We start from the raw sequence: 57,671 nt of genomic DNA, 5'->3' as shown, positions 1-57,671 counted from the left end.
ATCTTCTCCTGGAATTCCAGATTGCGCATATCGTGGTGTTTGATTAGTAGAACTTTTAAAATGCCAGTTTCCACGTCCTCCCATTCCACCTTTGGCAATGATTTTTTCCTCGCCATTTTCGGTAATTTCAAAAAGGATTTCGTTAGTTTCTTTGTCTCTAATTACAGTTCCTAGTGGCACATCCATGTACACATCTGCTCCATCGGCTCCTGTGCTTCTACTCTTACCTCCATGCTCACCATGTTCAGCTCTAAAATGCCTTTTAAATTTATAGGTATACAAAGTCCATAGGTTAGCATTACCACGAATAATAACGTGACCTCCTCGTCCACCATCACCTCCATCTGGACCTCCTTTTTCTATATATTTTTCACGATGTAAATGCGCAGAACCTTTACCTCCATTTCCGGAAGCAACATGTAGTTTTACGTAATCGACAAAATTACCTTCAGTCATTGTATGAGTTTAAAAGTTGAAAGTTTAAAAGTTATAAATTTTTAAACCCAAATAAAATTATAACGAATCTATAACAGCACTTAATCGCTCAGTAATATCTTCAATACTACCAACACCATCTACACCATAATATTTGTCTTGTGCAGAATAGTAATCTTTAAGTATAGCTGTTTTTTTGTAGTATTCTTTAATTCGGTTTCTAATAATGTTTTCATCAGCATCATCAGCTCTACCACTAGTTTTACCACGCTCTAATAAACGTTGTACTAAAACTTCATCATCAACTTCAAGAGCAATCATAGCATTAATTTGAGAGTCCTTTTGATCCATTAATTTATCTAATGCTTCAGCCTGTGCATTGGTACGCGGAAAACCATCAAAAATAAACCCTTTAGCATCAGCATTTTTTTCTACTTCAGCATTAAGCATATCAATAGTTACTTGGTCAGGAACCAATTCTCCTTTGTCCATGTATGATTTTGCTAACATGCCAAGAGCAGTTTCATTTTTAATATTGAATCTAAACACATCACCTGTAGAAATGTGTACTAAACTGTATTTTTCTTTTAAAAATTCGGCTTGTGTGCCTTTTCCTGCTCCTGGAGGTCCAAATAGGACAAAATTAGTCATGTGTTGTGTGGTTTTTAATTGATATATCGCTGGCAAATCTCTACCTAATCCATCATAGTCAAGTCCGTAACCAACTATGAATTTATTAGGAATTTCCATACCAACATAATGTAGTTTAAAATCTTTCTTATAGGCTTCTGGTTTATAAAACAAGGTCGCTATTTTAAGTTCTTTTACATTTTCGTTTTTGAAAATTCTATGAACTTCAGCCAGTGTTTTACCAGAGTCGATAATGTCTTCTAAAATTACAACTGTTCTACCTGTTAAATCTTGTGTTAAACCTACTAGACGCTGAATATCGTCAGTAGATTTTAAACCTTCATAAGACGCTAGTTTTATAAAAGTAACTTCACAAGGTTTTGGGTATTTCTTTACAAAATCGCTTACAAACATAAACGACCCATTTAAGATCCCAACAAACACTGGCACTTCATCTTGCAAATCGTCTGCAATGGCAGTAACCATGTGTTGTACAGTCGCTTGAATTTCGTCTTCAGAAATAAACGGTTTAAAATGTAAATCGTGAAGCTTTATCACTTGTTTTTAATTTTAGAAATGCAAAGATAATCATTTGATTAACGTTTTGCGAATTCTCGTTTAGATTGTTAAGATTTTAGTTTTTTCAGAGGGTTTTGATTTGTACTTTTGTGGAAAATCAACACAATGAATTTTTTCTCTTCAGAATTTAAGCTAGGTATTCTTGGTGGTGGACAACTTGGTAAAATGATGCTTTACAATACCAGAAAATTTGACATCCACACTAAAGTACTGGATGCTAGCAACGAAGCACCTTGTAAAATTGCATGCAACGAGTTTCAACTTGGTGATTTAATGGATTTTGATGCGGTTTACAATTTTGGAAAACAGGTTGACGTTTTAACCTTTGAGATTGAAAACGTAAACACAAATGCACTTGAAGCTCTAGAAAAAGAAGGCGTAAAAGTATATCCTTCTTCAAAAACTTTGAGAACCATTCAAAATAAAGCAACACAAAAACTGTTTTATAAAGACCATAACATCCCTACAGCCGATTTTACTCGATTCGCTTACACTTCTGAAATTAAAGAAGCTATTCACAATGGAGGCTTACAACTCCCTTTTGTATGGAAAAGCGCACAGTTTGGTTATGATGGTAATGGTGTAAAAGTTGTAAGAACTATAAAGGATTTAGAAGGTTTGCCAAATGTTGAGTGTATTGCAGAAGACATGATTCCGTTTAAAAATGAACTCGCAGTTATTGTGGCTAGAAATGTTGATGGTGATATCAAAACGTATCCAGTAGTTGAAATGGAATTTCATCCTGAAGCCAACCAAGTCGAATATGTTATTTGTCCTGCACGAATTGATGACACTGTTGCGCAAAAAGCTCGTGAAGTGGCTTTAAATGTTTCAAAAGCATTTAACCATGTTGGGCTTTTAGCGGTTGAAATGTTTCAGACTAAAAACGACGAGATTTTGGTTAACGAAGTAGCACCAAGACCTCACAATTCGGGGCATCAAACTATTGAAGCGAGTTATACCTCACAGTTTGAACAACACTTACGTGCTATTCTTAATTTACCATTAGGACAAACAGATAGTAAAGTTGGTGGAATTATGGTAAATTTGGTAGGAGCCGAAGGTCATACAGGAGGTGTTGTTTATGAAAACATTGCTGAAATAATGAAACTAGAAGGTGTTACACCTCATATATACGGAAAAAAACAAACACGTCCGTTTAGAAAAATGGGACACGTAACCATTGTAAATGAAGATATAAACGAAGCAAGACGTGTAGCTGAACAAGTAAAGAAAACCATTAAAGTTATAAGCAAATAAACTATGAGCAAAGTAGGAATCATTATGGGAAGTAAAAGCGATTTGCCTGTTATGCAAGACGCTATTGATATACTAAAAGGATTTGATATAGATATAGAAGTTGATATTGTTTCGGCTCATCGTACACCTGAAAAACTGTTCGATTACGGTAAAAACGCACATACAAGAGGCATCTCAGTAATTATTGCTGGAGCTGGTGGTGCAGCACACTTACCTGGTATGGTAGCTTCTTTATCTCCACTACCTGTTATTGGTGTTCCTGTAAAAAGCAGCAACTCTATTGATGGTTGGGATTCTGTTTTATCTATTCTTCAAATGCCTGGTGGTGTTCCTGTTGCAACTGTGGCTTTAAATGGTGCAAAAAATGCAGGAATTTTAGCTGCTCAAATTATTGGTAGCTCCGACCAATGTGTTTTAGATAAAATAATGGTTTACAAAGAAGGTCTGAAAGCCAAGGTAATAGAATCTGCTAAAGATTTATAACAAAAAAACCTCGACAGAAAGCCGAGGTTTTTAACGCTATTAATCAATTATTTCTTTAAAGAGCTCTCTTTAAAACTCTTATGAAAAATCTGCCGCAAAGATAAAATTATATTTTAAATAAAAACCTAAAAAAAAAGTTAATATTCAGTATTTCAATTTCTTAGTAGGAAAAATATCACACTGACTTTAACAATTAATAGCACTTAAAATGAATATTTTAAACAAACCCTTTGACACTCAATTTCATACTGCTCCGTTTTCAAAAATAAAGAACGAGGATTTTCTTCCAGCAATTAAAAAAGGCATTGAAGATGCAAAAGCAGAAATTGATGCCATAACCAACAATACGGAAGCACCAACATTTCAAAATACTATTGAAGCTTTAGATTTTTCAGGTGAACAGTTAGATAGAATATCAAGTATATTCTTCAATTTAAATTCTGCTGAAACCAACGACGAAATTCAAAAGATTGCTCAAGAAGTTTCACCTTTATTATCTGAATTCAGTAATGATATCACTTTAAACGAAACGTTATTTAAACGTGTTAAAGCCGTTTACGATGCTAAAGACAGTTTAGATTTAACAACCGAACAGTTAACACTTCTTAATAAAAAATATAAAGGGTTTTCTAGAAATGGAGCTAATTTACCTGAAGATAAAAAGCAACAGCTTCGTGACATTGATAAAGAATTAAGTAAACTAAAACTAAAATTTGGCGAAAACGTATTGGCCGAAACCAACAAATACGAACTTCATATTACTAATGAAGCTGATTTAGACGGTTTACCAGAAAGCGCTAAAGAAGAAGCTAAACAAACTGCCGAACAAAAAGGTAAAGACGGTTGGATGATTACCTTACAGTATCCAAGCTACATACCGTTTATGACCTATGCTAAAAATCGTGAGCTGCGTAAAAAACTAGCTTTAGCTTTTGGAGCAAAAGGGTTTAACAATGATGCATTAGACAATCAAGACATTGTTTTAAAAATTGCCAAACTACGCCATCAACGTGCTAACTTATTAGGATACAAAACGCATGCGCATTTTGTTTTAGAAGAGCGTATGGCAAAAAATCCTGAAACTGTAAACACTTTTTTAAACGATTTATTAGAAAAGGCTAAACCAGCTGCCGAACGTGAATTTAAAACATTAAGCGATTTTGCCAAAAAACTAGATGGTATTGAGCAATTACAAAAATGGGATGGTGGTTATTATTCTGAAAAATTAAAACAAAAGCTATTCGATTTAGATGACGAAAAGCTAAAACCATATTTCAAGCTTGAAAACGTTATTAATGGTGTGTTTACCATTGCCGAAAAATTATACGGTTTACAGTTTGAAGAAATCAACACGATTGATAAATACCACGACGATGTGCTTACTTACAAAGTAACTGATAGCGACGGTAATTACATTTCGATTTTTTACGCTGACTTTTTCCCAAGAGCAGGAAAACGTAATGGTGCGTGGATGACTGTTTACAAACCACAGTATGTGAAAAATGGCGAAAATAGTAGACCACACATTTCTATAGTTTGCAACTTTACCAAACCTACAAAAACCAAACCTTCACTTCTAACCTTTAATGAAGTCACCACACTTTTTCACGAGTTTGGTCACGCTTTACATGGTATGTTAGCCAACACTACCTACCCAAGTATATCTGGCACAAGTGTGTTTTGGGACTTTGTAGAATTACCAAGTCAGGTATTAGAAAACTGGTGTTACGAGAAAGAAGCTTTAGAGCTGTTTGCAACACATTATGAAACTGGAGAAGTGATCCCAATGGATTTAATTGAAAAAATAAAAGCTTCAGCTACATTTCATGAAGGTATGCAAACTTTACGTCAGTTAAGTTTTGGGTTACTGGATATGAGTTGGCATGCTAATGAAGCTCCAGAAACAATAACTTCTGTAAAAGCACACGAACAAAAAGCATTTGAGAATACTAAACTTTATCCTGATGTTGCTGAAAATTGTATGAGCACCTCATTCTCTCACATTTTCCAAGGTGGATATTCATCTGGTTATTACAGTTACAAATGGGCTGAAGTATTAGATGCTGATGCTTTTGAGTTTTTTAAAGAAGAAGGCATTTTTAGTAAAAATGTTGCACAGAAATTTAAAGACAATGTACTTTCACAAGGCGGAACTGAAGATCCAATGACGCTTTACAAACGTTTCCGTGGAAAAGAACCTCAACCAGAAGCACTACTAAAACGTGCTGGTTTAATTGAGAAATAATTATGATTAAATAACGTTGTTGTTTTATGAAGTTTTTAAAGCTTTTAGGACATATCTGCGTTATTCTATTTCTAACTGTAATTACACAAGTTGGTGGAATTGTATGGCTCTTATCTGTTTTTGTTTCAAAAAAGATAAAAACTAAAAAGCGCTATACATTTCCACTTTTATATTTAGTCTTTAACCTTTTAGTTGTTCCGCCAATTGCTAAAATATTTGGTCGTGAAAAGTTACCTATTTTCAGTTCAGAACTTAAACCAAGAAATATAGCATACCCTTTACTTTTTAGAAATTATGCAACTCCTGAATTAAGTAATCTGTTAATAACTTCAGCTGCAGATTTAAAACCCAGCAACATTTCAATTACTTATCTAGATGCTAACTTTCCTTTTTTAAATGGATTTCCGTTGCTACCACATTTAAGCCATAATGACGGTAAAAAAATTGATATTTCATTTCAATATTTAGATAATGAAGGAATGCCTACCAATAAAAAACCTTCTATTTCGGGATATGGAGTTTATGTCAATTCAACAAATCAAACATCAGAAAAATGCAAATATGAAGGCTATTGGCAATACGACTTTCCAAAATACTTATCCTTTGGAAAATTAAATGAATTAACTCTAGATGAAAAAAACACTAGAGCTCTAGTGTTAGAGTTGGTCAACAACTCCAATACTCAAAAAATCTTCATTGAGCCATATTTGAAGCAACAATTGCAGTTGCAGAATTATTCAAAAATCCGATTTCATGGTTGTCAAGCCGTAAGACATGATGATCATATTCATTTGCAAATAAATTAACTTTCAATAATTTTTGAAAGTTTAAAATATTTTATATATTTGCTCTATGGAATATCAAGAAGCAAAAGAAAAATTTATTAGCACTTGGGGAAGTTTGGGTTCGCTCTGGGGAATAAATAAAGCTATGGCTCAAATTCAAGCATTGCTTTTTATTTCCACAAAACCCTTGTCTATGGAAGACATCATGGACGAACTTAAGATTTCTAGAGGCAACACTAGTATGAATTTAAGACAATTAATGGATTGGGGAATTGTAACCAAAGAAATTATTCCTGGTGAGCGTAAAGAATATTTCACTACCGAAAAAGACGTACAAGAGTTAGCACGAATTGTCGCTAAAGAACGTAGCAGACGTGAAATTAAACCAGTCGTTAAGATACTAAAAGATGTATCATCTATAAAAGATGATGGTACTGAAAAAACTAAAGAACTTATAAAACAAACCAAAGCATTACATGAACTAACCGACACAATGGACACTATGATAAACAAAGTGGTAAACCAACAACAAAATTGGTTAACAAAGTCGTTACTTAAACTCTTTAAATAAAAAAATTTAAAACATACTTTCAAAGATTACTGAAAGTTTTAAAATATTAAAATGTACAAAATTATAAATATAGCTTTAGCAGGTATCTGGTTTATAAACGGACTGTTTTGTAAGGTTTTAAACCTAGTACCTAGACATGAACAAATTGTTGCAAACATTTTGAGTGGAGACTATTCTAGACCTCTAATTTTAACGATAGGATGTTTAGAAATTGCTATGGCATTTTGGATTCTATCCAATAAATACTCAAAATTGAATGCTGTTGTACAAATTGTAATCATTGCAAGTATGAACATTTTAGAATTCGTCATCACTCCAGAACTATTACTTTGGGGAAAACTCAATGCTTTTTTTGCCTGTATCTTAATCATTATTATTTACTACAATCAATTTCACTTTAATAAAACACATCATGAACTTATCAAATCTTAAAAATCACCCTTTTGGTGTAGAAGCCTTTTTTGAAAGCTCGGTTGTATTGACATTTGCTGTACCTAAAGAACAGTTGGAGCCATTAATTCCTGATTGTTTACAGTTAGATACATTGCAAGATAGATGGGCTTTTGTAGCTGTCGCTATGGTGCAAACCAAAAATTTACGACCTAAAGGATTTCCAAAGTTTTTAGGCAATGATTTCTTCTTAATAGGTTACCGCATTTTTGTTCGCTACACTACAAACCAAGGAAAACGCTTACGTGGATTGTACATTATAAAATCAGAAACCGATAAGAAAAAAATGACTTTTATGGGCAACATATTCACCCATTACAACTATACAACTACTGATATTACAAGAACAAGTGACAATAGCAAAATTGAAATCAACTCTAAAAAATCAAATTTTAAAATCAGTTATAGTAAAGATAATGAAGCGGTTAGTTTACCTAAATATTCACCATTTTTAAACTGGAAAGAAGCGCGACGATTTGCTGGACCACTACCCTTTACATTCACTTATAACGAAGACAAAAAAGAAGTCTTAATCATTGAAGGTGTAAGACAAAACTGGAAGCCAAAACCACTCAAAGTCAATGATCATAACTTCGAATTTATCAATACTCTAAAATTAAAAAACCACAAACTAGCAAACGCATTTATCATTGAACAAATACCATATTACTGGAAAAAAGGAAGAAAAGAATTATGGAAACAAAACGAAGAAAATTTCAAGGCGTCCTTAACATTTTAAGCTTTAACAGGCATTTTTATGTTGTTGGAATTACAACACTATTAATTATAATATCAAGCCAATTATACTTTCAATGGTCACAATCACTATTATGGGTAATCATAGGTGTGTTTTTATATGGATTATTGATGCCACTGATAGTTTCGGCTTACGTATATGATTTTTCAGGTTACTATAATTTTGATTGGCTAAAGCCTTTACAACTTAAAGATTCAGAAGAAAAACTAGTGTTAAATATCAATGCAGGTTTTGATGAAACCAGTTATATTCTGAAAAAAAATCTCCCTAAATCAAAACTTCAAGTATTCGATTTTTATAATGCTGAACAACATACAGAGCCAGCAATTGTTAGAGCTAGAAAAGTAAGCCTAACCTACCCTAACACGTTACAAATAAAAACCAATCACATGCCGCTTAAAACCGATTCGGTTGATTATGTTTTTCTACTTTCAGCAGCTCATGAAATTCGTTCTTTTGATGGGAAAGTTCAATTGCTAAAAGAGTGTCACAGAGTTTGCAAACCTAACGGAAAAGTTATTATGGTAGAACACTTACGGGATTTTCCAAACTTTTTGGCATTTTCTATTGGGTTCACACATTTCTTTTCAAAAAATCATTGGGAAGAAGCTTTTAAAACTGCTGGTTTTGAAACATTCAATGAAACAAAGTTCACACAGTTTATGTCAGTATTCAACTACCAATCTTAATAAATATATTATGATAATTCATCTAAAAATTGTCGGTTACCTCATGCTTGTATTAGCTTGCATTCACGTTGTTTTTCCAAAGTATTTTAATTGGGATAAAGAGCTAAAACATTTGAGTTTAATTAATAACCAAATGATGCAAACACACACATTTTTTATAGCACTCACTGTTGGTTTAATAGGATTATTATGCACTACCTCAGCATTAGAGTTAACAGAAACTACTTTAGGTAAAAAAATTACATTAGGGTTAGGAATATTTTGGAGTATCAGACTATTGTTTCAATTCTTTGTCTATTCCTCAAAATTGTGGAAGGGAAAAAAATTCGAAACCACAATTCACATCTTGTTTTCATTTATGTGGCTATATTTTTGCCTTACCTTCTTACTAACATATTACATGAATAAGGGATAGAAATAAAATTTTTAGCTATTTTTGACTAAATACTTGAAAAAGAAACATGCCTAACCATACACTAAATCCTGATAATTGGATTGACAACTATTCCGATTATCTTTTTAACTATACCATATCGCGTGTAAACGACCGTGAAATGGCTAAGGATTTGGTTCAAGACACTTTTTTTGCCGCATTAAAATCAATGAAAAACTTTAAAGGCGATGCCAACGAACGCACATGGCTTATTGCTATTTTAAAGCGAAAAATCATTGACCATTACCGCAAGATAAACTCTAAAAAAGGACAAGCTGAAGTGCGTATGTCTTACAACTCCGATGAAGCTGAAGGCGATTGGCTTGAAGAACGTGTTTCGGATCCATTTGATAAAACAGCGGAAGACAAACTTGAAAACGAGGAGTTAGGCGATGCTATTTACAACTGTTTAGGTAAACTTCCTGAAAAACAAGCTAATGTTTTTAAAATGAAAACCATAGAAGGATTAGATACTGAAACTATTTGTAATGAATTAAACATTACTGCGTCTAACCTTTGGGTAATTATCCATAGAGCCAGAAATGCTATGGCTGAATGTTTAGAAGAAAATTGGTTATAATAACAACAAATGAAAAAAAGTGTACTGTTTATATCGTGCGAAGAAGCAAAACAAATTTGTGATAAATCACAATATGGAGATGCTACTTTTTGGGAAAGAATAAAGCTTACAATACGCTTATCATGGTGTAGAGTAACAAGAGCTTATACAAAACGAAATAAATCGCTTACAAAAACCATAAAGTTTTCGGATGTGGAATGCTTAAAAAAAGAAGAACGTCAAGCACTCAAAGATCAATTAAGTCAGCAGTTGAAAAACCAAAACTAATAGCAACCACAAAACAGGAATGCCTTCTACAAAAAAGGCACTGTAATATTTTGATTGTTCTTTTTTAGCCAACACAACACTTAGCAAAGTAATTGCAGTAATTGCCAATAAAACTAGTAGATTCATTAACTGCATATCATCTTTTAAATAGTCCAAAAAGAAGAACACCATAAGTAACAACACACCTATCAATTTAGTTTTTTTAACTCCTATTTGCTGCGGAATTGTTGCTAGCTTTACACTATCATACTGTAAATCTCTTATTTCAAATGGTAACATCAACACGAGGACAAATACAAAACGCTGAATTGCTGTAATACTCACATCCCAATTCATTAAAAAATCTGCATTCGCAAGCGGCAAAAACACAGTAACACCACACCAAACTAAAGCTATCACATACACCTTAAGACCACTTAAACTTCTTAAGTTTTGTTTCTCATCAAGAAAAATCTTTTTGGGTAAAAATGGGATTGCATATAAAAATGTAACAACTCCAAAAACAGAAATATAGACTAATGTTGTTTGCTCCAGCCGCAAGACATAATAACACATCAATAAAAAACAAACCAACGAGAATAATTGAATATATTTCAACCACGTTGCCAAACTTCTATGGTGAAACTTTGCTAAGCCAAAAAACTTCACAAAATTATATCCTGTAATTGAAGCAAAGAAGATGAAAAAAAGGACATTTTTATCATAAGGCAATTCAAACTCTAAAAGTGTAATCCACGCTAACGAAAACACTGATAAAGCCACATGAATACTGCTATTGATATAAAAATCAAAAATACGCTTCAAAACCTTCATATAACAAAAATAGTCAAAGTGTTAATAACAGTTGTATTTGGTTAAAAACTTTCATTTTCATTAACAAAAAAACATGAATAATTCCGTAATTTTGCGCTTCAAAACACAACATAATTTTAATGAATACAAACGCTTTCGCACTTCGTCATATTGGTCCTAGAGAAGATGACCAAAAAGAGATGCTAAAAACCCTTGGTGTTGACTCTTTAGAACAACTAATTTACGAAACCATTCCTGATGATATTCGCTTAAAAAAAGAATTGAATCTAGATGAACCAATGACTGAACATGAATACAATATTCATATTCACGAATTATCAAAAAAGAATAAGGTTTATAAAACATACATAGGTTTAGGATACCACCCAACTATTTTACCTGCAGTTATTCAGCGTAATATTTTAGAAAATCCAGGTTGGTATACAGCTTACACACCTTACCAAGCCGAAATTGCTCAAGGTCGTCTAGAGGCTTTATTAAATTTCCAAACCATGGTTACAGACCTTACAGGTATGGAAATAGCAAATGCATCTTTACTTGACGAAAGTACTGCTGCTGCTGAAGCTATGAGTTTGTTATTTGCAGTAAGAGAACGCGACCAAAAAAAACAAGGTGTTAACAAATTTTTTGTTTCTGAAAATATTTTACCGCAAACACTATCATTACTAGAAACAAGATCCACTCCTATTGGTGTAGAAATTGTAGTAGGTAATGAAGATGAGTTTGATTTTTCTTCGGAATTTTTTGGAGCTATCCTTCAATATCCTGGAAAAAACGGAGAGGTTACTGACATAAAATCTTTCATTTCTAAAGCTAACGAAAACCAAATTAAAGTAGCTGTAGCTGCTGATATTTTAAGTTTAGTTAAACTGGAAGCTCCTGGGCAATTTGGAGCTGATGTTGTTGTAGGTACTACCCAACGTTTTGGAATCCCAATGGGTTATGGTGGACCACACGCAGCATTTTTTGCAACTAAAGAAGCCTATAAACGTGATATTCCTGGTCGTATTATTGGTGTAACAAAAGACACTAATGGCAACAGAGCTTTACGTATGGCATTACAAACACGTGAGCAACACATTAAGCGTGACAAGGCAACATCAAACATTTGTACTGCTCAAGTATTATTAGCTGTTATGGCTGGAATGTATGCAGTATATCATGGCCCTAAAGGGCTTAAATTTATTGCTAACAAAGTTCACAATTCAGCTTCAACACTAGAAAAGGCATTAAAAAAATTAGGTTATAAGCAAGCTAATACTTCTTACTTTGATACACTTCAAATAAAAACTGATGCTAAAAAACTTAGAAAGATTGCCAAAGAGAAAAAAGTAAATTTCTTCTATCCTGATGATAACACAGTAACTATTGCGTTAAACGAAACAACATCAGTAAGAGATTTAAATTATATTATTGCTGTTTTTGCAAAAGCTGCTAAAAAAGAGGCTTTCGAAATTTCTTCAATTTCTGAAGACGTTAATATTGCTGAAGATTTACAAAGACAGTCAGACTTTTTATCGTTAGATGTTTTTAACACTTATCACTCAGAAACCGAGTTGATGCGTTATATAAAATCTTTAGAGCGTAAAGATTTATCATTAAACCACTCTATGATTTCTTTAGGTTCTTGTACCATGAAACTTAATGCAGCTGCTGAAATGCTGCCTTTAAGTATTTTTAAATGGGCAAATATTCATCCTTTTGTTCCTAAAAAACAAGCTGAAGGTTATCTTACGGTTTTAAAAGAACTAGAAGATCAACTTACTGAAATTACTGGTTTTGCAGCCACTTCCTTACAACCAAACTCTGGTGCTCAAGGTGAGTTTGCTGGACTTATGGTTATAAAAGCATATCACGAATCTCGTGGTGATCATCACAGAAACATTTGTTTAATTCCGTCGTCTGCACATGGCACCAATCCTGCAAGTGCAGTAATGGCAGGAATGAAAGTTGTAGTTACTAAGTCTACTGATGAAGGTAATATTGATGTTGATGATTTACGTGAAAAAGCCGAATTACACAAAGACAATTTGTCTTGTTTAATGGTTACTTACCCTTCAACACATGGTGTTTACGAATCTGCCATAAAAGAAATTACTAAAATCATCCATGATAATGGCGGACAAGTTTATATGGATGGAGCAAACATGAACGCTCAAGTAGGGTTAACAAACCCTGGAAATATTGGTGCAGATGTATGTCACCTTAACCTTCATAAAACGTTTGCTATTCCTCATGGTGGTGGAGGTCCTGGAGTTGGACCAATTTGTGTTGCTAAACAACTTGTACCTTTCTTACCAGGAAATCCAATAGTAAAAACTGGTGGTAAAAAAGCTATTACAGCTATTTCGGCTGCACCTTTTGGTTCTGCGTTAGCATGCTTAATTTCTTATGGATATATTAAAATGCTTGGTGCAGAAGGTTTAACTCAAGCTACCAAAATTGCCATTTTAAATGCCAATTATATCAAACACCGTTTACAAGGAAGTTTTGATACACTGTATTCTGGTGAACGTGGTAGAGCAGCTCATGAAATGATTGTAGACTGTAGAGCATTTAAAGCCAACGGAATTGAAGTGGTTGACATTGCAAAACGTTTAATGGATTATGGGTTCCATGCACCAACAGTATCTTTTCCTGTGGCAGGAACAATGATGATTGAACCTACTGAAAGTGAAAGCAAAGCTGAAATGGACCGCTTTTGTGACGCTATGATTTCTATTAGAAAAGAAATTAGCGAAGTTTCTAAAGAAGACGACAATAATGTCTTAAAAAATGCACCTCACACTTTAGAGTTAGTTACCTCAGACGAGTGGTTACTACCTTACTCTAGAGAGAAAGCTGCTTTTCCTTTGGACTATGTAAAAGACAATAAATTTTGGCCTTCTGTAAGACGTGTTGACGATGCTTATGGAGACCGTAATTTAATATGCACTTGCGCTCCAATTGAAGAATATATGGATGCATAATACGATGTTGAACATCGTAAAATAATCAGATAATAAAGACGCCTTTAATTTACAGCTAGTATATTTGTTATATTAGTAAAAATTAAAGGCTTTTTTCTTTTATGAATATAAAAATTACAGGTACTGGAAGCTATATTCCTGATACCATTGAAAAAAATGAAAACTTTCACCAACACCAGTTTTTAAACACTGATGGCTCAGAAATTAATCATCCTAACGAAGTTATTGTTGATAAATTTAAAGCCATAACTGGTATTTCTGAACGTAGATATGCAAAACACCATTTAACAGCATCAGACCTTGGGTTCTTTGCTGCCGAAAAAGCTATTGCTAACGCAAACATAGACCCTGAAACTCTAGATTATATCATAGTATCACACAATTTTGGCGATGTTAAACACAACACCATTCAAAGTGACATTTTACCATGTTTAGCAGCAAGAATAAAACACAGCTTGCGTATTAAAAACCCAAAATGCGTTGCCTATGACATTCTTTTTGGTTGTCCTGGTTGGGTAGAAGGTGTTATACAAGCTAATGCATTTATTAAGGCTGGTATTGCAAAACGTTGCTTAGTTATAGGAGCTGAAACTTTATCGAGAGTGGTTGATAAGCACGATAGAGACTCTATGATTTACAGCGATGGAGCTGGAGCAACAATTATAGAAGCTACTAATGATGAAGGCGGAATTTTAGCACACGAAAGTGCTAGTTTTACTTATGATGAAGCTTACTATTTATTCTTCGGAAACTCAAACAATCAAGACCTTTGTAGAGACACACGTTACATTAAAATGGATGGTCGTAAAATTTACGAATTTGCTTTAAGCAATGTTCCAAGTGCAATGAAAGCCTGCTTAGATAAAAGCGGAATTGACATTAAAGAGGTGAAAAAAATATTCATCCATCAAGCTAATGAAAAAATGGACGAAGCCATATTAAAACGCTTTTACAGACTCTACAAAACCGATATTCCTGAAGGCATTATGCCTATGAACATTCAAAAATTAGGTAATAGTTCTGTTGCAACTGTACCTACACTTTTTGACTTGGTAAAGAACAATAAATTAGAAAATCATAGTCTTACAAAAGGAGATATTATTATGTTTGCAAGTGTTGGTGCAGGAATGCACATTAACGCTATTGTTTACAAATATTAATAATACTTCCACTGTTGTGGAAAGAAGCTATGTACGAAGGAAAATTTCCACACAAGAGATATAAAATAACTTTAGAGTTCTTAAAAAAGCATATTAAAACACCTGCTTCTGTTTTGGATTTAGGTGTAGAAAACCCATTTACAGAAATTATGAAAGCAAATGGGTTTTCTGTTGAAAACACTTCTGGTATTGATTTAGACGAAGACACTTCTGAAATTGAAAACACCAATACTGATGTGGTAACTGCTTTTGAAATTTTTGAACATTTGCTTTCACCTTATACTGTTTTAAAGTCTATAAAATCAGATAAATTAGTAGCTAGCATTCCTTTAAAATTATGGTTTGCTTCTGCTTACAGAAGTAAAACCGATATGAGAGATCGTCATTACCATGAGTTTGAAGATTGGCAGTTTGATTGGTTATTAGAAAAAACAGGTTGGAAAATTATTGACTCTAAAAAATGGACCAATCCAACAAAAAAGATAGGTATTAGACCCATATTACGTTGGTTTACGCCAAGATATTACATTGTTTATGCTGAAAGAGTTTAACTTTGAATACTTAATATTTCAAATTTTTGAACTTTTATATCGTCATACCAGCTCATAATGAAGAAGATTGCATAGCGCAAACTTTAGAGTCGTTAGTAAATCAATCGGTTTTACCTAAAAAAGTGGTTGTAGTTAACGATAACTCTACAGACAAGACTGAAGCGATAGTCTCTTCTTTTTGCTCAAAACACTCTTGGATAACCCTTGTAAATTACAAATCTTCTAACACTCATCTTCCAGGTTCAAAAGTAATAAACGCCTTTTACCAAGGCTACAACACGCTAGACGATAACTACGATGTAATTTGTAAGTTTGATGCAGATATTATTCTTCCTACCAATTATTTAGAGCGTATAAAAATGGTTTTAAAAAGTGATAAATCTGTTGGAATTGCTGGAGGTTTAGCCTATATAAAAAAAGAGCATGAATGGGTTTATGAAAACATTGCCAACAAAACGCATGTTCGAGGACCATTTAAAGCTTACCGAAAAGCTTGCTTTAAAGCTATTGGTGGTTTAAAACCATCGATTGGTTGGGACACTGTAGATACTTTACTTGCTAAATACCATAATTGGAAAGTGGTTGTAGACGAGTCGCTTTGTGTAAAGCATTTAAAACCTACAGGAAACAGTTACAATAAAGCTTCTAAATACTTACAAGGTGAAGCCATGTATAAAATGCGTTATGGTTTTGTAATTACATTAATTTCGGCATTAAAACTATCTTATAAAAAAAGAAGTTTTGCTCTATTTAAAAATTACTTAGTAGGCTATTTTAAAGCAAAAAAAGCACGTAAAGCGTTCTTAGTTTCTAAAGATGAAGGGAAATTTATACGACAACTTCGTTGGAAAGGAATAATAGGCAAACTCAAACAATAAACTTAGAAAAAGTAGGTATTACAACAACACAAAAGACAATTTTTAATCAAAACTCCACGCTTTGTAACTACTTGAAGCCTCTAACCTATTTTCAATAGCGTCATCTAGTTCTGGAAAAAAATCAATTCCTGTTAACGCTTCTAAAGAATCTACCGAAACCACAAACTCATACAATGGTTTATTAGAGTTTTCATGAGACATCAAAAACGCTATCATTTTTGTATTACCAGTATTATTATCAATAAGCACTTTGTAAAACTGATTAGGAACCGCTACGCGCTCTTCTCCTATAGTTTTTAAATTACCTTTTAGCACACCTCCAGAAACCACATATAGGCCATCATACTTACTAGCCCAATAACGCACTTTTTGCTCTAAAGTATTCCAAATACCAGAATTAAACGCATGTTCTTGCGGACTAATATTACTGGTTAAAAATGTTTCATCATGAGCATATTTACTGTATTTTCTATCTCCTGCAGGACATAAATGCCCTCGATCATAACCTGACTTTTTATAATTGCGCCAATGTGCTGCTCCAGTTTTTACAGCTTTATCAATTTCAAAATATGGTCGTTTAAAATTAGTGTTTGATAAATGCGATTTTTTCAACTCATAAGCCACCCATTCAGCTTGCTCGTGAGGTTCACTGTAAGATAGCGAGTAACCTTCATGATGTACTATTTGTCCTGTTGTGCTTGTTGGCAAAAAGTATTCGTTAGTATCTGTTTTTACAGTTTCTCCTTCAGATACTATTTCGGCTACTTCTTGTTCTTTTAAAAAGTGCTCGTAGCCATAAATACCTATGACAATAAGTACAACAATAATGGTATATAATTGTCTTTTATTCAAACTAATCTAAAACAAACCCTAAAGGTTGTCCTGTTGCACCATTAGGAAAACTAATACCTAAAAATGCCGAAATTGTTGGTGCAATATCTGGTATTACGGTTTTTTGAAATGTTTCTCCATGCTTAATTCCTTTTCCGAAGAATAATAAAGGCACATGTGTATCATAATTTAACCCACTACCATGAGTTGAACCTGTTTTACTGTATGAAATATGTGCTGGATTTGGCACTACCAAAATATCTCCAGAACGTCTTTGATTATAACCTTTTTGAAGTAATTTCTCTACTCCTGAGTCAAACGACATTGTACTCATTGTTTTAGATGAATACACTTTATATACATTTTCATAAGTAATTAACTCATCAACGATAGCCTCTTGTACATCATCTAAGTCTAAATCTAGAGTCTTTATTTTCTCTCTATTTAAAAATATTTGGTCGTTGCTTACATTTTCAACTAAATCAGACGCTCCAAACGTAGCAGTCATAAACTCATTAAAATCAGCTTTAGTTTTTGAGTTATTTAAATACCCAGCAGGAATTTTAACCGATTGTAAATATGAAGGCACATCAACAGCTCCATGGTCTGCTGTTAAAAACACAGTGTATTCTCCTTTACCAACTGTTGCATCTAAGTGATTAAATAATCGCTCTAAGTCTTTATCTAGTCTAAGGTATGTATCTTGAACTTCTTTAGAATTCACACCAAAATTGTGCCCAACATAATCAGTACTTGAGTAACTTAAAGCCAAAACATCAGTGATACTATCTTTACCCAATTGTTCTCCATCAATTGCAGCTAAAGCAAAATCTGTAGTAAGGTCGTTTCCATAAGCAGTTCCTTTAAGGATATCAAAACCTCCATTAGAGTCTTTTAAAGCAGCCAAGTCATAAGGAAAAGTTGCTGTTTCCTTACCTTTAAACCCTCCTTCAAAATTGTTTAAATCGCTACCGCTTTCAATATAAGTATTGATATCGTATAAGGTATTCCAAACTTTAAAATAAGATTGCGCAACATTTGACTTATTAAAATCCTTAACCCATTGCGGAAGATCGTTCAAATAAAAAGTACTCGATATCCATTTTCCTTCATTTTTACCATGAAACCAATATGCAGCATTAGCAGTATGTCCTGCAGGCAAAATTGCTCCTCTATCTTTCATTGAAATACCAATGGTCTTTCCTCGCATTTGAGTAAACAATCTATTTTCATCAGCAAAACTGGTAGTTAACATGCGTTGTGGTGACATTTTGCCTGAAGAACTTGTTGTCCCTACTGATTCCACCGTGTCATCTCCTGCACAGTACACCATTTGTTTAGCGTCTTTATCATACCAATCATTAGCAATTATACCATGATATTTTGGTGTAGTTCCTGTATAAACCGATGCATGTCCTGGTCCTGTTTTTGTCGGAATGTAGTTGAAATGGTTGTTCTTACAGTTAAACCCTTCGTTTATCATTCGTTTAAATCCACCTTCTCCAAAACGATTATAAAAACGTGTTAAGTAATCATATCTCATTTGGTCAACTACAATACCTACAACCAATTTTGGTCTTGAAGTTAAATCATGCTCATACTGAGTTTCTATCTCTGTAATTTCATGTTGGGCTTTACATGATAGAGTAATTGCTAATAATACTAATAGTGTTAAATGTCTTTTCATTGTTGTGATTTGTAAACGAAGCCCAAAAATACAGATTTTAAAACATCATAATTTAAAATTAAGGTTAAATACCTGTAAGTTTTTTTTACTTTAGCAGTAACAAATTATACTATGACGTACCTTCATAATATTGGTAAATATTTTTTGATGATTGCTGAAATGTTCCGCAAGCCTACGAAGTGGAGCGTAATGAAGCAGTTGATATTAAAAGACATTGACGATTTGGTTATTGGCTCTTTAGGTATTGTTGCATTTATAGCCTTTTTTGTTGGAGGCGTTGTTGCAATACAAACGTCATTAAACATCAACAACCCTTTAATACCAAAATACCTTGTTGGTTTTGCTACTCGACAATCGATAGTGCTAGAATTTGCTCCAACGTTTATCTCTATTATTATGGCTGGTAAAGTGGGCTCTTTTATTACCTCAAGCATTGGAACTATGCGTGTAACCGAGCAAATTGATGCTCTAGAAGTTATGGGAATTAACTCGTTAAACTATCTTGTTTTCCCTAAATTCATTTCGCTTATGCTTTATCCTTTTGTGATTTCCATTGCTATGTTCTTAGGCGTTCTTGGTGGTATGGCTGCATGTGTGTATGGTGGTTATGGTACTTTAGAAGATTACGTTATAGGTATTCAAACAGATTTTATTCCTTTCCATATTACATATGCGTTTATAAAGACTATAGTTTTTGCTTTTATTTTAGCAACCATACCTTCATTTTATGGATATTACATGAAAGGTGGCGCTCTTGAAGTAGGTAAAGCCAGCACAACCTCATTTGTTTGGACTAGTGTTGTAATTATTCTCTTAAACTTTTTACTAACCAGTTTGTTATTAGGCTAATGATAGAAGTTAAAAATTTACATAAATCGTTTGGAGAAGCTCATATTTTAAAAGGAATTACAACCTCTTTTGAAAAAGGCAAAACCAATCTTATTATTGGGCAAAGTGGTTCTGGTAAAACAGTTTTTTTAAAATGTTTGTTGGGTTTATTTGATTATGAAGAAGGCTCTATTGCTTACGAAGGAAAAATATTTAGCAAGCTAAGTCCTGATGAAAAACGAAATTTAAGAGCCGAAATAGGCATGGTATTTCAAGGGAGTGCACTTTTTGATTCTATGACGATTGCCGAAAATGTAATGTTCCCATTACGTATGTTTACTAAACAAAGTAAAAGTGAAATGCAAGATCGTGTAGATTTTGTGCTTAAGCGTGTTAATCTTGACGATGCTCACAATAAAATGCCAAGTGAAGCTAGTGGTGGAATGCAAAAGCGTGTTGCCATTGCTCGTGCTATTGTAAACAATCCTAAATATTTATTTTGCGACGAACCTAACTCTGGTTTAGATCCTAAAACTGCAATTGTTATTGACAACTTGATACAAGAAATTACTGACGAGTACAACATTACTACTGTAATAAACTCCCATGATATGAACTCAGTGATGGAAATAGGTGAAAAAATTGTGTTTCTTAAAAACGGACTAAAAGAATGGGAAGGCTCTAAAGACACTATTTTTAAAACTGACAATGAAGCAGTAACAAACTTTGTATATTCTTCTGAATTATTTAAAAAAGTACGAAAAATGTACTTAGAAGAGAATAGCTAAAAAAACTATTCTCTCTTTACACTTATTTTTTCAGTTTTAAGAGTTTGCTTTAACCAAGCTAGCAACTCACCTTCTTTTACTAAAGCAATACTATCACTAACGTTGGTTTTCCATTTAATATTAGCAATTGTTACTGTATCTACTTTTATAAAGTCTTTAGACTCTAGTCTTTTTGAATATCCAAAATAGTCTAAATCAGAAAACTTAATTTTAGCATCTTTAGCTAAACTAGAAAATGCAACCGCATTTGAAGTGTTATTAGTTTCTAACTGACCATTTAACCCAGAAATGGTTTGCTGTAATTCTCTTATCTCTTGTTCTAGACCAGAAATAATCATGTCTTTTCTATCTAGTTCATTAATAGCTCTATCGTAAGCATCAGATAATTTATCAAAGCTTCTGTTTTTGTTTCCAAAGAACTCAAGTGTAAAATCACTAATGTTATTATATTGTTTCAACTCGTTTCTTAAGTCAGTTTCAGTAGCTTCAGAAATTTCACCATTAAAGTATAGTGTTATTTTTTTATCAGTATAATGAGGTATTCCTTTTTGATACCAAAGGTCATTATTAGATTTTACCTCATTTTCAATAAAACTCTCATAATCTCCTTTTAACCTTGTCTCTGTAATAAAATCTATAAAACTTAATGTTGGCCAAATCATTACTACTATAGCAATTAACGACGCTAACTGAGCAATACGTTTCCTCTTTTTAGAGTTTGCATATCTAAGCATAGGAAAGCGCAACACTTTTAACACTATAAAAGTGGCAAGAGCAATAAATATAGTATTAATGGTAAACAGGTTCATTGCTCCTAAGAAAAACTCCCAGTTATGTGCTAGTCCATAACCTGCTGTACATAAAGGAGGCATTAAAGCTGTTGCAATAGCAACACCAAAAATAACTGATGCTATTGTTCCTTTTTTAGTCCTAGCTATAATTAAAGCTGCTCCACCAAAAAAAGCGATTAACACATCTCTAATATCTGGTTTGGTACGTCCAAAAATCTCATTGGTTTGTATATCAGCAGTTGGAAAGAATTTAAAAAACAAAAAGGCTGTGAGTAAACTTAACACAATCATTATCGCTAAGTTTATCAATGATTTCTTAAGTGTATCAATATCGTTGAGCGCAATAGACATACCAATGCCTAAAATAGGACCCATTAATGGAGAAATTAACATGGCACCAATAACAACAGCAGGAGAATCAGCATTTAGTCCTACTGAAGCTACCATTATTGAGCACACCAAAATCCAAGCCGTAGCGCCTTTAAAAGGAATATCGGCTTTTATAGCAGCAATAGTTGCATCTCTATCTGTATCATCTCTAAAGTCTAGAAGCTCACTTAAAAAGTTAGATATACTAGCAAAAAGACCTTTTGCATCTTTTCTAACTGCTTCTTTTTTCTCTTCTACAGCTTTGTCTTTATCTTTTTGTATTTGCTCGTCTTCAGAGAAGTTAAATTTACTTTCGTTGCTCATATCTTTAAAATTCCAACCTTGTAATAATTTGATCTAAAATAATTACTTTATGAACAATTAACCATAGGTCTCTCCAAATTTTTCTTTCACATTTTGAAGTACCTTTTTGATGTCTTGTTCTTTTGCTTTAGGGAAGATAAGCAAAACTTCGTCTTTATCAACAATTATATAATCTTTTAAACCATCAACAACTACAATTTTATCTTTTTTACTTCTAATCATATTTCCTGTAGCATCTTCAGTCAAAGTTTTAGCATTCACAACTGCATTATTATCAGAATCTTTATCTAGTTTATCATAAAGACTTCCCCAAGTACCAAGGTCGTTCCAATCAAAAGTAGCTGGTAGCACAAACACATTTTCGCTTTTTTCCATTATGGCATAATCCACTGAAATATTCTCTGCCTTGGCATAATTTTCTTGAATAAAACCATCTTCCAAATCGGTATTATAAGCCTCAATTCCTGCTTCAAATAAACTATACAATTCTGGTTGATTGCTTTTAAAGGCTTTAATCACACTTTTTGCACTCCACATAAAAATACCTGCATTCCATAGGAAATTTCCTTGTGCTATGAATGATTTGGCAGTTTCATAATCTGGTTTTTCTCTAAACTGATTTACTGGTTTTATATCTTGATTAGACGATTTATCAAACTCTATATAACCATATCCTGTATTTGGAAAAGTAGGTTGAATACCTAAAGTCATTAAGGCATCGTTTTGTTCACAAAACTCAAAGGTTTGCTTTACATTTTGTGTAAATGCGTTTTCGTCTTCTATCCAATGGTCACTTGGTGCAACAATCATTACTGCATCAGGATTTTCCTTTTGAATTTTTAAAGATGCATATAAAATACAAGGTGCTGTATTTCGCATTGCAGGTTCTAAAACTACTTGACGTTTTGTAACATCTGGCAACTGCTGAAACACCAAATCATTGTAACGCTCATTGGTAAGAATAAAAATATTTTCTTTTGGAATAAGCTCAGACAATCTATTAAATGTTTTTTGTATAAGCGTATCACCTGTACCTAACATATCATGAAATTGTTTTGGATACTCTTGAGTACTTACAGGCCAAAATCTGGAACCAACTCCACCAGCCATTAATATTGCATAATAATTCTTATTCATTGTAATTAGTTTAGTAATTCTACTTCTGCGTTTGGATTAAAAAGATATACTTTTCCTGATTTTACCTCAACACACTCAAAACGCTTTCTGCGCTTTTCTCCTTTTAAAAACATCCTGCCATTGTAAAGCTTAAATGTTTTACCCAAAGGTACTTCAAAAACAAATGTTTTATCATTAGGTTCGTCAAATTGCTTTAATGCTAAGGCCAATGGTGCATCTGTATCGCTAGATGCTTTTGGGTTTTTAAAGTGTTTTGCTAATAGAGGTAAAAGCTCATTTGGGAAAACGTTAGGATTTAAAAACGGTAACATCAATTGCTGAAAGGTGTGCTTCCACTCTACTCCATGAGGTTTTATAAAGCGTCCAAATTCTTTGTATGCTTCAAAATGTGCTATTTCATGAATAAGTGTAATTAAAAACCTAAACCTATTCAAATTAGAGTTTACAGTAATTTGATGTGTTCCATTTGGTAAACGTTTATAATCTCCATGTCTGTTTTTACGTTCATTCTTCACCTTTACGGTTAAATGGTCATGGTCTAAAAGCTCTAAAACTTTTGGGAGTGCACTTTCTGGAATATAATTTTGAAGTGTGTTTTGCATCGCAACAAAAATAAAGGATTTGTATTTAGTTTTTAAAAAAAATAAAGACATAAATTCGTCATTATCTGATAAAACCATTAATTTTCTTGTTCTGATTTAAAAGCTGCTTTTACATGAAAAAACAATTGACAACGAACGACAGCGATCAACTACTTAAAATTCTCAAACTACGTTTTGAAAAAAATATGCACAGACATAATAGTATTGAATGGGACAGTGTACAAAAACGACTTGAAGAAAACCCTGAAAAACTATGGTCCATACAGCAAATGGAACAAACAGGTGGCGAACCTGATGTTGTAGATTTTGACTCCAAAACAAATGAATATTTGTTTTTTGACTGCTCAACTGAAAGCCCTAATGAACGTAGAAGCTATTGCTACGACTTTGAAGCTCAAGAATCTCGCAAGAAATTTAAACCAGAAAACAATGCCATTGATGTAGCCAAAGCAATGGGAATTGAATTATTAACCGAAACACAATATAGAGCTTTACAAGAGTTAGGAAATTTTGACACCAAAACATCTAGTTGGATACAAACTCCTGAAAACATAAGAAAACTTGGAGGTGCTCTTTTTGCTGATTTTCGTTATGATACTGTTTTTGTTTATCACAATGGAGCACAATCTTATTATGCAGCAAGAGGATTTCGTGGTTGTTTAAAAGTGTAGAAAAGTCCTCTAGGTATTTTCTAGAGGACTTACCTTTTTATTTTTTTATTCTTTTTTTAATCACAAAGAATAATAAACTACCTAAAATAATAAGCGGCCAAATATGAATGATTCCTAACACAATGGTTTCTATAAAATTCCAACCAAAAACTAAGCCTTCTTTAGTTTTGCTCCAAAATGATTTTTTATAACTCGTTGGCTCTTCTTTGTAATCAACCGTTTCATATAAATCTATTTGTATGGTACTGTAAGCTACTTTGTTGGTTAAGTATTTAAGTCGTCCTTGTTCGCTTTCAATCTCTTCTTGTATCACACGAAGCTTTTCTTCGGTTGCTAGAATTTCTTCAACTGTTTTGGCTTTTTGTCGTAATATGGTTTCATACCTCTGTTTTACTTCTAGTTTGGTTTTTAACCTGGTTTCAATATCAATGTACTCTTCGGTAACATCTTGTGTGGTAATGTTCTCATACTCTATAAATTCAACAATTGCACTTATGGAGTCCATCATAGCATCAAAATGCTGCTGAGGCACTTTTACAGTAAACCTGTTTTCGATTCTGTATAAATCGTTTTGAAATCTTAAGTCGGAAATATAAGCGTCAAAGTTTAAAGCAATTTGCTTTATTTTCTTCGTTGCAACCTTTACATGCTTTACCTTATATCTGGCATTTGCCGACTTAATAATTTTTAGGTTGTTGGGAATTGCACTTGTTGATGGTTCGGTTTTTGAAGTTACTGCCTCATACTCTTCTGACACAGCAGTATCTGCTACTGATACATTTTCTTTATAACTTTCATTTTGACATGCTGAAAGCAGCATAACAAATAAACTAATAATTATAATTTTAAATACTGATTTTAATGGATTTGCGTTCATAATTTTATATTTTTAAAATTTACATAGCAAACCTATTAAGCAATACCATTTTTATATTGTAAAGCTGTAGAAAAGCTTTTGTAAACTATTTTACAATTAAAAACAACACTGAAAAACAGCAGTTTACACTATTTGAATCCTGAACATTCATATCATTTTAATCTTTTAAAACAGACTGTTGCAACCACTTTTTTGCAGCATTATAGTGCGCCTAATACTATTGAAGAATGGAAAGGAGAAGACATTGTTGCCTTTCAAGAAGATTTATTTAGCAAGGTAAAAGCAAAGGTTAGCGAAAAATGGTTTTATACCTATTTTAAAAACGAACCTGAAAAGCTACCTCGAATAGACATGCTTAATCTCTTAAGTCAGTATGTTGGTTTTAACAATTGGCACGCTTTTAAAGAAGCGCATGTATTCTCAATTTCAACAAAAAAGAAAAACAAAAAGCAGCTATATTGGCTTACAGCACTACCTATAATTATGCTTATTTTTTATAGTAAGAGTTTGAAAAATGAATTTCACTTTTGTTTTGTTGATGAGATTAAAAATGAAGCCATCACAAAAACACCTTTGGATATTAAAATACTACAAAACGGAGAATCCCCTTTACATTTTAAAACAGATAGTCTTGGGTGTTTTAAATTTACCACAAAAGAAAAAATCATCACTTTTGTTGTACAATCTCCATATCATAAAACTGATACCATAGTAAGGTCAATTGACTCAAACAAAAACCAAACTGTCAAATTAGCTCCTGATGATTATGCGTTAATGCTCCACTACTATACCAATGGTAATATTAAAGATTGGACTACACATAAAACACAGCTTAATAATTTAATAGCTGACAATGCAAAAATTTACCAATTGTTTGCAAATAATATTGGTGTGGAGCTTTATACCAAAGACAAGTTTATAAGAACATTAACCATACCTACTAGCAGCTTAAAATCCATTGAAATTCTTGACAAGCGACTGGTTAATGGTAAAATTGTAATGCTTAAATTTATTGTAAAATGAAAAGGATATTAATAGGCTTTTGGGTATTACTTTTTGTTTCATGCGCTAATGAAACAAAAACTTTTAATGAGAACAATGTCGCTGCTGAATCAGTAATTGGTGATCTTGATAATTATTTGAGCACTCAAGAAGACTTTGAATATCAAACTGTGGCTTCTCAAAAACTTCAAGAGCTTTATGATTTGTCTTTACTATTAAAACATCATCCTGAATTTGAAGTGGACATCGCTAAGCAAATTGAAAACCTTTCTAACAACTCTGTTAGCTTACCCAACACTACAAGACAAGTACATATTGAAAACGTAACTAAAGTGAATACCGAAACACTTTCTGATTCTGTTTCTAAACTACACCTTGCTTTTGATATTATTACTGATAGAGGTTCACAAAAAGATTCAATAACTGCAATTATACGTTCAGAAAAAATAACTATTGACAACGCTGAACTTACGGCTACAAAAGTAAAGTTCGAAAAAAACAATTAGATTAATTCCAATAGTTTTTCCATTGAATTAAAGGTAGTAGTTGCTTCTGCTTCTAACTCGTTATTATAATCATGAGCAGTAAATCCAAAAACATCAAAACCACCTGCTTTAGCAGCTTGTATTCCTGTTAAGCTATCTTCAATCACTACGCAGTCTTCAGGTTTAAAACCCATAGTTTTTGCAGCCCAAATAAACACATCAGGTTCTGGCTTCCATTTTTCGATAGTATAACAACTAAAGATGTTGTCTTCAAAGTAAGGTAGCAAACCAGTAAGTTCTAGGTTAAGGCGTATTTTTTCAGTTGGCCCACTTGAAGCTACACAAAAAGGGATAGACAATGACTCAATCACCTCTTTTACACCTTCTACAGGTTGAATTTGTTCTTTAAATGCATTGTAACTTCGTCTTCTATATTCTGCTATAAAACCTTGAGATAATGGTTGATTTACCAACGCTTGAATTTTATCTCGACAAGTATATATTGAACCTCCTTTAAAATGCTTAAACGCATAATCTAAATCTATATCAGCTCCATAACCATTAGCCATATCAACCAACACCTGATTGCCAATTGGCTCGCTATCGACTAACACACCATCACAGTCAAAAATAATACACTTGTATTTAGACATCATTAAGGAGTAGAATTAGATACTTGCAATGCTTTTCCGTTGTAATATTTATTTCCGTTAAGCGAAAAGTCTGCAATATACTCAGCCATTTGCAATGCTGTAGTTGGAGCCTCATAACCTGGAAAAGCTTCGGCAAGCATTTCGGTTTGTACTGCTCCTAAAGCTAACACGTTGAATTGCGGACCAGAATTTTTGTATTCTTCAGCCAACAATTCGGTTAATGTAATAACTGCTCCTTTGCTAGAACTATATGCAGCTAGTCCTGGAAATTTCATACTTCCTTGAATCCCTCCCATAGAGCTTATGGTTACAACGTGTCCATCTCTTTTCATAAATGGCAGAACCACTCTAGTCATTTCAGCTACACCAAAAACATTAGTTTTATAAACATGCTCAAAATCATCCATTGTAGTTTCTGAAAAAGGCTTGTTAAGCAATGCTCCTGCATTGTTGATTAGAATATCAACATGGTTCCATTCATTTTTTATGAATTGCTCTACTTTTTGATAGTCATCATCATTACATAAATCAAAAGAAAAGGATGTAATATTATCAAAATGAAGGTTATTTACTGGTTGTGCATTTCTTGATAGTGCCAACACATTGTGTCCTTGATTAGCAAAAAGATGAACCAGCTCAAAACCAATACCTCTACTGGTTCCTGTAATAATAATATTTTTACTCTGCTTCATGCATTACAATCTCTTTAGTTGGCGTATTACTCATAGTTTCAATAACAGGAATTGTAGAGTTGATAAGGTTTGCCATGAAATTAAAGTCCATAAGTTCAATTTCATCATCAACATGATGATAAAAATCAAAATTAGTTAAATCACAGCTTGATAATGTTTGACAAGGTGCCTTAAACTGATTGTAAAACGGGTAATTATCTGAACGCATAAAAAGTCTGTATTTTTTAGAAACTTCAGAAAAACCTATCAGCTTACTTCCTGCGTAAGCATTCATTTTCTCAGCCATATTAGATAACTCATAGCCTGTTAAAAACGCTTGATAATCTCTATCCTTAAAAGGTACACCTATCATTTCAAGATTAACCATTGTATATACATTTAAGCTATCACTCTTTAAACGTTCAGCAAGATGCTTTGAACCTAAAAGTCCTCTTTCTTCAGCAGTAAAAAGTGCAAATAAAATGCTACGCTTATTGTTTTTTCTAGTTGCAAAATATTTAGCCATTGCCATTACGCCAGCTGTTCCGGTAGCATTGTCATTAGCCCCATTAGCAATTGAGTCATTTTCAACAGGTTTTCCATAACCTATGTGGTCATAATGAGCACCTATAACTATATATTCATTTTTTAACGTTTCATCCACACCTTCAATAACTCCAACCACATTAAAAGCATCTAAACTATCAAGCTTAAAATTATCCCTAAAAGTTTCAAAATAAGGTTTTACACCATAGCTTTCAAATTGTTTTTCAATATATGTTGCTGCATCATCTATTCCTTGCGTACCAGTGTCACGACCTAGTAGTTCATCTGAAGACAAATAAGTCACAGCCTCTTTTAACTCATCACTTGTAATAGTAATTTTTGGTCCTACTTCTACTTTAGGTTCATTTTTACAGCTAAACGCTAAAACAACAATGATAAGTGCTAATAGTTTTTTCATAATTTTTGATTGATTGTATTAAAGCTTAAAGATAAAAAAATCCTGATTGGAAAAAATCAAATCAGGATTATATTATAATGTATGTTCTGCTTATGCAGAAGTTTCTATACTAACATTGTAACTGGGTTTTCAATATATCCTTTTAATGTTTGAAGGAATTGTGCTCCAGTTGCTCCATCTACAGTTCTATGGTCACAAGCTAAACATAACTTCATGGTATGTCCTACTACTATTTGACCATTTTTAACTACAGGTTTTTCAACAATATTTCCTACTGAAAGAATTGCAGAGTTAGGCTGGTTGATGATAGATGTAAAACTATCTATACCAAACATTCCTAAATTAGATACAGTAAACGTACTACCTTCCATTTCTTGAGGCGTTAATTTCTTGTTTCTAGCTTTACCTGCAAGTTCTTTAACTTCAGCACCTATTTGCGGTAATGATTGCTCATTAGCAAAACGCACTACAGGAACTACCAATCCGTCAGGAACTGCAACTGCTACACCAATATGCACATGGTGATTTAAACGCATCTTATCTGCAGACCATTGTGAGTTTACTTGCGGATGTTGTTTTAACGCTAAAGCACATGCTTTAACAATCATATCATTGTATGATATTTTAGTATCAGGAATAGAGTTAAACTGCGCACGGAAAGCTATAGCATTTTCCATATCAAACTCTACATTTAAGTAATAATGAGGTGCTGTAAATTTAGATTCTGCTAAACGCTTTGCAATCACTTTACGCATTTGCGAATTGTTTACTTCTTCAAAATCTTCTTGACCTGTTGGTACAAATTTACCTACTGCAGCGGCAGATGTTCCTGGTGTGAAGTTTTCTATATCGCGTTTTATAATACGACCATTCTCACCTGAACCTGTTACTTGAGATAAATTAATACCTTTTTCATCAGCCATTTTTTTAGCTAATGGTGATACAAATACTCTATCTGAAGATGATGTTGATGCTGGAGCAGAAACTTTAGGCGTTTCTTTTTTAGAAGTTTCAGCTTTTGGCTCTGGTTTAGAAGCTGCTTTTGGAGCTTCTTCTTTTGGAGCTTCTGCTTTTTCACCTGATGATGCTTTGAAATTCTTTGCAATGTTTGCAACATCAGTTCCTTTAGGACCTAAAATAGCTAAAAGTGCATCTACTTTTGCAGATTCTCCTTCTTGCAATCCTACGTGTAATAATGTACCTGATTGAAAAGACTCAAACTCCATAGTAGCTTTGTCTGTTTCAATTTCGGCTAAAATATCACCTTCTTCAACGGCATCGCCAACTTTTTTCAACCATGTTGCAACAGTTCCTTCCTCCATAGTATCACTTAAACGTGGCATTGTTACCACTGTAACACCTTCAGGAATATCTACAGCTTCTGTTGCTGGCTCGCTAGTTGCTTCTTCTTTTTCTTCTTTTGGTGTTTCTTCTTCTTTTGAATCTTGAGTAGCACTTCCATTTAATAAACCAGAAATATCTTCTCCTTCTTCTCCTATAATAGCTAAAAGCTCATCTACTTTTGTAGTTTCACCTTCTTGAACACCTATGTGTAATAGTGTACCTTCATAGAAAGACTCAAACTCCATAGTTGCTTTGTCTGTTTCTATTTCGGCTAGGATATCTCCTTCTTCTACTTTATCACCAACTTTTTTCAACCAAGTTGCGACAGTACCTTCTTCCATAGTGTCGCTCAAACGAGGCATGTTTATTACTTCTGCCATATCTTATTATAGTTTGTGTTGTATAAATGGATAATCTTGTTGCTCGTAAACCGCATCGTACATAACATTCTTTTCTGGGAATGGAGATTCTTCAGCAAATTTTTCGCATTCGCTTACTAAATCTTTTACGCGCTTGTCAATAACTTTTATATCAGCTTCAGTTGCATATTTGTTTTCCAAGATAATATCTTTTACTTGTGTAATAGGATCTATTTTCTTGTACTCTTCAACTTCTTCTTTTGTTCTGTAGTGTTGTGCATCAGACATTGAGTGCCCTCTGTAACGGTATGTTTTTAATTCTAAAAATGTTGGTCCATCACCGCGTCTAGCTCTTTGAATTGCTTCATCAAAGGCTTCAGCAACTTTTACAGGATTCATACCATCAACAGGTCCAGAAGGCATTTCGTACCCTAAACCTAGTTTCCAGATATCTGTATGGTTTGCAGTGCGCTCTACAGATGTTCCCATAGCATAACCGTTGTTTTCACAAACAAATACTACTGGTAATTTCCATAACATTGCCAAGTTGAACGTTTCGTGAAGTGAACCTTGTCTTGCAGCACCATCACCAAAGCAGCAAAGTGTTACAGCATCACTACCATGATATTTATCACCAAATGCAATACCAGCACCTAGAGGAATTTGACCACCTACAATACCATGACCACCATAAAAACGGTGTTCTTTAGAAAAAATATGCATTGAACCACCAAGACCTTGAGAGGTACCTGTTGCTTTACCATATAATTCTGCCATAACACGTTTTGGATCTACACCCATACCAATTGGTTGTACGTGGTTACGATATGCGGTTATCATTTTATCTTTAGTCAAGTCCATAGCGTGTAGCGCTCCTGCTAACACTGCTTCTTGACCATTGTACAAGTGAAGAAATCCTCTTACTTTTTGTTGGATATAAACTGCAGCTAGTTTGTCTTCAAACTTTCTCCAGAATAACATGTCTTCATACCATTTAAGGTAAACTTCTTTTGTTACTTTTTGCATTTAACTTAATTTATAAAAGAAAAACAATGCGTGTCCTAATAAAATTGACACAAGCGAATAACAAAAGTAACACTTTACATATTAATGAAAAAACAGTAATTCGTAAATTTTTACCGAAAACGTTATAGAAATGATTTATCAAAAACTAAAGGCAGAAGATTTGCCAATGAATTTGACTTTACAACCTTTCCTGTTTCTCCCATAAAATAGATTTCAATAGGTGCATCTTGTTTTACTTCATACTCAGCTATTGCCTGTCTACACGCACCACAAGGTGGAATTGGTGACATTGTTTGTTTTATTGTAGAACCTGCTATTATTGCCATTTGAACAATTTTAGCTTTGGGATATTTTGCGCCTGCATAATAAATGGCTGTTCGCTCTGCACAAAGCCCAGAAGGATAAGATGCGTTTTCTTGGTTACTGCCTGTAACAACTTCTCCATTATCTAGAAGTAAAGCAGCACCAACATTGAACTTTGAATAAGGAGCGTAAGCATTTTGTCGTGCTTCCATAGCTTTTTCCATTAAGCTTATCACATCTTTGGAAAGCTCTTCTATATTATCGTAAACCGTCAAAACGGATTCTATCTTTACTTCTTTCACTTTTATATTTTACTTAATAAAGGTATAAAACTATTTTAGACAAAAAAACTATTGCTGTTAACAATAGTTTTTAGTTTGTTTATTAAAAATGAATGTCTAATATTCATCATATTCACCATCTCCAAAGTTAAACGTTAATGAGAAACGCAACGTGTTCTCTAATGGACTTTGTACTTTTGATGCTGAAAACAGATATGACATGTCAATATCTATTGCAGAGTATTTAAATCCTGCTCCTAAAGCAAAAAACTTTCTTGCTCCTTTATCTTCGCTTTCATTAAAGTAACCTGCTCTAAACGCAAATGAGTCTTGGTATTTATACTCAGCTCCTAAAGCCCATGTAAACTCTTTTAACTCTTCGCTAAATCCTCCTGGTGCATCACTAAAAGATTGAAAAATACCTTTTACAAAACTTACATCGTTATCTTTACCTTCAACAATTATTGTTGGTTCATTAGCATCTTGCTGCCCATTAGGCTCAGTATCTCCTTCTTGAACAGTATCAACAAAACCTAAGACTGGAGGTGTTGGTACTAATAACTTGTTAACTTCTGCAGTAACTGACAGTTTATTATAATCGTCAAAAATAAAATCGAATCCACCACCAAGTTTTAGGTTGGTAGGAATAAAGTTTTCTCTTCCAGCATCGTCATATTTAATTTTTGGACCAAGGTTTTGAATTGCAAATCCTGCTCTCCAACGACCGTTAAAATCGTTATATGCTTCTTCTTCACTTTGATAATATCCTGCAATATCAACTCCTATTGAGCTTGCAGCACTTGCATTAGCATCAACTGCTTGAATTCTTAAATCTGAACGCAAATATCTTAAAGCCACTGCCATTGAAAACTGATCTGCTAAACGTAAAGAGTAAGATACATCTACAGTAAGTTCGTTTGGTTTTTCTATTAAAGCTTCAGAAAATTCATCTTGTACAATTTCAATTTCACCAAGGCTAAAGTATTTAAAACTTGCAGCGAAAGCACTTCCTTCGTTAATTCGGTTGAAATACGTAATATTCCCTAAAAAGATGTCATTTACAAGTTTACTTAAATAAGGCGTATAACTTACTCCAATACCTGATTTGGTTTCAGAAAATGCATATTTTGCTGGATTCCATTGTTGTGAATACGCATCGGCTGATGTTGCTACTCCCATATCTCCCATACCTGCTGCACGAGCATCAGATGCTATAAGTAAAAAAGGAACGCCTGTTGTAATTACTGATGATTGATTATCAAAAACAACAGTTTCTTCCTGTGCATTTGAAATATTAAAAACTAATAAAGTAATTAGGGCAATTGTGTATTTTTTCATGTGTTATTAAGTATTCAACTTAGTGATTATAAACCACTAAAATATTTAGCAAATATAAATCTTTATTATAGTATTACAAGTTTTTGAATTTTTTCTACCTGTTTGTTTAATTGGTTTGATCGCACTTTTAGCTTATAAATATAAACCCCTTTTCCTATTTTATCTCCAAAATCGTCTCTTCCATCCCAAACAATGCTTCTTGATAACGAAGATGTTCCATTATTACAGCATCCTTCGGAATTGGTTTGACCGTTTAAAGTTCTTACTAGTTTCCCTGAAACCGTAAATATCTGTATAGAAACGTCTAAATTATCTGAACTATTGTGATTGAACCAAAATTCAGTGTAGTTTACAAACGGATTTGGATAGTTAAGTACGTTAGTAATAACTAGTTTTTCATCTTTATCATGAACTACAAACTGTATTTCAGAAGTTGATGAATTGTTGTAAACATCCCAAGCTTTTAAGGTTAATGTATGCAAACCTGGTTCTAAATCTCTAAATGGATAAGTCACCTCTCCATTTTGGTAATCATCAACGTTAGCTTGATAATAATCGTTTAAAATATAAGGGTTTGCTTCATCTCCATCAATAATAGCAACAATATCATGTCCTACTCCACTTGATGTATTAATACCATTATCATCTTGAAGTTTTGCTAAAAGTGTTGGAGCTTCGTTAGTTATTCCTCCTGAAACGAAGTTTTCATCATTCATATAAAGGTTTATAACTGGTCCAATATTATCTTCTTCTGCATTTTCGTTAATACCTCCAACTTGAATATCAAAACTTGCTCCTGTTTGGTCTTGTGCAGGATTTTCAGTTTGTGCATAAAAACTAACCTTACCATTACCTACAGGAATACTAATATCTCTAGGCACCACAAACTCAAAGTCAAACTGACCGTTTTCTACAGTTGCTTGTCCTTTAAAAATAATTTCTCCTAATGTTTCAAAATCCATGATAATGAGTTGACCGTTTTCAGTAGTACCATCATTACCTAATGTTTGTCTTTCTATATTTTTATCAAAAACTGTTGCTGTTAATACACCATTATAATTTGGAATAAGGTTACCTGATTCATCAACTACTTCTCCAGATAATTTAACCTTATCTAATGCTTTTAAAACGTCTGTTTCTTGATCAATTGAAACATCGTTAACTGCTGTTAATCTAATATCTGGTTTAGGAAATGCTAGCTTCATTGCTGGATCTCCAATATAAAACACCAAACGTTTTTGTGATATACCTGAAATTGTAGGGTGTGTTTTTGTTAACCTCAAGGCTTCAGCAATTGAAGGGTATTCATTAGAACCAAAAGCAAACATATATTCGGTTAACTTTATATTAAATGATACACCCACACTAACAAAAATTTGCCTAGTTGTAGTAATCAACCCTATAGCTCCTCCTTCTTTATTCCAATAGGTATATTCTCCTGCTGTTGGTCTTAATGGATCATCAAACCTTGTGTACTCGCATGTTACAGTAACAAAACAGTTATACTTACAGGTGTTATTTACTTCTTGAGAATCAATTTTATCAAAAATTCTTTCACCTGAAAGCCCATCTTCTCCTCCATGACCGAAGTAATTCACGACTAACGCACCTACATCTATCGCGTCTCTAATAGCTTTATTAACTGAAGGATTACTATCTCCACTCGATGTCGATTCTTGTTGATAAGAGTCGGAATGAATTTTTATAGCGTTAATGAATGGTTTTTCTTCAGTGACTAAATCTGCAATTTCATCTGTTGTTTCCTGTAAAATTCTTTCCCAAGCTTCATCAACATCATCTGAAATAAAGATGCAATTATTTCTCCAACTACCAAAAGATGCAGTTTTATGATAAGAGTCAATTTTATCCACTAGCTCAGTCGCACTTTGTAAATCTTGAGCCAAAATTCTTCCAACTGCAATATCTAATAAGTTGTTGCTTGCCATATTACCTTCATTTTCGTCCATCAACCCATAGTAATCATCAGACACAAAAGAGTCTGTAAGACTAAAACTAGCATAAGAATGCCATGATGGTACTACATCTGTTTTAGGCGCTATACGTTCTTTATGATCATAAGATGCATCACCAAATAAACATAAATACTTGAGTCTTTTATCTGGAGCACTTGCATTATGGTACACATATCTAACAAGGTTCCTTATTGCAGTAACATCAACATTACCTGAACTAAATTCGTTATAAATTTCATTTAAGGTCACAACTTTAACAGTTAACCCATATTGATCTCTATTGATTTGCGCTAGTCTTTCAGCTTGTGACGCTAGTGCATTTGGTGAAATTATTAAATAGTCTATATCTTCAAACTCTCCTGAACTATTATTAAATATTGTTCCTTTTATATTTTGGTTCGCAATTGTAGTAACACTTTCTCTTAGTGGTTGAAAATAATCTGAAGGTGTAACTGCCAAATATATTTTTGAAGTACCTGCTGTAGTTTTAAAACTAAAGTTTGAACTTTGATCAAAATTTGTATAGCCTACTACATTATACTTATCTGTTATATCCCATACTTCTGAAACGTTAGCTGCATTAGCCAAATTGTATTGAGCTATTCCAGCAGAGGTTGCCACATTAGCATTTTTAAAAGTAAACTGACCTCCTTCAAAACTCAGCTCTCTGGTAGCTTCTACAGAAATATAATCTAAGTACCCTAAAGAAGCAGGATTATTATTGTTATTATACTTTAAGTTAAATACAACATCAGGAGAGTTAAGCATTAAATCACTATTAAAAAACCCTCCAGAAGCTAGAGTTGGATTATCAATTGCTGCAAAAGTAAAATTTGAGATTGTATTTCCATTAAGCTTTACTTCCATTGATGTTCCAATTTCAGAAACTGCAGCAGCATAAACCCTCACTCTAGCAGGTTCAGAAGTCACTAAATTTGGAAATGTAAAAGTAAACTCTTTTTCATTTTCGATATCAAACCTATCTCCAAACCATCGCCTACCTACTTTCACTAAATTATATTGGTCTATTTCATGAAATTGATAATCCTGAAATGTGTTTACTTCAAAATCTGCATCATCGTTTGGCTGAGTAGCTTCCGGGATTCTTTTTCCCATTCCACTACTAATATTAATATAGTAATAAGATTTATCGGTATATGCGTTTATATTGGTATTACTCTCTTCATTATAGCCTCTTGGTCCTTCTGCATAAAACAATATATAATCGTCATTATCAAAATCACCATCTTCTTCACCAACAAACTTGATAGCATTCTCAGTTAAGTCAATTGGATAAAAAACTGAGTTTTCTTTAGGCAACATTGCTCCTCCATTTCCATAGACTTTAATATTTCTAGGATCCACCGAGTTTGTATTAACACCTAACTGATTTAAAAAACTTTTAGTTAGTCTAAAAACACCTGTAGTATCTACATAAAACCTATACCAACTCCCAGAAGCCAACACAGAGTTTGTAACTGCGTTTGTTTGCAACATAGAGCTAGAAGATCTTCCTAAAGCACTAGAACTATTAGTTGTGCTGTAGCTTACGGTAAATGAAGTAATTTTTTTATACACTCCATTTTGTTTAACAATAGGTTTCAACTCTAAATAAGCAGACACATCATCTCTTGCTATTGCATTTGATAGTTTTAATTCAGGTGAATTAGAAATGGTATTAATTGGAACTCCTTTTAAATCTGTTGCACTAATAGTTGAGTATGAAACATTAGCTAATTGAACAGAGCTTTCATTGATATAGTTGTTGGTTTTCCAATGTGCAAAAAACTTCAATCCATCAGTATTACTAAAATTAAAGTTGTCCTTATTAAAATATGGAACAGTAACAATTGAAGAATCAGCCCTTAATGTTTTTTCTCCTTCCCAATTAATTTGAAATGTTTTTTGTTGAGAAAACCCTATAAAAGGCAGTAATACAAAAAGTAAGAGTAAGTGTTTTTTCATAGTATAATAAACGTTAGTACAGATATGTTATTATAGCTTTTCAATTTTTTATTCAAAATTACAACAATATTTAATTTATTTGTTCGTTAATTGGTAACAAATTACATCGATAAAAAGAGCAAAAATCCGATATCGTGTACAAAAAAAAGGATGAAATGCACTTTTTTTTTGATATAAATTACAAAAAAACGTTGTTATTTTTTCTTTAATTACTATATTGCGTCACTAAAATAAACTAGCTTACTTAAAAGTATGTATATGAAAAATGTATTTAACCTACGGATAATTTTAGCCCTAACGCTATCTTTAGCCATGTTTAGTTGTAAGAAATCTTCTTCGTCAAAGAACAGTTCTAGAGCCACTGGCTGGAACATCAACGACAAAAATGGAGGTTTTCAGTACAATACTAACTTTAAAGAACAAGAAACTGCTCCTGGATTAGTTTTTATAGAAGGAGGTACATTTACCATGGGTAAAGTACAAGATGATGTTATGCATGATTGGAATAATAGCCCAAACCAACAACATGTACAATCTTTTTACATGGATGAAACTGAGGTAACCAACATGATGTACTTAGAGTATCTTGATTGGATTAAAAGAGTTTACCCACCAGACGATCCTAACTTTAGACTTATTTATGATGGAGCTCTTCCTGATACATTAGTTTGGAGAAACCGTCTTGGATATGCTGAAATGATGACTGAAAACTATTTACGTCATCCTGGTTATGCTGAATACCCTGTTGTAGGTGTTAGTTGGATTCAAGCCGTTGAATTTGCTAACTGGAGAACAGATAGAGTAAATGAAATGTACTTACAAGATGCTGGTTATTTAAAAAGAGATTCTCACTTAACTGATACATCTGCTGATAGCAACTTTAACACTGACACTTATATTACTGCTCCAACTGAAACTTTTGGAGGTAACGAAGAAGTACTCAAAGGAGGTAAAAGAAAAGCTAGAACAGATGCTGAGGGTAACGAAATAAATGTTTACGCTAGTAGAGAAACTGGAGTAATTTCTCCAAAATACCGTTTACCATCTGAAGCAGAGTGGGAATATGCTGCTCTTGGGATGAGTGAATTAAGAAACTACAACACTTACAGAGGTAGAAAAAAATATCCTTGGAATGGTCAATACACACGTTCTGGAAAAAGAAAGTCTAGAGGTGATCAATTAGCTAACTTCAAGCAAGGAAAAGGTGATTACGGTGGAATTGCAGGATGGTCTGACGATGGTGCTGATATCACTGCGCAAGTTATGTCTTACGAAGCTAACGATTATGGATTATACGATATGGCTGGTAACGTTGCAGAATGGGTTGCCGACGTATACAGACCAATTGTAGATGATGAATTTAATGACTTTAACTACTATCGTGGTAATGTTTATACTAAAAACGCAATTAATGATGATGGTACAGTTAAAATTGTAACTCCTGAAGAAGTAGTATATGATACTTTAAGTAATGGTAAACTTGTTGCAAGAAACTTACCTGGTGAAATTTTACAAGTTCCAGTTGACGAAAACGAAACTTACTTAAGAACAAATTTTGATACTAGTGACAACAGAAACTACAGAGATGGTGACGCTAGATCTTCTCGCTACTATAACGAAAGTTTTGACGAAGAAGAAACTGCTAATACTAGAAAAATGTACAACTCTCCAAAGCATAATATTGAGAGAGATTCTTCAGGTAACTTAATTAAAGAATACGATAAGTCAAACGACAGAACCTCTTTAATCAATGATAAAGTAAGAGTGTACAAAGGTGGTTCTTGGAAAGATAGAGACTACTGGTTAGATCCAGCTCAACGTAGATTCTTCCCTCAAGATATGGCAACAGACTATATCGGGTTTAGATGTGCTATGTCTAGAGTAGGTTCAAAATCTAAAGGAAAAAACAAGACTAAAAATTAATTCTAGATTAATTTAAAAATATAAAGTCCTAGCAGTAATGTTAGGACTTTTTTATTACATTTAATTTATGAATATCACACAAATTTACAATTGCTTTCTTGAGTGTAAATCAGTCACTACTGACACTCGAAAAATCACAAAAAACTCAATGTTTTTCTCTTTAAAAGGCGAAAATTTTAATGGCAACATGTTTGCGCTCCAAGCAATAGAACAAGGTTCTAAATATGCTATAGTAGACGAAAAGGAATACGCTATAAATGATAATATCATTCTTGTGGATGATGTATTAAAAACACTACAAGAACTTGCAACATATCACAGAGGCAAACTAGGCATCCCAATTATTGCATTAACTGGCAGCAATGGAAAAACAACCACAAAAGAGCTTATTAATGCTGTTTTAAGTCAGCAATATAACACTACAGCCACATTAGGGAATTTAAACAACCATATAGGTGTTCCACTAACATTACTGTCAATGAATAATCAAACTGAAATTGGCATTGTTGAAATGGGAGCTAATCATCCTAAAGAAATAGCTTTTTTAAGCAGTATAGCATTACCTGATTATGGGCTTATCACTAACTTTGGTAAAGCTCATCTTGAAGGTTTTGGAAGTATTGAAGGTGTTGTTAAAGCAAAATCTGAATTGTATGATCATTTAAAACAGCACAACAAGACAATTTTTGTGAATGAAGATGATGTAAAACAAATAAACCAAATAGGGAGTTATACCAACACCATAAAGTTTGGAACTACAAGCGATCTTCTAAAAATTGAATTTATAGGTGCTCAACCTAATGTTGAAGTAAAATTAAAAGACACAATAATTGCTAGCAACTTAACAGGAAAATATAACTTCAGTAATATTGCTTATGCAATTGCTATTGGAACTTACTTCAAAATTGAGAACAAAAACATTAAGAAAGCTATTGAAAATTATTTCCCTAAAAACAACAGATCTCAAGTAATTAATGTTGGTTCAAACGAAATTATCCTAGACGCTTACAATGCAAACCCAACAAGTATGATGGCTGCTTTAGAGAACTTTTTACAATACAAGAGAGATAACAAAGTATTGTTTTTAGGAGATATGTTTGAGTTAGGATCAACTGCGCATAATGAACATCAAAACATTGTAAACTTCATTGAAGATAATTTCAATGCTAACACTTATTTAATTGGCGAGAATTTTTACAGCACACAATTAAAAAACACTAATGGATTTATAAAAAAGTTCAGAAGTTTTAATGATTTAGCTATCCACTTCGATACTCTAACTTTTAAAGATAAGCTCATGCTCATAAAAGGATCTAGAGGTATGGCTTTAGAGCGAATATTAGACTTAATAAAATAAAAAAAGTGCCTATTGATATTATATAAATATTATAGACACTATTTTTCCCTTTGTAATTAACTAATAGCGATGTAAAATTCTTATTTTTTTCAAAGCTACACAATACTCAATTTGAGTAGTTTTTAATTAAAATAGGGTTTTATTCATTTTTAACATCCCAATAAGTTCTCCTGTTGACGTAATATTTAGTTTTTTTAGGATGTTCCGTCTATGTGTATCTACAGTATTAGGGCTTATATTTAGTTTTATTCCAATTTCCTTGCTAGAGTAATTCAAAACTAATAAACGTATAATATCACGCTCTCTATTTGTAATATCGTTAGTTAATAGTTTCTGAGAAAAGTTATTGAAATACTTGGTTTCGTATTCATCATTTTCATTTAAATATTTAGCCGTAGCTGTCACACCAAGTTTTACTCTTGAATCTACAACAGTATAATGCGCCAAACCTATTATAGGCTTCATAAATGAATCGAACTCTAAAGGCGTAGTATTTTGAATAATGTTTACATACTCATCTCTTCCGTTTTTAAACCTATAGTTCCAGGTGTAACTCATTTTATGTCTTTCATCTTCTGAAATTTCATCAAGAGTGTACTCCATTAATGCATTTAAAGCTTGTAACCAATATTCAACGTCTTCTGGATGTATTCTACTCCAATAATAACGCATAGCTTCTTGTTTCAGCTTTAAAGGGTCAATATGCAAACAAGAAAACATATTCTTACTAATGTATTCAAATCCTAATTCCTGCGTATTGGTAATACAGAAAAACGTAGAACTATGTGGTAAGTAAACATCAAGTTCAACAATCTTTTCAATGTGTTTTTCTAAAGTTGGACTATCGTAAGACTTAAAAATATCTTTGTAGAGGTTTTTAATGTTTCCTAATATCATAAAACTTTAAGAAGAAGATTAGCTATAGTTAATTATTTGAATTATAAAAATAAGAAAGATAATGTAAATAGGGCTAAACTTTGAGGTATAAAAAAACCCTAGAGAAGTTCTCTAGGGTTTAATTTCTGTGGGCGCGAAGGGATTCGAACCCCTGACCCCTTGGGTGTAAACCAAGTGCTCTGAACCAACTGAGCTACGCGCCCTCTGTAATTGGATTGCAAATATAAATTAGTTTTTGATATCCCAAAAGCTTTTTTGAAAAAAATTTAAATTATTTCTGCAACTACAAAAGTACTTCCTCCAACATAAATTAAATCTTCTGGTTTTGCACTTTTTTTCGCATTGCTTAATGCTTCATTTACACTAGAATACGACTTACCCACAAAGCCATGAGCTTTAAATGTGTGTTTAATATTATTTTCATCTAATCCTCTTGAAATATTTGGTCTGCAAAAATAATATGTAGCTTTTTTAGGCAAAATTGCAATTATGGTTGATAAATCTTTGTCACTTACAACCCCAAAAACGATATGAAGCTTATTATAGACCTCAGTTTTTAATTGATTAACCACATATGTTAACCCTTCTTTATTATGAGCTGTATCACAAATTACTTTTGGAGATTCTTGTAAAATCTGCCATCTACCTTTTAAACCTGTATTAGAAACAACCGAATTAAGTCCTAAAGCAATATTCTTTTGTGAGATATTAAAATTGTTTTGCTTTAGGATCTGTAAAGTTTGTAAAACGGTTTTTATATTTTTTTGCTGATAACTTCCTTTTAAGTCACTATCTAAAATTGAAGTTATATTTTGGTCTGCAAAATAAATTTCTGAATTATTGTTTTTAGCTGTTTCAGTAAAAACACTTTTGGTTTCAATTTGTGTTTCTCCAATAACAACAGGAATATTAGGTTTAATGATTCCTGCTTTTTCGACTGCTATTTTTTCTAATGTATCTCCTAAAAACTGCGTGTGGTCTAAACCAATATTAGTTATCACAGAAACGAGTGGTGAAATTATATTTGTTGAATCTAAACGACCACCAAGCCCTACTTCAATAATAGCTATATCAACTTTTTTCTTTGAAAAATAGTCAAAAGCCATCCCAACAGTCATTTCAAAAAAAGAAAGTGTATGTTGCTCAAAAAACGGTTTGTGCTTTTTAATAAAACTTATAACAAACTGTTTACTGACTTCTTTTCCGTTAATCTTAATACGCTCTCTAAAATCTTTTAAATGTGGTGAAGTATATAACCCAACTTTATAACCTGCTTCTTGAAGCACAGACGCCAACATATGACTTGTTGATCCTTTTCCATTGGTACCACCAACATGAACAGTTTTAAACTTGAATTCTGGATGATTAAGGTGTTCTGCTAAAACCTGAGTATTATGTAAATCTACTTTATAAGCCGACTTACCTTGTCGTTGATACATTGGAAGTTGCGAAAACACCCAGTTGATAGTATCTTGGTAGTTCATATTGTTATTGACCTAAACTAAAATCAATTTTAACCCAGCCTATTTGTGTAGCTGGTGCTTTAGAATCTGCTTTCCATCTATGAGACAATGCAGTTTCTTTAGCAGCTTGATACAAACAAGCATCGCCTGTTGTTCCTCTTTTTCCTGGAATAGCTTTAATTACTTTACCTGAACGGTCAACATGAATTTCGACCACAACTCTTCCTTCTTCTTGACAATCTGGAATCACTTTATTATACGTCGCCGAACCTCTACCATTTAAACCGTATCCTTTTCCTCCATTACCACTTCCTGGGTCTCCAAAATAGCTAGGTGCATAAGGGTTACCATCTAGCTGTCCTTTATCTCCTCCAGTATTATCTGGTCCTTCGCCACCTGTTTGAGTGCCTTCGGAGTTACTTACACCACCTATTAAAGCATCAAGCTCCTTTTTCTTTTTCTCTTCTTCAAGTCTCTTTTTTTCTTCAGCTTGTCGTTTCTCACGCTCAACACGTTCAGCCTCTGCCTTAGCTTTTGCTTCAGCCTCTTTTTGCTTTCTTATTGCAATAGCTTCAGGAGACTCTTGGGTAAGTACATCTTCTGTTTTAGCAGAAGACGAAGTTGTTTCCTGTGGTTGCGTTTCTTCTACTTTTGGCTGTTCCACAACTTCCCTTGGTTGCGATTTAACAGGTTCAGTTGGCTGGATATTTCCGCTACCAACTTCTGAATTTCCAAAATTAACAGCTACACCATATTCTTCTGGTGGATCCATATATGAATGACCAACAACAAACAGCAGCAAAATCAAAATCACCACAATTAAAGTTGTGATTTTTGCCGAATTACGTTCGTGTATGGTTTCAAAATATTTCATTAATTAGGTTTGACCGCCAAAATTACTTTAAACTTATTTCTATTAGCTATATCCATTACCTTTACCACATTATCTACAGGAACAGATTTTTCTGCTCTAAGCACAATGGTAGGTTGATCTTGTCCTGAAAGTGCTGATAGTAATTGATTTTCCAATACACTTTCTCCAACTAATTTTTGGTCTATATAATATCTTAAGTCTTTGGTAATACTAACAGCGACCGATTTTTTATTTTCGGTTTTTCCACTAGCCTTAGGCAATAAGATATCAATAGCATTTGTAGTCACTAAAGTAGAGGCCAACATAAAGAATATCAATAACAGAAATACGATATCTGTCATTGAAGACATGTTGAATTCTGGTGTAACTTTATTTCTTCCTCTAATATTCATTAAATAGGCTCGTTTAAGTGGTCTAAAAATTCTAGCGAATTTGCTTCCATTTGGTAAACAACTTTATCAGTTCTTACCACTAAATGGTTGTAAGCGATGTAACCAACAATACCTACAATAAGTCCTGCAACTGTTGTAGTCATTGCTGTATATAATCCATCAGCTAGAAGTTTAATATCAATTTGACCTCCTGAATTAGCAATTTCAAATATTGATAAAATCATTCCAATTACTGTACCAAGAAATCCAATCATTGGAGCTGCACCTGAAATTGTAGCCAAAATACTTACGTTTTTTTCTAGATTATAAACCTCTAAACGTCCTGCATTTTCAATAGCTGTATTAATATCTTCCAATGGTTTTCCAATTCTGGTAATTCCTTTATTAATTAATCTAGAAACTGGAGAGTTTACTTGAGCACAAAGCATTTGTGCCGAATCAATTTTACCATTAGAAACATGGTCTTTAATTTGATTCATAAAATTGGAATCTATTTTTGAAGCTGCTTTGATAGCAAAAAGTCTTTCAAAATAAATATAAATAGCAACAACTAAGAGTACAAATAATATACCTATAATTAGCATTCCTGCTGTACCACCACTAAAAATCAATTCAATGATAGAAAGCGTTTTTTCAACAGATTCTCCATCAGTTAAAACCTCAGCTTCTTCAGGAGTAGTTTGTAATAACATATTTAGCATAAAGTGTTAATTTTTTTTATAACGTTAATTTTCTACCTAAAGTATAAATTAAAATATAGTTCTTGTAAACATAAACGCAATTGCACCTACTAAAAACCCAACAAGCGCTAACCAAGATATTTTCTTTAAGTACCAGAAAAAGTCAATTTTTTCCATTCCCATTGCTACTACACCAGCAGCCGAACCAATAATTAACATACTTCCTCCTGTTCCTGCCGAATAAGCAATAAAGTGCCATAATTCGTTATCGATAGGCTCAGAGAACATACCTAAACTTGCGGCAACAAGCGGCACGTTATCAATAATTGCAGATCCAACTCCTAATAATAAAACTACTAAATCGGAAACGCCTTCATGGTGTAACTCAGTTCCCATCATAGGCATTTTGTCCTGTAGTGTAGTTGCAAAACCAAATAGGATACCTAAAGATTCTAATGCTGCAACAGCCATTAATATTCCTAAGAAAAATAAGATACTTGGCATCTCAATTCTAGATAATGAATGATGTACTGGACTGTGGTGTCCTTGATAATCTGCTCCTTCAGCATCTGCATGAGATAATGCAAATTTTGAGTTACTGTAAATCTCAGCAAAAATAGCAACAACACCTAAAGCTAACATCATACCTACATATGGAGGCAAGTGTGTTACCGTTTTAAAAATTGGCACTGATACAATACCTCCTAAACCTAAATACAACATTGTTGAACTAAATTTGCTTTTAGGCTTGTCTTCTTTTTCGTCTTCATTTTCTAAATTTCCTTTAAAAGCAGGTAAAAACGAAGCAATAAATGTTGGTACCAACATACAAAGTAGAGATGGTACAAAAAGATATACAAATAAGTGACCAGTAGACACTTTCTTAGCAATCCATAACATTGTTGTGGTTACATCTCCAATTGGAGACCAAGCTCCTCCAGCGTTTGCAGCGATTATTATTAAACCAGCATACCATATTCTAACATCTTTATCTTGAATAAGTTTTTGAAGTATAGATATTAATACAATTGTAGCAGTTAAGTTATCTATAATTGCTGAAAGGAAAAATGCTAAAAACGCAAAAATCCAAAGCAATCGTTTTTTACTTTTTGTTTTTATAAATCCTTTGATAGTTGAAAATCCATCAAAATAATCAATGATTTCAACAATAGTCATTGCTCCTAGTAAGAACACAAGAATTTCGGCTGTTTTACCTAAATGATGTAAGAGCGTTTCTTCCATCATGTGCATTTTATCTTCGTGCTCTAATAATCCAAAATTATCTAGAAGAGCGTGTTTTCCTGAGTCGAACCATTGTGTGAAATTATCGATACCTAAAGCTATCAAAGCCCAACTTATGGCCATCATGACCAAAGCAGGAATAAGTTTATCGATTTTTAAATTGTGTTCTAGTGTAATAGCTAAATAACCTACTACAAATACTAATACAATTAGTGTTTCCATATTAAGTGTTATGTTATATAAGTTGACTTAAAGCAATCTCAAAAGCTGTTGCGCTTATACCAGTTTTTGATTTGTTGTTTTTATGTACGTTTTCTAATGCTTGTTTTATACGGTTTGAGGTATCATTAAAAATGGCTTCGTCAGTCATTTGAACTTTGCGCTCCATAAAATAAGCAAAAACTCTTGCCATACCGCAATTTGAAATAAAATCTGGAATAAGACTTACTTTATTGTCTGTATATTCCATAATTGGTCCAAAAAATATCTCCTTATCAGCAAATGGTACATTTGCGCCACAAGAAATTACTTCAAGACCTGTATTAATCATATTATCTATTTGCTCTTTAGTAATTAATCGAGAGGCAGCACATGGTGCAAAAATCTCGGTTTCTAAAGCCCAAATCTTTTCATTCATTTCATCAAAAGGAATCAAATGATCGCTCACTAAAGTATTTCCAGACTTATTTGAATATAGCTGAGTAATTTCATCAAAAGTAAACCCTTCTTCTTTTATTAATCCACCTACTCTGTCAATAATCCCTACTACTTTAGCTCCCATTTGTGCTAAATAAAAAGCTGCAGCAGCACCAACGTTACCAAAACCTTGAACAATGGCACGCTTGCCAACAACTGAATCTTGGTGGATATCATAAAAATGACGAACAGCCTCAGCAACACCATAACCAGTAATCATATCAGCCACAGTATATTTTCTTGTTACATTAGGTGAGTATTTTGGGTTTTCAATAACCTTAATAACACCATGTCTTAACTGTCCTATTCTATTAATTTTATCGGCTTGTGTTGGTCTAAAATGACCTTCAAAAACACCTTCTTGAGGATGCCATACACCACTTTCTTCAGTGATTGGGATAACCTCATGTATTTCATCAACATTTAGGTCTCCTCCTGTACCATAATAACTTTTTAGTAATGGCGAAACGGCTTTATACCAACGTTCTAAAACGCCTTTTTTTCTTGGGTCTTGTGGGTCAAAATTAATACCTGACTTAGCACCTCCAATTGCTGGTCCAGAAACGGTAAACTTAACTTCCATAGTTTTTGCAAGCGACAGTACTTCGTTCATATCGAGTCCTTTTCGCATACGTGTTCCTCCACCTGCTGCACCTCCTCTTAAGGAGTTTATTACTGTCCAGCCTTCAGCTTCGGTTTCTGGGTCTTTCCAATTAAAAATAATTTCAGGGTCTTTGTCTTCGTACTTTTGAAGTAAATCTTTCATGTAGTTAGTTATTCTTCAACAAATATAAAAAACTAAAAATCCTTAAATATTAATTTTATAATAATTTTATGGATAATAAATCCTACCAGAAGAATGATTTTTTTTTGCTCCTGTTACACTTTTTAAACAATTAACAGCTCCTTTGAGTTTTAAAACTCCTAGCAATCCAAAAATTAAAGCTTCTTTAAACTCAATAATCTCTTTTGAAGGCAACTCTATACTGTTTTTAGTTTTGGATACAATTAAGTCGAGAAGAAATTTATTGTATGCACCTCCACCACTTACTAATACTTTTGCATTGTGCTTGGTATTGATTTCTTTTGAAATTTGCACAGCTACATGCTCAGTAAATGTTCTTAAAATTGTTTCTATTGGAAGATCATACGCATCAATTATAGGGAAAATAAGTTGTTTAACCCATTCTAACCCCAAAGACTTTGGGTGACTCTTTGAGTAAAAATCTAAATCATTCAGTTGGTTTAACAACTCTGTATGTAATTTTCCTGATTTAGCAATTTGCCCTTCATTATCATAATTAAAACCTAATGGCTTAACATAGTGATTAAGCACAATATTTACAGGACAAATATCGTAGGCAATTCTTGTATCATCAATTTCAGTTGAAATATTAGCGAATCCACCAAGATTTAAGCAAAAGTCATAATCAGAAAACAGCAATTTATCTCCAATAGGAACCAAAGGTGCTCCTTGGCCTCCTAGTTCAACATCTTGCACTCTAAAATCGCATACAACAGTATGCTTTAAAAGTTTTGAAATTTTTGGCAAGTTCCCAATTTGGTAAGTCATACCGCTTTGAGGTTGATGCAGTGCTGTATGACCATGAGAACATATAGCATCTACAGTTTCAATATGATGTTTTTTAATAAACGAATTAATGACCTCTGCTAAATATACAGTGTAACCATCATCGATGTCTTTTAATTCTTGCTTAGAGTTTGAAACTAAATGTTTCAAAGTATTTTCCCAATACTGGGTGTAAGAAACAGTTTCTGTAGTATAAATAGTATAGGTCCATTTTTCATCAAAATTGAACTGTACATATATTAAATCGATACCATCTAATGATGTACCAGACATTACACCTATAACTTTGAATGTTTCTTTTATCATATATGGTAAAAATAACAATCATTATTGAAAAAATGCTAACAAAAACTTATCTTTGACATCATTTTTTAACAAATCAATAATTTTATCACTACATATGGATTTTAATCTTACAGAAGAACATCTAATGATTCGCGATGCTGCTCGCGATTTTGCTCAAACCGAATTATTACCAGGAGTAATTGAACGTGATGAGAAACAACAATTTCCACAAGAACTTGTTAGAAAAATGGGAGATCTTGGTTTTATGGGAATTATGGTTGACCCTAAATATGGTGGAAGCGGAATGGATGCCATATCTTATGTGCTTATAATGGAAGAGTTATCAAAAATTGATGCTTCTGCTTCGGTTATGGTTTCTGTAAATAACTCATTGGTGTGTTATGGACTTGAAGCTTATGGTAGCGAAGAACAAAAACAAAAGTACCTTACTAAACTTGCCACAGGAGAATTTATTGGTGCATTTTGCTTAAGTGAACCAGAAGCTGGTAGTGATGCAACTTCTCAAAGAACAACTGCTATAGACATGGGAGACCATTACTTATTGAATGGTACTAAAAACTGGATAACAAATGGAGGTCGTAGTGATGTTTATTTAGTGATTGCACAAACTGATAAAGATAAAGGACATAGAGGTATTAATGCTTTTATAGTTGAAAAAGGTATGCCTGGTTTTGATGTAGGTCCTAAAGAAGATAAATTAGGTATTAGAGGAAGTGACACACATACATTACAGTTTAATGATGTAAAAGTGCCTAAAGAAAATAGAATTGGTGAAGACGGGTTTGGTTTTAAATTCGCTATGAAAACATTATCTGGTGGTAGAATAGGTATTGCGTCACAAGCTTTAGGTATTGCTTCTGGAGCTTATGAGTTAGCGCTTAAATACTCTAAAGAACGTAAAGCATTTGGTACTGAAATTTGCAACCACCAAGCCATTGCTTTTAAATTAGCAGATATGGCTACCGAAATTGAAGCTGCTAGAATGCTTGTAATGAAAGCTGCTTGGGATAAAGACCAAGGTAATAACTACGACATGTCTAGTGCAATGGCAAAATTGTATGCTAGTAAAGTAGCTATGGAACAAACTGTTGAAGCGGTTCAAATTCATGGTGGAAATGGTTTTGTAAAAGAATACCATGTTGAACGATTAATGCGTGATGCCAAAATTACTCAGATATATGAAGGTACTTCTGAAATTCAAAAAATTGTAATTTCGAGAGGTGTTATAAAAGGATAGTAATCTTACAACTCATAAAAAACCCATCAAAATTTGATGGGTTTTTTTATACAATAAGATAAATATCTAAAACCAAGCAAATTTCATTATATTAGTAAAGTTAATAGCATAAAATCTCCCCTAAAAAAATTAATCTATACAGTAGTTTATGACGTTATGGAGATACAAAACCGTTGACAATTTCATTGTTATTTTTCTAACAATGTTATACTCATTTTTTTGTAGCGGTCAAGAAACTATAACCGAAAAACCATTTTCTTTCAATACCTTAACCATTAATGATGGTTTATCTCAAAATAGCGTTATAAGTATTGCCCAAGATAGCATAGGTTATTTGTGGTTGGCTACACAAGATGGTTTAAATAAATATAACGGTAAAAGCTTTAAACACTACGACAAGCAATTTGAAGACATCACAAGACCAAATTTTAGTAAACTTGGTAAAGTATATATCGATAAGCAAAATCGGTTATGGATTATTACTAACTCAGGAAATCTAGAACTTTACAACCCAAAGACCGATACTTTTAAGCATTTAGAACGTTTTAATAATGTTAGTTCAATCTTTCAGGATAAAGCACTTCACAACTATATAGGAACCTACGGTAAAGGACTCTTCAAAATTGATACTACAGCTAAAGACACGCTACAAGTTTTAAACGACCATGACAAACTCAAAACCATTTATGAGTTTATAGAAACTGATACTGCTATAATAGCTGCAGCTTCAGGAGCTGTATTTCAAATTAAAAACAACACATACAATGAGATTAATGTTGAATCGCACACTAACGCAAACTTTAGTGCGCTTACAAAAGATAAAGACGACAATATATGGTTAGGAACTTTTGGTCAAGGGCTTTACTTTAAAGAAAACAACAAGACAACCTTTATAAAATACCAACATTCGCAATTACCAAATGACCTTAACATTGAAGACTTACTTATAGACAGTAAAAACAGATTATGGATTGCCACTTATGGCAATGGTGCTTACCTTCTTAATCTTGAAAATAATACTGTTACAAACTTTAAAGCAGACAAAAACAACCCTTTTGCCATACATTATAATGACATCTTATGTTTATATGAAGATGCTACAGGAGTGATTTGGCTAGGTTCTGACGGAACTGGAGCGAGCTATTATGATGCTCACCTCATAAAATTTAATGTGCTCACAAATAATCAAGTCCCTAAAAATGTAAATGTAGATGTGGTTAGAAGCATAAGTACTGATGTAAATAATAATTTATGGATAGGTACATCTGGTAAAGGGCTTACACATATCAACTTTAATAATAATGAGTATAAAACATATACCGTTAACAATTCTTCAATTGCTAGCGACAGAATAATAAGTTTGCTCTATAACAAGAATAAATTATGGATAGGTCACCAAGGATTTGGTTTAAATATCAGAACTGACTCTGGAGATTACATTTCATTCCCTGAAATTTCAAATCTTACAATCTGGAGAATTATAAAAGAGAACGATAATCAAAGTTGGTTGTGTACCGAACGTAATGGTATTATTTTATTCGATATAGATAAAGGTATTGTTAAGCAATTCAATACTGATAATTCTACCCTATCAACAAATGACATTAAAACAGCTATAAAAGGCAATGAGCACACACTTTGGATTGGTACTGATGATAAAGGGTTGTATAATTTAAATTTAAAGACTAATGAAATAACCAATATCAAATCCTTAAATGACAAAATAAAATCATTGCATTATGACAATGAAATCTTATGGATTGGCACAAATGGTAAAGGTTTAAAAAAGTATAATACTATAAACCGATCATTAGATGTTTACACCAAAGTTGATGGTTTACCAAACAATGTGATTTACGGTATACTACCAGATAAAGAAAACAACTTATGGTTGAGCACTAATTATGGTATAAGTAAATTAAACATTAAGGATACTATTTTTGAAAACTACAGCAACTATGATGGTTTACAGGCTTTGGAATTTAACACTGGAGCTTACTATAAAGACGAAAACGAAAACTTATATTTTGGGGGCCTTGAAGGTCTCAACTGGTTTAACCCTAACCAACTTACATTTAACCCAATTAAACCAAAAACCATTATTTCTAAGTTTGAGATTTTTACTGAAGGTTATCCTTTAAAACAAAACTCAACCTTTAAATTCAATCAAAATACTGTAACCTTTACATTTTCTAGTTTACATTTCTCACAACCTGAACGTAACCTTTATAAATATCAACTCGTAAATCATGATGAAAGTTGGATTAACTCAGAAAACAATAATTCAGCACATTATACCAACCTACCTCCTAACGATTATACATTTAAAGTAATGTCAAGTAACTATGATGGTGTATGGAATACTACACCTGCTACATTTACTTTCACAATACTACAACCTTGGTATTTAAGCAAGCTTGCTATTGTTTGTTATGCACTACTTTTTTTGATTAGCATGTATTTGTTATACAGGTATTTTAAATGGCGTTGGCACATGAAAATGCAATTACAATTTGAGCATAATGAAACTGAACGCTTAAAAAAATTAGATGAATTTAAAACCAGGATTTACACCAATATATCTCATGAGTTTCGAACACCATTAACACTTATTTCTGGTCCAATTGAAAAACAATTATCTAAGTCTAACCTAACAGAAGATGATAAGAAAGAACTCTCTTTAGTTCAAAACAACTCTAAACGATTATTGAATCTAGTCAACCAATTACTAGACCTATCTAAGTTAGAATCAGGAAACTTAAAACTCTCTGTTTCTAAAGGAAATATTACAGCATTCCTCAAACAAATAGCAGCTTCTTTTGAGTATAAAGCTAAAGACAAAAACATACATTTTTCACATAAAATTCAATCAATTCATGAAGCTTGGTTTGATAAAGATGTTATCGAAAAAATCACCACAAATTTACTTTCTAATGCAGTAAAATATGCTCCAGAAAACGGTCAAATTCACTTTGCTGCAATTGAAAAAAACGGTCAAATTATTATCACAATTATTAATAACGGAAATACCATTTCTAGTAAAGAGTTAAGCAAACTATTTCAAAGGTATTACCAAAACAATAAAAATGCTGATGGTGTAGGCATTGGACTTTCGTTAGTGAAAGAACTAGCTATTTTATCACATGGAAATATTGTAGCGCACACTATGAATACAGATGATATTCAATTTACTGTAACTTTACCTATTGAGCGTTCTTTTTATAATATTTCTGAAATAAACGAAGACACTAAAACAGTTGTTAATGATGAGCTTGATACAGTCTTAGAAACTCCAGTAACTTCTGAAGAACAAGCTATTAATAAATCTAAGGACAAATCTATTTTATTAATAGTTGAAGACGATAAAGATATAAGAGAATTTATAAGTTCAATTTTTAAAAATGACTATGACATTAAAGAAGCTCCTAATGGTGAAAGTGGCATTAAAAAAGCCATAAAATACATTCCTGATATTATCATTAGCGATATAATGATGCCTAAAATTGATGGTATTGAACTTTGTAATACTTTAAAAAAAGACGAAAAAACAAGTCATATTCCTATAATTTTACTCACAGCAAAAAGTGGTGACGAAAATGAAATAAAAGGATTAGAAACTGGAGCAGACGATTATATTGTAAAGCCTTTTAATAGTAACAAACTTAAAATACGTGTTGAAAAACTTATAGAAATAAGGCAAAAACTACAATCAAGATATAGCGCTCATTTTGAACTCAGCAGTATAAGTACAACTCCTGTTGATCAGCAATTTTTAACTAAACTAAAAACTATACTCAACGATTATATTACCGACTCGTCATTTAACTCTAATGATTTATCTAAAAAAATGGCTATGAGTAGAATGCAACTACACAGAAAACTAAAAGCTATAACAGGATTTTCAACAACCGAGTTTATCCGTAACGAACGCTTAAAACTAGCGGTTAATCTTTTAAAAGATTCTGACTTAAACATTTCTGAAATCGCATATCAAGTCGGTTTCAATACACCTTCCTATTTTATAAAATGCTTTAAAGACGTTTATAAGTCTACTCCTTCAGAATTCACTTCAAATCAATAAATACAACAACTTTACAACATATGTTACATAGTTGATATAGTTTGTTACATAATTGACATCAAACTTTTTATTCTCATCATAACTTTACAAAACAAACAACGCATCCCTTTAATGCATTTTGTTGACCTCTCAATTAATAGCGTCTAACTAAGCACTGTAGTAATGCTAAAAGAAAAACTATTAGACGAAGCTAATAACGACCAGAATATTTATATAAGCATAGACCATTTAAAACATGGTAACTATATCATAAATATAATGCTAAACGATAAAGTTGTTAAATCTGTAAGAATCAATAAAAAAACATCATGAAAACAAAACTCATTTTTATAACATGCGCATTTTTACTTTGCGGAATAAATGCCGAAGCACAGCTTTTAAAAAAACTAAAAAAGAGAGCTGAACAAGCAGCAGAACGTACCATCCTTAATAAAACAGATGAAGTGGTATCTAAAAAAACTGAAAAAACTATTGATGATGCAACTTCAAAAAAAGAAAAATCTGATAAAAAAGAAGATGAATATACCAGCGAACTCGAAGCATCAAACACAGCTTTAACTAAAAATACTGAAGCTAAAAAAGCATTTTTCAAAGAAGATATTATCATAAAAATGCACGAAAATGGGAACTTAAACCAAACTCAGTTTTTTGATGCCAATGAAGTAGCTGTTAGAATGGAAGATCCAAAACAACCTAAACCTGGTTTCATTGATAGTGAAGGCTATATGTATGTATACAGCGAAGGCGAATACCAAAAAACAGGAATTGTAGCACTTCAAAGTCAAGGTTTGATGGCTCCTACTATGATGATTGAAGCCTATAAACTACCACCTGAACCCTTTATGGCTCAATTTGAAAAACAGCAAGATTTAGGCGTGACTGCTAACCCTTTCAATGGAATTGTAGAGTTTGCATTCATATATAAGCCAGATGATTTTAGGTATGATGATTTTAATGAAACTACCCAAACGTTAAGAGGTAAAACGTATACTAAGTTTGAGTATTTAAACGAACCTGGTTATGAAGGTAGTTACGTTCTTTTTGACGACCAAGACAGATTAGTTGAAATCTACACTAAAACATCAGAAGAAGCTGAACTTATTGATGGCTTTGGTTCACAAGGACAAGCCGGTGAAAGTTTAATGGTATATGATTACAAACCTGTTGAAGTCAAACTGCCTCAAGCTAGAGAAGTCAAAACCGTTGGAGAGGGACTTATGGGAGGTGTTATGGAAAACATTGTTAAAGGAGGAAATACCGGAAACACCAACATAGATGATAATGATTATGATAGCAGTAATAATAAAGGAAGTGTAAAATCGGCAAGAAGATCAATAAAAAATCATAAAGTAACAGTTAATGATTTACCTGAAAGCTATGACTTTAATTGGCAACTTGAAACAGAAATGACCTTAAATACAAGAAAGAAAGAGACCATAATGATGGTGTTTTTAATTAATGAAAGTGCATCGTATCAAGCTACAAAAATGACTATGGGGAACAACAAAAATACAGGAACTACAACTATGCTGTTTGACATGGACTTAAGTACAATGGTTATGTTTATGGATGCTCAAGGTACTAGTTTTTTACAAATGTATCCTATACCAGAAGTTAAATCCTCTAAAGAGAGTTTAGATAATTATAACATAAAAAAGTTACCAGCTAAAACCATTATTGGTTATACCTGCGAAGGGCTACAATTTGAAGATGATAGGTATATAATGAAAATGTACCACACATTAGATACAAAAATAAAACTTACAAACTTTTTGAATTTTGGTTCACAAAAACCATCAGATTTTCCTGATATGGACTCGAGGGTGTTAGATCAATTCTCTAATGGTTTAATTTTAGAAATGGATATCATTGATAAAAAGAAATCTAAAAACAACGTAAACATTATTGCTAAAGCATTAAACCAACAAAAGACATCTATAAAAAAAGCTAATTACAAAACTATGGATTTATTTTCAGGTGCAAGGATGAAAAAAAACTAAGTTTATAAAATTCAAATATGAAAACAATACTTTTAAAAAGACTAATACTAGTTAATATTACTATAGCTGTTATAAGTTCATGCGGTGAAAATTCAAAACAAGACAACACTTCTACCAAAATTAAAACTGTAAAAAATACCATAAAAACTATTAATAAAACTGAAAGTTTATTAGAAACAGCTTCACTTACAAATGAGGCATTACAAGATTGGTTTCCTAATCAATTAATGAGTTTACAAAAAACTACAACTAGTAATGCCCCAATGTCAACACATGGTATTAATGGAGCAATTGCCAATTATGATGGAAATAATAAAGAAAAAATAAAAATCACATTATATGATTGCTCAGGTGAGAAAGGAGTTTTGCTTTTAAGTCAATACTCGTTCTATAAAAATATGACTGTAGATAACGAAAATGATTACAAAATTGAAAAATCATTTAATAAAAGAGGTATGGAAGGTATTGAAGCCTATGATAAGAACAGACAATATTCTGACATTTCCTTTTTATATAATGATCGGTTTGGTGTAAACATTAAAGCTTATAATATGAATAGAGAATCCGTTTGGGAATCTATAAATAATTTAAAGTTTGATGAATTGCTTAAATAAAAACAATTCTATAAATAAAGCTTTAATTATAAAAAGGCATTCTAGCTTTATTTATTTTAGTAATTATACTATAATTTATTCTTAACAAATCTCACCTATCTTAAGCTCTATAAAACAAAAAAAGCATTCATAGATTTATGAATGCTTTTCTAAAAAAGGCGATGACCTACTCTCCCACAGTTGCAGTACCATCGGCGCTAACGGGCTTAACTTCTCTGTTCGGAAAGGTAAGAGGTGAGCCCCGTCGCTATAACCACCTTAAATCTTTGTCCTTAAAATAAGGCACTAATATTTTAACATATTGAAAAAAACACATTTTTAAAAATTCACTCTAAAAAAACAGGCGTACAATAAGCCTACGGGTTATTAGTACTACTCGGCTATGACATTACTGCCTTTACACCTGTAGCCTATCAACGTGGTCATCTTCCACGGCCCTTTAAAGAAATCTCATCTTGTGGTGGGTTTCGCGCTTATATGCTTTCAGCGCTTATCCCTTCCGAACGTAGCTACC

51 protein-coding genes, 1 tRNA gene and 2 rRNA genes (2 of these 54 cut by a window edge) are annotated in these 57,671 nt (G+C 32.8%); 26 read left to right on the top strand and 28 right to left on the bottom strand.

Annotated elements, in window-relative coordinates; translation table 11 throughout:
* Positions 1-456 carry the 5' portion of a GTPase ObgE gene (gene obgE / locus A8975_RS07330; protein WP_134199472.1) on the bottom strand. Its footprint begins 558 nt before the window's first position, so 456 of the gene's 1,014 nt are visible here — the first part of the coding sequence; the start codon lies at positions 454-456; the stop codon falls past the left edge of the window.
* Between the two features lie 57 nt (positions 457-513).
* Complete coding sequence (locus A8975_RS07325; protein ID WP_134199470.1) at positions 514-1,623, bottom strand: adenylate kinase; 1,110 nt, start codon at positions 1,621-1,623, stop codon at positions 514-516.
* A gap of 126 nt (positions 1,624-1,749) precedes the next feature.
* Between A8975_RS07325 and A8975_RS07320 the strand changes: the two genes are divergently transcribed.
* From A8975_RS07320 to A8975_RS07270, 10 genes are all read left to right on the top strand, one after another.
* Entirely contained in the window at positions 1,750-2,904 is a 1,155-nt protein-coding gene (locus A8975_RS07320) for a 5-(carboxyamino)imidazole ribonucleotide synthase (RefSeq protein ID WP_134199468.1), read from the top strand.
* Positions 2,905-2,907: 3 nt separating this feature from the next.
* Positions 2,908-3,387: a 5-(carboxyamino)imidazole ribonucleotide mutase gene (gene purE, locus A8975_RS07315; protein ID WP_129761468.1), complete on the top strand. Its 480-nt coding sequence runs from the start codon at positions 2,908-2,910 to the stop codon at positions 3,385-3,387.
* 208 nt (positions 3,388-3,595) lie between these two features.
* Positions 3,596-5,632, top strand: a complete 2,037-nt coding sequence (locus tag A8975_RS07310; protein ID WP_134199465.1) for a M3 family metallopeptidase — start codon at positions 3,596-3,598, stop codon at positions 5,630-5,632.
* Positions 5,633-5,658: 26 nt separating this feature from the next.
* Positions 5,659-6,438 (top strand): hypothetical protein, encoded by a 780-nt coding sequence (locus A8975_RS07305; protein WP_134199463.1) that lies wholly within the window; start codon positions 5,659-5,661, stop codon positions 6,436-6,438.
* 46 nt (positions 6,439-6,484) lie between these two features.
* A complete protein-coding gene (locus A8975_RS07300; protein WP_134199461.1) occupies positions 6,485-6,988 on the top strand; it encodes a GbsR/MarR family transcriptional regulator in 504 nt (167 codons plus the stop codon).
* A 51-nt stretch (positions 6,989-7,039) separates the two neighbouring features.
* Positions 7,040-7,420 (top strand): DoxX-like family protein, encoded by a 381-nt coding sequence (locus A8975_RS07295; RefSeq protein ID WP_134199459.1) that lies wholly within the window; start codon positions 7,040-7,042, stop codon positions 7,418-7,420.
* Positions 7,401-8,177 (top strand): DUF2071 domain-containing protein, encoded by a 777-nt coding sequence (locus tag A8975_RS07290; RefSeq protein WP_134199457.1) that lies wholly within the window; start codon positions 7,401-7,403, stop codon positions 8,175-8,177. The genes A8975_RS07295 and A8975_RS07290 overlap by 20 nt, the downstream gene beginning before the upstream one ends.
* A complete protein-coding gene (locus A8975_RS07285; protein WP_134199455.1) occupies positions 8,132-8,884 on the top strand; it encodes a class I SAM-dependent methyltransferase in 753 nt (250 codons plus the stop codon). The genes A8975_RS07290 and A8975_RS07285 overlap by 46 nt, the downstream gene beginning before the upstream one ends.
* Positions 8,885-9,345: 461 nt before the next feature.
* On the top strand, positions 9,346-9,897 hold the full coding sequence (locus A8975_RS07275; RefSeq protein WP_131508085.1) for a sigma-70 family RNA polymerase sigma factor: 552 nt from the start codon (positions 9,346-9,348) through the stop codon (positions 9,895-9,897).
* Between the two features lie 9 nt (positions 9,898-9,906).
* Positions 9,907-10,164 carry a hypothetical protein gene (locus A8975_RS07270; RefSeq protein WP_129761471.1) on the top strand — a complete coding sequence of 86 codons (258 nt, stop codon included), beginning with the start codon at positions 9,907-9,909 and terminating at the stop codon, positions 10,162-10,164.
* On the opposite strand, the gene A8975_RS07265 is transcribed toward A8975_RS07270, so the two are convergent.
* Positions 10,135-10,977, bottom strand: coding sequence for a hypothetical protein (locus A8975_RS07265; RefSeq protein WP_134199450.1), 843 nt, complete (start codon positions 10,975-10,977; stop codon positions 10,135-10,137). The two genes, A8975_RS07270 and A8975_RS07265, sit on opposite strands and share 30 nt — an antisense overlap.
* Before the next feature lie 119 nt (positions 10,978-11,096).
* Between A8975_RS07265 and gcvP the strand changes: the two genes are divergently transcribed.
* The 4 genes from gcvP to A8975_RS07245 all read left to right on the top strand — a co-directional run bounded on the left by gcvP (position 11,097) and on the right by A8975_RS07245 (position 16,535).
* Complete coding sequence (gene gcvP, locus A8975_RS07260) at positions 11,097-13,946, top strand: aminomethyl-transferring glycine dehydrogenase (RefSeq protein ID WP_134199448.1); 2,850 nt, start codon at positions 11,097-11,099, stop codon at positions 13,944-13,946.
* Between the two features lie 101 nt (positions 13,947-14,047).
* Positions 14,048-15,106 carry a 3-oxoacyl-ACP synthase III family protein gene (locus A8975_RS07255; RefSeq protein WP_134199446.1) on the top strand — a complete coding sequence of 353 codons (1,059 nt, stop codon included), beginning with the start codon at positions 14,048-14,050 and terminating at the stop codon, positions 15,104-15,106.
* Positions 15,107-15,135: 29 nt separating this feature from the next.
* Positions 15,136-15,657 (top strand): methyltransferase domain-containing protein, encoded by a 522-nt coding sequence (locus tag A8975_RS07250; RefSeq protein WP_129761475.1) that lies wholly within the window; start codon positions 15,136-15,138, stop codon positions 15,655-15,657.
* 26 nt (positions 15,658-15,683) lie between these two features.
* The gene (locus A8975_RS07245; RefSeq protein ID WP_134199444.1) at positions 15,684-16,535 is read left to right on the top strand and encodes a glycosyltransferase; all 852 of its coding nucleotides are present in this window, start codon (positions 15,684-15,686) and stop codon (positions 16,533-16,535) included.
* 42 nt (positions 16,536-16,577) lie between these two features.
* Here A8975_RS07245 and A8975_RS07240 read toward each other — a convergent pair whose 3' ends face one another.
* Both A8975_RS07240 and pafA read right to left on the bottom strand, forming a co-directional pair.
* Positions 16,578-17,387 carry a DNA/RNA non-specific endonuclease gene (locus A8975_RS07240; protein ID WP_134199441.1) on the bottom strand — a complete coding sequence of 270 codons (810 nt, stop codon included), beginning with the start codon at positions 17,385-17,387 and terminating at the stop codon, positions 16,578-16,580.
* A 1-nt stretch (position 17,388) separates the two neighbouring features.
* Complete coding sequence (pafA, locus tag A8975_RS07235; protein ID WP_134199439.1) at positions 17,389-19,053, bottom strand: alkaline phosphatase PafA; 1,665 nt, start codon at positions 19,051-19,053, stop codon at positions 17,389-17,391.
* Between the two features lie 111 nt (positions 19,054-19,164).
* Between pafA and A8975_RS07230 the strand changes: the two genes are divergently transcribed.
* Both A8975_RS07230 and A8975_RS07225 read left to right on the top strand, forming a co-directional pair.
* On the top strand, positions 19,165-19,902 hold the full coding sequence (locus A8975_RS07230) for an MlaE family ABC transporter permease (RefSeq protein WP_129761479.1): 738 nt from the start codon (positions 19,165-19,167) through the stop codon (positions 19,900-19,902).
* The gene (locus tag A8975_RS07225; protein ID WP_129761480.1) at positions 19,902-20,669 is read left to right on the top strand and encodes an ABC transporter ATP-binding protein; all 768 of its coding nucleotides are present in this window, start codon (positions 19,902-19,904) and stop codon (positions 20,667-20,669) included. Before A8975_RS07230 ends, A8975_RS07225 begins: the two co-directional genes overlap by 1 nt.
* A gap of 5 nt (positions 20,670-20,674) precedes the next feature.
* Here A8975_RS07225 and A8975_RS07220 read toward each other — a convergent pair whose 3' ends face one another.
* The 3 genes from A8975_RS07220 to A8975_RS07210 are packed head-to-tail and all read right to left on the bottom strand — an operon-like array spanning position 20,675 to position 23,892.
* Positions 20,675-22,153 (bottom strand): DUF389 domain-containing protein, encoded by a 1,479-nt coding sequence (locus A8975_RS07220; protein WP_131508067.1) that lies wholly within the window; start codon positions 22,151-22,153, stop codon positions 20,675-20,677.
* A gap of 57 nt (positions 22,154-22,210) precedes the next feature.
* Positions 22,211-23,290, bottom strand: a complete 1,080-nt coding sequence (locus tag A8975_RS07215; protein WP_134199437.1) for a mannose-1-phosphate guanylyltransferase — start codon at positions 23,288-23,290, stop codon at positions 22,211-22,213.
* Between the two features lie 5 nt (positions 23,291-23,295).
* Positions 23,296-23,892 (bottom strand): SprT-like domain-containing protein, encoded by a 597-nt coding sequence (locus A8975_RS07210; protein ID WP_134199942.1) that lies wholly within the window; start codon positions 23,890-23,892, stop codon positions 23,296-23,298.
* A 113-nt stretch (positions 23,893-24,005) separates the two neighbouring features.
* Here A8975_RS07210 and A8975_RS07205 point away from each other — a divergent pair, with 113 nt between their 5' ends.
* Positions 24,006-24,563 (top strand): DUF4256 domain-containing protein, encoded by a 558-nt coding sequence (locus tag A8975_RS07205; protein WP_134199435.1) that lies wholly within the window; start codon positions 24,006-24,008, stop codon positions 24,561-24,563.
* 37 nt (positions 24,564-24,600) lie between these two features.
* On the opposite strand, the gene A8975_RS07200 is transcribed toward A8975_RS07205, so the two are convergent.
* Complete coding sequence (locus A8975_RS07200; protein ID WP_134199433.1) at positions 24,601-25,440, bottom strand: DUF4349 domain-containing protein; 840 nt, start codon at positions 25,438-25,440, stop codon at positions 24,601-24,603.
* A 132-nt stretch (positions 25,441-25,572) separates the two neighbouring features.
* On the opposite strand from A8975_RS07200, the gene A8975_RS07195 reads away from it, so the two are divergent.
* Positions 25,573-26,463: a hypothetical protein gene (locus A8975_RS07195; RefSeq protein ID WP_134199430.1), complete on the top strand. Its 891-nt coding sequence runs from the start codon at positions 25,573-25,575 to the stop codon at positions 26,461-26,463.
* Positions 26,460-26,948, top strand: a complete 489-nt coding sequence (locus A8975_RS07190; RefSeq protein ID WP_134199428.1) for a hypothetical protein — start codon at positions 26,460-26,462, stop codon at positions 26,946-26,948. The genes A8975_RS07195 and A8975_RS07190 overlap by 4 nt, the downstream gene beginning before the upstream one ends.
* Here the strand turns inward: A8975_RS07190 and A8975_RS07185 are convergent.
* The 8 genes from A8975_RS07185 to porU form a co-directional block, all read right to left on the bottom strand.
* Complete coding sequence (locus A8975_RS07185) at positions 26,945-27,583, bottom strand: HAD family hydrolase (protein ID WP_243832959.1); 639 nt, start codon at positions 27,581-27,583, stop codon at positions 26,945-26,947. The genes A8975_RS07190 and A8975_RS07185 overlap by 4 nt on opposite strands.
* On the bottom strand, positions 27,583-28,272 hold the full coding sequence (locus A8975_RS07180; RefSeq protein WP_134199424.1) for an SDR family NAD(P)-dependent oxidoreductase: 690 nt from the start codon (positions 28,270-28,272) through the stop codon (positions 27,583-27,585). Before A8975_RS07180 ends, A8975_RS07185 begins: the two co-directional genes overlap by 1 nt.
* Positions 28,259-29,215 carry a M28 family metallopeptidase gene (locus tag A8975_RS07175; protein ID WP_129761488.1) on the bottom strand — a complete coding sequence of 319 codons (957 nt, stop codon included), beginning with the start codon at positions 29,213-29,215 and terminating at the stop codon, positions 28,259-28,261. The genes A8975_RS07180 and A8975_RS07175 overlap by 14 nt, the downstream gene beginning before the upstream one ends.
* A gap of 104 nt (positions 29,216-29,319) precedes the next feature.
* Complete coding sequence (locus tag A8975_RS07170; protein ID WP_134199422.1) at positions 29,320-30,939, bottom strand: pyruvate dehydrogenase complex dihydrolipoamide acetyltransferase; 1,620 nt, start codon at positions 30,937-30,939, stop codon at positions 29,320-29,322.
* A 6-nt stretch (positions 30,940-30,945) separates the two neighbouring features.
* Positions 30,946-31,944 carry a pyruvate dehydrogenase (acetyl-transferring) E1 component subunit alpha gene (gene pdhA, locus A8975_RS07165; protein WP_129761490.1) on the bottom strand — a complete coding sequence of 333 codons (999 nt, stop codon included), beginning with the start codon at positions 31,942-31,944 and terminating at the stop codon, positions 30,946-30,948.
* 122 nt (positions 31,945-32,066) lie between these two features.
* Positions 32,067-32,549, bottom strand: coding sequence for a cytidine deaminase (cdd, locus tag A8975_RS07160; protein WP_129761491.1), 483 nt, complete (start codon positions 32,547-32,549; stop codon positions 32,067-32,069).
* Between the two features lie 96 nt (positions 32,550-32,645).
* A complete protein-coding gene (gene porV / locus A8975_RS07155; RefSeq protein WP_129761492.1) occupies positions 32,646-33,866 on the bottom strand; it encodes a type IX secretion system outer membrane channel protein PorV in 1,221 nt (406 codons plus the stop codon).
* 65 nt (positions 33,867-33,931) lie between these two features.
* A complete protein-coding gene (gene porU, locus A8975_RS07150) occupies positions 33,932-37,804 on the bottom strand; it encodes a type IX secretion system sortase PorU (protein ID WP_134199420.1) in 3,873 nt (1,290 codons plus the stop codon).
* Positions 37,805-38,056: 252 nt separating this feature from the next.
* On the opposite strand from porU, the gene gldJ reads away from it, so the two are divergent.
* Both gldJ and A8975_RS07140 read left to right on the top strand, forming a co-directional pair.
* Positions 38,057-39,727: a gliding motility lipoprotein GldJ gene (gene gldJ, locus A8975_RS07145; RefSeq protein WP_134199418.1), complete on the top strand. Its 1,671-nt coding sequence runs from the start codon at positions 38,057-38,059 to the stop codon at positions 39,725-39,727.
* A 67-nt stretch (positions 39,728-39,794) separates the two neighbouring features.
* Entirely contained in the window at positions 39,795-41,084 is a 1,290-nt protein-coding gene (locus A8975_RS07140; protein ID WP_134199416.1) for a UDP-N-acetylmuramoyl-tripeptide--D-alanyl-D-alanine ligase, read from the top strand.
* Positions 41,085-41,210: 126 nt separating this feature from the next.
* Here the strand turns inward: A8975_RS07140 and A8975_RS07135 are convergent, their stop codons facing one another.
* The 9 genes from A8975_RS07135 to A8975_RS07095 form a co-directional block, all read right to left on the bottom strand.
* On the bottom strand, positions 41,211-41,981 hold the full coding sequence (locus A8975_RS07135) for a response regulator transcription factor (RefSeq protein WP_129761496.1): 771 nt from the start codon (positions 41,979-41,981) through the stop codon (positions 41,211-41,213).
* Positions 41,982-42,109: 128 nt separating this feature from the next.
* A tRNA-Val gene (locus A8975_RS07130) sits at positions 42,110-42,184 on the bottom strand.
* A gap of 63 nt (positions 42,185-42,247) precedes the next feature.
* Positions 42,248-43,465, bottom strand: a complete 1,218-nt coding sequence (locus A8975_RS07125; RefSeq protein WP_134199414.1) for a bifunctional folylpolyglutamate synthase/dihydrofolate synthase — start codon at positions 43,463-43,465, stop codon at positions 42,248-42,250.
* Positions 43,466-43,469: 4 nt separating this feature from the next.
* The gene (locus A8975_RS07120) at positions 43,470-44,318 is read right to left on the bottom strand and encodes an energy transducer TonB (protein WP_134199412.1); all 849 of its coding nucleotides are present in this window, start codon (positions 44,316-44,318) and stop codon (positions 43,470-43,472) included.
* Entirely contained in the window at positions 44,318-44,710 is a 393-nt protein-coding gene (locus A8975_RS07115; protein ID WP_129761499.1) for an ExbD/TolR family protein, read from the bottom strand. Before A8975_RS07115 ends, A8975_RS07120 begins: the two co-directional genes overlap by 1 nt.
* Positions 44,710-45,411, bottom strand: a complete 702-nt coding sequence (locus tag A8975_RS07110; RefSeq protein ID WP_187347859.1) for a MotA/TolQ/ExbB proton channel family protein — start codon at positions 45,409-45,411, stop codon at positions 44,710-44,712. Before A8975_RS07110 ends, A8975_RS07115 begins: the two co-directional genes overlap by 1 nt.
* Positions 45,412-45,459: 48 nt before the next feature.
* Entirely contained in the window at positions 45,460-46,854 is a 1,395-nt protein-coding gene (gene nhaD / locus A8975_RS07105; RefSeq protein WP_129761500.1) for a sodium:proton antiporter NhaD, read from the bottom strand.
* A 13-nt stretch (positions 46,855-46,867) separates the two neighbouring features.
* On the bottom strand, positions 46,868-48,094 hold the full coding sequence (locus A8975_RS07100) for a Glu/Leu/Phe/Val dehydrogenase dimerization domain-containing protein (RefSeq protein ID WP_131508038.1): 1,227 nt from the start codon (positions 48,092-48,094) through the stop codon (positions 46,868-46,870).
* A gap of 66 nt (positions 48,095-48,160) precedes the next feature.
* Complete coding sequence (locus A8975_RS07095; protein WP_134199410.1) at positions 48,161-49,225, bottom strand: anhydro-N-acetylmuramic acid kinase; 1,065 nt, start codon at positions 49,223-49,225, stop codon at positions 48,161-48,163.
* A 94-nt stretch (positions 49,226-49,319) separates the two neighbouring features.
* Between A8975_RS07095 and A8975_RS07090 the strand changes: the two genes are divergently transcribed.
* The 5 genes from A8975_RS07090 (at position 49,320) to A8975_RS07075 (ending at position 57,157) form a co-directional block, all read left to right on the top strand.
* A complete protein-coding gene (locus A8975_RS07090; RefSeq protein WP_131508600.1) occupies positions 49,320-50,462 on the top strand; it encodes an acyl-CoA dehydrogenase in 1,143 nt (380 codons plus the stop codon).
* A 202-nt stretch (positions 50,463-50,664) separates the two neighbouring features.
* Entirely contained in the window at positions 50,665-54,543 is a 3,879-nt protein-coding gene (locus A8975_RS07085) for a hybrid sensor histidine kinase/response regulator transcription factor (RefSeq protein WP_166667458.1), read from the top strand.
* 162 nt (positions 54,544-54,705) lie between these two features.
* Positions 54,706-54,855 (top strand): hypothetical protein, encoded by a 150-nt coding sequence (locus A8975_RS14555; protein ID WP_166667457.1) that lies wholly within the window; start codon positions 54,706-54,708, stop codon positions 54,853-54,855.
* Complete coding sequence (locus A8975_RS07080) at positions 54,852-56,543, top strand: DUF4412 domain-containing protein (RefSeq protein ID WP_134199406.1); 1,692 nt, start codon at positions 54,852-54,854, stop codon at positions 56,541-56,543. Before A8975_RS14555 ends, A8975_RS07080 begins: the two co-directional genes overlap by 4 nt.
* A 17-nt stretch (positions 56,544-56,560) precedes the next feature.
* Positions 56,561-57,157 (top strand): hypothetical protein, encoded by a 597-nt coding sequence (locus tag A8975_RS07075; RefSeq protein WP_134199404.1) that lies wholly within the window; start codon positions 56,561-56,563, stop codon positions 57,155-57,157.
* Between the two features lie 153 nt (positions 57,158-57,310).
* Here A8975_RS07075 and rrf read toward each other — a convergent pair.
* Together rrf and A8975_RS07065 are read right to left on the bottom strand one after the other, a co-directional pair.
* Positions 57,311-57,418: ribosomal RNA gene (gene rrf, locus A8975_RS07070) — 5S ribosomal RNA — on the bottom strand.
* 85 nt (positions 57,419-57,503) lie between these two features.
* Positions 57,504-57,671: ribosomal RNA gene (locus A8975_RS07065) — 23S ribosomal RNA — on the bottom strand; it runs 2,648 nt beyond the window's last position.

The organism is Meridianimaribacter flavus (assembly GCF_004366715.1).
GTDB lineage: Bacteria > Bacteroidota > Bacteroidia > Flavobacteriales > Flavobacteriaceae > Gaetbulibacter_B > Gaetbulibacter_B jejuensis.
Note: the sequence above shows the minus strand (reverse complement) of the source record. Positions and strands in the feature narration are given on the sequence as shown.

Excerpts from the sequence above, each read along its gene's own strand:
- A8975_RS07320 (WP_134199468.1), top strand. The coding sequence starts at position 1,750 with ATGAATTTTTTCTCTTCAGAATTTAAGCTAGGTATTCTTGGTGGTGGA.
- purE (WP_129761468.1), top strand. The coding sequence starts at position 2,908 with ATGAGCAAAGTAGGAATCATTATGGGAAGTAAAAGCGATTTGCCTGTT.
- A8975_RS07310 (WP_134199465.1), top strand. The coding sequence starts at position 3,596 with ATGAATATTTTAAACAAACCCTTTGACACTCAATTTCATACTGCTCCG.
- A8975_RS07305 (WP_134199463.1), top strand. The coding sequence starts at position 5,659 with ATGAAGTTTTTAAAGCTTTTAGGACATATCTGCGTTATTCTATTTCTA.
- A8975_RS07300 (WP_134199461.1), top strand. The coding sequence starts at position 6,485 with ATGGAATATCAAGAAGCAAAAGAAAAATTTATTAGCACTTGGGGAAGT.
- A8975_RS07295 (WP_134199459.1), top strand. The coding sequence starts at position 7,040 with ATGTACAAAATTATAAATATAGCTTTAGCAGGTATCTGGTTTATAAAC.
- A8975_RS07290 (WP_134199457.1), top strand. The coding sequence starts at position 7,401 with ATGAACTTATCAAATCTTAAAAATCACCCTTTTGGTGTAGAAGCCTTT.
- A8975_RS07285 (WP_134199455.1), top strand. The coding sequence starts at position 8,132 with ATGGAAACAAAACGAAGAAAATTTCAAGGCGTCCTTAACATTTTAAGC.
- A8975_RS07275 (WP_131508085.1), top strand. The coding sequence starts at position 9,346 with ATGCCTAACCATACACTAAATCCTGATAATTGGATTGACAACTATTCC.
- A8975_RS07270 (WP_129761471.1), top strand. The coding sequence starts at position 9,907 with ATGAAAAAAAGTGTACTGTTTATATCGTGCGAAGAAGCAAAACAAATT.
- A8975_RS07265 (WP_134199450.1), bottom strand. The coding sequence starts at position 10,977 with ATGAAGGTTTTGAAGCGTATTTTTGATTTTTATATCAATAGCAGTATT.
- gcvP (WP_134199448.1), top strand. The coding sequence starts at position 11,097 with ATGAATACAAACGCTTTCGCACTTCGTCATATTGGTCCTAGAGAAGAT.
- A8975_RS07255 (WP_134199446.1), top strand. The coding sequence starts at position 14,048 with ATGAATATAAAAATTACAGGTACTGGAAGCTATATTCCTGATACCATT.
- A8975_RS07250 (WP_129761475.1), top strand. The coding sequence starts at position 15,136 with ATGTACGAAGGAAAATTTCCACACAAGAGATATAAAATAACTTTAGAG.
- pafA (WP_134199439.1), bottom strand. The coding sequence starts at position 19,053 with ATGAAAAGACATTTAACACTATTAGTATTATTAGCAATTACTCTATCA.
- A8975_RS07230 (WP_129761479.1), top strand. The coding sequence starts at position 19,165 with ATGACGTACCTTCATAATATTGGTAAATATTTTTTGATGATTGCTGAA.
- A8975_RS07225 (WP_129761480.1), top strand. The coding sequence starts at position 19,902 with ATGATAGAAGTTAAAAATTTACATAAATCGTTTGGAGAAGCTCATATT.
- A8975_RS07220 (WP_131508067.1), bottom strand. The coding sequence starts at position 22,153 with ATGAGCAACGAAAGTAAATTTAACTTCTCTGAAGACGAGCAAATACAA.
- A8975_RS07215 (WP_134199437.1), bottom strand. The coding sequence starts at position 23,290 with ATGAATAAGAATTATTATGCAATATTAATGGCTGGTGGAGTTGGTTCC.
- A8975_RS07210 (WP_134199942.1), bottom strand. The coding sequence starts at position 23,892 with ATGCAAAACACACTTCAAAATTATATTCCAGAAAGTGCACTCCCAAAA.
- A8975_RS07205 (WP_134199435.1), top strand. The coding sequence starts at position 24,006 with ATGAAAAAACAATTGACAACGAACGACAGCGATCAACTACTTAAAATT.
- A8975_RS07200 (WP_134199433.1), bottom strand. The coding sequence starts at position 25,440 with ATGAACGCAAATCCATTAAAATCAGTATTTAAAATTATAATTATTAGT.
- A8975_RS07190 (WP_134199428.1), top strand. The coding sequence starts at position 26,460 with ATGAAAAGGATATTAATAGGCTTTTGGGTATTACTTTTTGTTTCATGC.
- A8975_RS07185 (WP_243832959.1), bottom strand. The coding sequence starts at position 27,583 with ATGATGTCTAAATACAAGTGTATTATTTTTGACTGTGATGGTGTGTTA.
- A8975_RS07180 (WP_134199424.1), bottom strand. The coding sequence starts at position 28,272 with ATGAAGCAGAGTAAAAATATTATTATTACAGGAACCAGTAGAGGTATT.
- A8975_RS07175 (WP_129761488.1), bottom strand. The coding sequence starts at position 29,215 with ATGAAAAAACTATTAGCACTTATCATTGTTGTTTTAGCGTTTAGCTGT.
- A8975_RS07170 (WP_134199422.1), bottom strand. The coding sequence starts at position 30,939 with ATGGCAGAAGTAATAAACATGCCTCGTTTGAGCGACACTATGGAAGAA.
- pdhA (WP_129761490.1), bottom strand. The coding sequence starts at position 31,944 with ATGCAAAAAGTAACAAAAGAAGTTTACCTTAAATGGTATGAAGACATG.
- porV (WP_129761492.1), bottom strand. The coding sequence starts at position 33,866 with ATGAAAAAATACACAATTGCCCTAATTACTTTATTAGTTTTTAATATT.
- porU (WP_134199420.1), bottom strand. The coding sequence starts at position 37,804 with ATGAAAAAACACTTACTCTTACTTTTTGTATTACTGCCTTTTATAGGG.
- gldJ (WP_134199418.1), top strand. The coding sequence starts at position 38,057 with ATGTATATGAAAAATGTATTTAACCTACGGATAATTTTAGCCCTAACG.
- A8975_RS07140 (WP_134199416.1), top strand. The coding sequence starts at position 39,795 with ATGAATATCACACAAATTTACAATTGCTTTCTTGAGTGTAAATCAGTC.
- A8975_RS07135 (WP_129761496.1), bottom strand. The coding sequence starts at position 41,981 with ATGATATTAGGAAACATTAAAAACCTCTACAAAGATATTTTTAAGTCT.
- A8975_RS07125 (WP_134199414.1), bottom strand. The coding sequence starts at position 43,465 with ATGAACTACCAAGATACTATCAACTGGGTGTTTTCGCAACTTCCAATG.
- A8975_RS07120 (WP_134199412.1), bottom strand. The coding sequence starts at position 44,318 with ATGAAATATTTTGAAACCATACACGAACGTAATTCGGCAAAAATCACA.
- A8975_RS07115 (WP_129761499.1), bottom strand. The coding sequence starts at position 44,710 with ATGAATATTAGAGGAAGAAATAAAGTTACACCAGAATTCAACATGTCT.
- A8975_RS07110 (WP_187347859.1), bottom strand. The coding sequence starts at position 45,411 with ATGCTAAATATGTTATTACAAACTACTCCTGAAGAAGCTGAGGTTTTA.
- nhaD (WP_129761500.1), bottom strand. The coding sequence starts at position 46,854 with ATGGAAACACTAATTGTATTAGTATTTGTAGTAGGTTATTTAGCTATT.
- A8975_RS07100 (WP_131508038.1), bottom strand. The coding sequence starts at position 48,094 with ATGAAAGATTTACTTCAAAAGTACGAAGACAAAGACCCTGAAATTATT.
- A8975_RS07095 (WP_134199410.1), bottom strand. The coding sequence starts at position 49,225 with ATGATAAAAGAAACATTCAAAGTTATAGGTGTAATGTCTGGTACATCA.
- A8975_RS07090 (WP_131508600.1), top strand. The coding sequence starts at position 49,320 with ATGGATTTTAATCTTACAGAAGAACATCTAATGATTCGCGATGCTGCT.
- A8975_RS07085 (WP_166667458.1), top strand. The coding sequence starts at position 50,665 with ATGTTATACTCATTTTTTTGTAGCGGTCAAGAAACTATAACCGAAAAA.
- A8975_RS14555 (WP_166667457.1), top strand. The coding sequence starts at position 54,706 with ATGCTAAAAGAAAAACTATTAGACGAAGCTAATAACGACCAGAATATT.
- A8975_RS07080 (WP_134199406.1), top strand. The coding sequence starts at position 54,852 with ATGAAAACAAAACTCATTTTTATAACATGCGCATTTTTACTTTGCGGA.
- A8975_RS07075 (WP_134199404.1), top strand. The coding sequence starts at position 56,561 with ATGAAAACAATACTTTTAAAAAGACTAATACTAGTTAATATTACTATA.